The sequence below is a fragment of the Vibrio sp. Vb0598 genome (assembly GCF_033338935.1).
GTDB classification, from domain to species: Bacteria; Pseudomonadota; Gammaproteobacteria; order Enterobacterales; family Vibrionaceae; genus Vibrio; species Vibrio alginolyticus.
In genome coordinates, this window is record NZ_JAWOTP010000003.1 from 57,672 (window position 1) to 115,342 (window position 57,671).

At 46.4% G+C, this 57,671-nt stretch carries 43 protein-coding genes (2 of these 43 cut by a window edge); 21 read left to right on the forward strand and 22 right to left on the reverse strand.

From position 1 onward, the window contains the following. Nucleotides 1–651: the 3' portion of a serine/threonine transporter SstT gene (gene sstT, locus R7Q38_RS04455; RefSeq protein ID WP_005374821.1), read on the forward strand. 567 nt of this gene lie to the left of the window's left edge; 651 of the gene's 1,218 nt are visible here — the last part of the coding sequence; the start codon falls outside the window, past its left edge; it ends in the stop codon at nt 649–651. Nucleotides 652–716: 65 nt separating this feature from the next. On the opposite strand, the gene pdxY is transcribed toward sstT, so the two are convergent. The 3 genes from pdxY to R7Q38_RS04470 form a co-directional block, all read right to left on the reverse strand. Continuing rightward, nucleotides 717–1,586: a pyridoxal kinase PdxY gene (gene pdxY / locus R7Q38_RS04460; protein ID WP_274648107.1), complete on the reverse strand. Its 870-nt coding sequence runs from the start codon at nt 1,584–1,586 to the stop codon at nt 717–719. 101 nt (nt 1,587–1,687) lie between these two features. Continuing rightward, nucleotides 1,688–1,876, reverse strand: coding sequence for an AbrB/MazE/SpoVT family DNA-binding domain-containing protein (locus tag R7Q38_RS04465; RefSeq protein ID WP_086047213.1), 189 nt, complete (start codon nt 1,874–1,876; stop codon nt 1,688–1,690). Nucleotides 1,877–2,015: 139 nt separating this feature from the next. After that, nucleotides 2,016–3,212: a hypothetical protein gene (locus R7Q38_RS04470; RefSeq protein ID WP_318114114.1), complete on the reverse strand. Its 1,197-nt coding sequence runs from the start codon at nt 3,210–3,212 to the stop codon at nt 2,016–2,018. A 546-nt stretch (nt 3,213–3,758) separates the two neighbouring features. Here R7Q38_RS04470 and pulA point away from each other — a divergent pair. Continuing rightward, nucleotides 3,759–7,748: a pullulanase-type alpha-1,6-glucosidase gene (gene pulA, locus R7Q38_RS04475; protein WP_318114116.1), complete on the forward strand. Its 3,990-nt coding sequence runs from the start codon at nt 3,759–3,761 to the stop codon at nt 7,746–7,748. Nucleotides 7,749–7,853: 105 nt separating this feature from the next. Here the strand turns inward: pulA and R7Q38_RS04480 are convergent, their stop codons facing one another. The 5 genes from R7Q38_RS04480 to R7Q38_RS04500 all read right to left on the reverse strand — a co-directional run bounded on the left by R7Q38_RS04480 (nt 7,854) and on the right by R7Q38_RS04500 (nt 14,540). Next, a complete protein-coding gene (locus R7Q38_RS04480) occupies nt 7,854–9,470 on the reverse strand; it encodes an endonuclease (protein ID WP_318114117.1) in 1,617 nt (538 codons plus the stop codon). Between the two features lie 331 nt (nt 9,471–9,801). Then, a complete protein-coding gene (locus R7Q38_RS04485) occupies nt 9,802–11,415 on the reverse strand; it encodes an alpha-amylase family glycosyl hydrolase (protein ID WP_318114119.1) in 1,614 nt (537 codons plus the stop codon). Nucleotides 11,416–11,535: 120 nt separating this feature from the next. Further along, complete coding sequence (locus tag R7Q38_RS04490) at nt 11,536–12,042, reverse strand: hypothetical protein (RefSeq protein ID WP_005374788.1); 507 nt, start codon at nt 12,040–12,042, stop codon at nt 11,536–11,538. A 316-nt stretch (nt 12,043–12,358) separates the two neighbouring features. After that, on the reverse strand, nt 12,359–13,168 hold the full coding sequence (locus R7Q38_RS04495; protein ID WP_239938785.1) for a MalM family protein: 810 nt from the start codon (nt 13,166–13,168) through the stop codon (nt 12,359–12,361). A gap of 100 nt (nt 13,169–13,268) precedes the next feature. After that, nucleotides 13,269–14,540, reverse strand: a complete 1,272-nt coding sequence (locus R7Q38_RS04500; protein ID WP_005374784.1) for a maltoporin — start codon at nt 14,538–14,540, stop codon at nt 13,269–13,271. Between the two features lie 446 nt (nt 14,541–14,986). On the opposite strand from R7Q38_RS04500, the gene glgX reads away from it, so the two are divergent. After that, a complete protein-coding gene (glgX, locus tag R7Q38_RS04505) occupies nt 14,987–16,978 on the forward strand; it encodes a glycogen debranching protein GlgX (RefSeq protein ID WP_239938787.1) in 1,992 nt (663 codons plus the stop codon). Between the two features lie 78 nt (nt 16,979–17,056). On the opposite strand, the gene R7Q38_RS04510 is transcribed toward glgX, so the two are convergent. Then, nucleotides 17,057–18,427: an L-serine ammonia-lyase gene (locus R7Q38_RS04510; RefSeq protein WP_154204060.1), complete on the reverse strand. Its 1,371-nt coding sequence runs from the start codon at nt 18,425–18,427 to the stop codon at nt 17,057–17,059. 11 nt (nt 18,428–18,438) lie between these two features. Then, nucleotides 18,439–19,980, reverse strand: coding sequence for a sodium:solute symporter (locus R7Q38_RS04515; RefSeq protein ID WP_005374777.1), 1,542 nt, complete (start codon nt 19,978–19,980; stop codon nt 18,439–18,441). Between the two features lie 340 nt (nt 19,981–20,320). Between R7Q38_RS04515 and R7Q38_RS04520 the strand changes: the two genes are divergently transcribed. The 3 genes from R7Q38_RS04520 (at nt 20,321) to R7Q38_RS04530 (ending at nt 23,997) form a co-directional block, all read left to right on the forward strand. Next, nucleotides 20,321–21,616 (forward strand): MFS transporter, encoded by a 1,296-nt coding sequence (locus tag R7Q38_RS04520; protein WP_039840592.1) that lies wholly within the window; start codon nt 20,321–20,323, stop codon nt 21,614–21,616. A gap of 101 nt (nt 21,617–21,717) precedes the next feature. Then, complete coding sequence (locus tag R7Q38_RS04525; protein WP_005374772.1) at nt 21,718–22,734, forward strand: nuclear transport factor 2 family protein; 1,017 nt, start codon at nt 21,718–21,720, stop codon at nt 22,732–22,734. 177 nt (nt 22,735–22,911) lie between these two features. Beyond that, a complete protein-coding gene (locus tag R7Q38_RS04530) occupies nt 22,912–23,997 on the forward strand; it encodes a porin (protein WP_239938789.1) in 1,086 nt (361 codons plus the stop codon). A gap of 69 nt (nt 23,998–24,066) precedes the next feature. Here R7Q38_RS04530 and R7Q38_RS04535 read toward each other — a convergent pair whose 3' ends face one another. The 4 genes from R7Q38_RS04535 to hisD are packed head-to-tail and all read right to left on the reverse strand — an operon-like array spanning nt 24,067 to nt 27,862. After that, entirely contained in the window at nt 24,067–24,780 is a 714-nt protein-coding gene (locus R7Q38_RS04535) for an alpha/beta fold hydrolase (protein WP_239938791.1), read from the reverse strand. Between the two features lies 1 nt (nt 24,781). Further along, a complete protein-coding gene (locus tag R7Q38_RS04540; RefSeq protein WP_005374765.1) occupies nt 24,782–25,786 on the reverse strand; it encodes a cupin in 1,005 nt (334 codons plus the stop codon). Nucleotides 25,787–25,833: 47 nt separating this feature from the next. Then, nucleotides 25,834–26,568, reverse strand: coding sequence for an SDR family NAD(P)-dependent oxidoreductase (locus R7Q38_RS04545; protein ID WP_047102420.1), 735 nt, complete (start codon nt 26,566–26,568; stop codon nt 25,834–25,836). Nucleotide 26,569: 1 nt separating this feature from the next. After that, entirely contained in the window at nt 26,570–27,862 is a 1,293-nt protein-coding gene (hisD, locus tag R7Q38_RS04550) for a histidinol dehydrogenase (RefSeq protein ID WP_005374756.1), read from the reverse strand. Nucleotides 27,863–28,151: 289 nt separating this feature from the next. On the opposite strand from hisD, the gene R7Q38_RS04555 reads away from it, so the two are divergent. The 12 genes from R7Q38_RS04555 (at nt 28,152) to R7Q38_RS04610 (ending at nt 41,347) form a co-directional block, all read left to right on the forward strand. After that, nucleotides 28,152–28,901: an HpcH/HpaI aldolase family protein gene (locus R7Q38_RS04555; RefSeq protein WP_005374748.1), complete on the forward strand. Its 750-nt coding sequence runs from the start codon at nt 28,152–28,154 to the stop codon at nt 28,899–28,901. Between the two features lie 150 nt (nt 28,902–29,051). Further along, nucleotides 29,052–30,008, forward strand: coding sequence for a LacI family DNA-binding transcriptional regulator (locus R7Q38_RS04560; protein ID WP_025768661.1), 957 nt, complete (start codon nt 29,052–29,054; stop codon nt 30,006–30,008). A gap of 267 nt (nt 30,009–30,275) precedes the next feature. Next, nucleotides 30,276–31,271, forward strand: coding sequence for a TRAP transporter substrate-binding protein (locus tag R7Q38_RS04565; protein WP_318114125.1), 996 nt, complete (start codon nt 30,276–30,278; stop codon nt 31,269–31,271). A gap of 58 nt (nt 31,272–31,329) precedes the next feature. After that, nucleotides 31,330–31,893: a TRAP transporter small permease gene (locus R7Q38_RS04570; protein ID WP_005374742.1), complete on the forward strand. Its 564-nt coding sequence runs from the start codon at nt 31,330–31,332 to the stop codon at nt 31,891–31,893. Beyond that, nucleotides 31,890–33,170, forward strand: a complete 1,281-nt coding sequence (locus tag R7Q38_RS04575) for a TRAP transporter large permease (RefSeq protein ID WP_033906641.1) — start codon at nt 31,890–31,892, stop codon at nt 33,168–33,170. The genes R7Q38_RS04570 and R7Q38_RS04575 overlap by 4 nt, the downstream gene beginning before the upstream one ends. 513 nt (nt 33,171–33,683) lie before the next feature. Beyond that, a complete protein-coding gene (locus tag R7Q38_RS04580; protein WP_017820104.1) occupies nt 33,684–34,658 on the forward strand; it encodes an ester cyclase in 975 nt (324 codons plus the stop codon). Nucleotides 34,659–34,707: 49 nt separating this feature from the next. Beyond that, on the forward strand, nt 34,708–35,703 hold the full coding sequence (locus R7Q38_RS04585; protein WP_318114127.1) for an ester cyclase: 996 nt from the start codon (nt 34,708–34,710) through the stop codon (nt 35,701–35,703). Next, nucleotides 35,696–37,429, forward strand: a complete 1,734-nt coding sequence (locus R7Q38_RS04590) for a sodium:solute symporter family transporter (RefSeq protein WP_005374733.1) — start codon at nt 35,696–35,698, stop codon at nt 37,427–37,429. Before R7Q38_RS04585 ends, R7Q38_RS04590 begins: the two co-directional genes overlap by 8 nt. 217 nt (nt 37,430–37,646) lie before the next feature. Further along, nucleotides 37,647–38,654 carry a LacI family DNA-binding transcriptional regulator gene (locus tag R7Q38_RS04595; RefSeq protein ID WP_017820101.1) on the forward strand — a complete coding sequence of 336 codons (1,008 nt, stop codon included), beginning with the start codon at nt 37,647–37,649 and terminating at the stop codon, nt 38,652–38,654. Nucleotides 38,655–38,800: 146 nt separating this feature from the next. Beyond that, nucleotides 38,801–39,445, forward strand: a complete 645-nt coding sequence (locus tag R7Q38_RS04600; RefSeq protein WP_239938795.1) for a recombinase family protein — start codon at nt 38,801–38,803, stop codon at nt 39,443–39,445. Further along, a complete protein-coding gene (locus R7Q38_RS04605) occupies nt 39,442–40,626 on the forward strand; it encodes a multidrug effflux MFS transporter (protein ID WP_064376320.1) in 1,185 nt (394 codons plus the stop codon). Before R7Q38_RS04600 ends, R7Q38_RS04605 begins: the two co-directional genes overlap by 4 nt. A gap of 76 nt (nt 40,627–40,702) precedes the next feature. Next, nucleotides 40,703–41,347 carry an START domain-containing protein gene (locus R7Q38_RS04610; protein WP_170889931.1) on the forward strand — a complete coding sequence of 215 codons (645 nt, stop codon included), beginning with the start codon at nt 40,703–40,705 and terminating at the stop codon, nt 41,345–41,347. Between the two features lie 80 nt (nt 41,348–41,427). Here the strand turns inward: R7Q38_RS04610 and R7Q38_RS04615 are convergent, their stop codons facing one another. Continuing rightward, the gene (locus R7Q38_RS04615) at nt 41,428–43,182 is read right to left on the reverse strand and encodes a hypothetical protein (protein WP_239938797.1); all 1,755 of its coding nucleotides are present in this window, start codon (nt 43,180–43,182) and stop codon (nt 41,428–41,430) included. Nucleotides 43,183–43,609: 427 nt separating this feature from the next. On the opposite strand from R7Q38_RS04615, the gene R7Q38_RS04620 reads away from it, so the two are divergent. Both R7Q38_RS04620 and R7Q38_RS04625 read left to right on the forward strand, forming a co-directional pair. Continuing rightward, on the forward strand, nt 43,610–44,563 hold the full coding sequence (locus R7Q38_RS04620; RefSeq protein ID WP_005374721.1) for a M23 family metallopeptidase: 954 nt from the start codon (nt 43,610–43,612) through the stop codon (nt 44,561–44,563). Continuing rightward, nucleotides 44,467–44,919, forward strand: coding sequence for a polymer-forming cytoskeletal protein (locus R7Q38_RS04625; protein ID WP_080276973.1), 453 nt, complete (start codon nt 44,467–44,469; stop codon nt 44,917–44,919). The genes R7Q38_RS04620 and R7Q38_RS04625 overlap by 97 nt, the downstream gene beginning before the upstream one ends. An 86-nt stretch (nt 44,920–45,005) precedes the next feature. Here the strand turns inward: R7Q38_RS04625 and R7Q38_RS04630 are convergent, their stop codons facing one another. After that, the gene (locus tag R7Q38_RS04630) at nt 45,006–47,756 is read right to left on the reverse strand and encodes a M16 family metallopeptidase (protein WP_239938798.1); all 2,751 of its coding nucleotides are present in this window, start codon (nt 47,754–47,756) and stop codon (nt 45,006–45,008) included. 364 nt (nt 47,757–48,120) lie between these two features. Here R7Q38_RS04630 and R7Q38_RS04635 point away from each other — a divergent pair, with 364 nt between their 5' ends. Beyond that, nucleotides 48,121–50,007, forward strand: a complete 1,887-nt coding sequence (locus tag R7Q38_RS04635; RefSeq protein WP_239938800.1) for a methyl-accepting chemotaxis protein — start codon at nt 48,121–48,123, stop codon at nt 50,005–50,007. Nucleotides 50,008–50,125: 118 nt separating this feature from the next. On the opposite strand, the gene fecE is transcribed toward R7Q38_RS04635, so the two are convergent. The 6 genes from fecE to R7Q38_RS04665 form a co-directional block, all read right to left on the reverse strand. Beyond that, the gene (gene fecE / locus R7Q38_RS04640; protein WP_130545694.1) at nt 50,126–50,890 is read right to left on the reverse strand and encodes a Fe(3+) dicitrate ABC transporter ATP-binding protein FecE; all 765 of its coding nucleotides are present in this window, start codon (nt 50,888–50,890) and stop codon (nt 50,126–50,128) included. Nucleotides 50,891–50,892: 2 nt separating this feature from the next. Continuing rightward, on the reverse strand, nt 50,893–51,864 hold the full coding sequence (locus R7Q38_RS04645; RefSeq protein ID WP_213915592.1) for a FecCD family ABC transporter permease: 972 nt from the start codon (nt 51,862–51,864) through the stop codon (nt 50,893–50,895). Further along, nucleotides 51,861–52,820: a FecCD family ABC transporter permease gene (locus R7Q38_RS04650; RefSeq protein WP_370687806.1), complete on the reverse strand. Its 960-nt coding sequence runs from the start codon at nt 52,818–52,820 to the stop codon at nt 51,861–51,863. Before R7Q38_RS04650 ends, R7Q38_RS04645 begins: the two co-directional genes overlap by 4 nt. Before the next feature lie 74 nt (nt 52,821–52,894). Further along, nucleotides 52,895–53,818, reverse strand: coding sequence for a Fe(3+) dicitrate ABC transporter substrate-binding protein FecB (locus tag R7Q38_RS04655; protein ID WP_239938802.1), 924 nt, complete (start codon nt 53,816–53,818; stop codon nt 52,895–52,897). A 101-nt stretch (nt 53,819–53,919) separates the two neighbouring features. Next, entirely contained in the window at nt 53,920–56,058 is a 2,139-nt protein-coding gene (gene pvuA / locus R7Q38_RS04660; RefSeq protein ID WP_053303931.1) for a TonB-dependent siderophore vibrioferrin receptor PvuA, read from the reverse strand. A 120-nt stretch (nt 56,059–56,178) separates the two neighbouring features. Further along, nucleotides 56,179–57,671, reverse strand: partial view of a TonB-dependent receptor gene (locus R7Q38_RS04665; protein WP_239938804.1) — the 3' portion only. It continues 544 nt past the right edge of the window; the window shows 1,493 of its 2,037 coding nt (coding positions 545–2,037); its start codon lies beyond the right edge, outside the window; it ends in the stop codon at nt 56,179–56,181.

Sequence of the window (57,671 nt, forward strand, 5' to 3'; positions counted from 1 at the left end):
CCATTTGGTATCTTTGGCTTGGTTGCTTCAACGTTTGCGACAACGGGCTTTAGCGCACTAGCAAGCTACGCACACCTTCTGGCGGTTCTTCTTGGCGCAATGATGATCATCGCACTCGTTGTAAACCCAGCGATCGTGTTCGTTAAAACCAAACAAAACCCTTACCCACTTGTATTCCGTTGTCTACGTGAAAGTGGTGTAACTGCGTTCTTCACTCGTTCAAGTGCGGCGAATATTCCAGTAAACATGGCACTATGTGAGAAACTAAAACTGGACGAGGATACATACTCAGTATCTATCCCTCTAGGTGCGACCATCAACATGGCTGGTGCTGCAATCACTATCACAACACTAACGCTTGCAGCTGTGCACACTATGGGTATCGAAGTTGATCTACTGACTGCGCTACTTCTAAGTATTGTAGCTGCGGTTTCTGCATGCGGCGCATCAGGTGTTGCAGGTGGCTCTCTACTACTTATCCCACTTGCGTGTGGCCTGTTTGGTATCTCAAACGACGTAGCAATGCAGGTTGTAGCGGTTGGCTTCATTATCGGTGTGATTCAAGACTCTGCAGAAACTGCGCTAAACAGCTCAACAGACGTTGTCTTTACGGCAGCAGTTTGTAAATCAGAGCAGCAAAAAGCTCAGTAAGACTGACAGAACAAAGAGAAAGGGGAGCCGATGATGGCTCCCCTTTTTTGTTTAATTGCGCTCAATTATGCGGTGACCAGAGCCACTTCTTCAATCGGGAAGTGTTTGCTTGGTTTAACAAACTCTTGCTGCGCCGCAATAGTTTGCAGCTCCCACTCACCCGCATGGTACGTTGCACTCAACATCCCGTAACACGCGTCGTGACAATGTTGGAAAGCTTGTTTAGGAGACCAGCCTTTTAAGAGTCCCGCGGTAAAGATAGCTGAAATAAGATCGCCCACGCCAACAGGTTGTTTAGCAAACTCAAATTGAGGACGCTTCGCAAGGTAAATGCCTTCTTGCGTAGCCAATAGCATGTTGAAGCTGCCATTTTCTAGGCAGTAAAGGTGCTTAACTAGCACCACTTTTGGACCTTTTTCTAGCGCACGTTGGCATGCGGTGATCGCATCGTCTAGTGAGTGGATTTCCATCTCAGCAAATTGACTTAGCTCGAATTGGTTCGGAACGATCACGTCCGCCATTGGCATCAAACGCGTTAGAAGATTTTCAGCAATGCCCGGAGCCACAATGCAGCCTTTGTCTGGCGCGCCCATTACAGGGTCGCAAACGTAAAGTGCGTTCGGGTTTGCTTGTTTCACTTTCGTCACGGTTTCTTCGACAGCAAGGCACTGCTCTGCGCTGCCTTGGTAGCCCGTCAACACCGCTTGGCACTTTTCCAATGCACCGATGTTACTAAGACCACGAACTAACTCGCTGATGTCTTCAGCCGCAAACGCTCGCCCAGTCCAGCCTTCTTGATACTGCGTGTGGTTAGAAAATTGAACGGTATGAATCGGCCATACTTCGAAGCCCATGCGTTGCATTGGGAAAACGGCACTGCTGTTACCAGCATGACCAAAAGAAACATGAGATTGTATAGAGAGGATACCTTGCATAGTACCTTACCTCTTATTGTAGTTATCGATAGTTCAAAGACAGCGGCAAGCGCCAGTTTTGCGAAACCAGTAGTGTATCCGACAAACCAAGATTCTCTAACTCAATTCTCCTCAATATCTTCAGAGTAAGTTGGAGTGCTGGTTTTCAACACCATCTTCCTAATTTCCATTTTGTCTTTATTCAGTGCGATTTCTAGGGTATCTCCTTCCCTTATCCCGAGCTGAGCCAGGATTGCGCTTGGAATGACTACGGCGGTATCGTCACCGATTTTAACAGGTTGACTTATCATCTTTCGTCCTCCAAATGTCGAAAATGAGTTTTCACGTCATTGGATGTCTAGCCTCAAATACATTGAGCTGACTTGGATTGGCGTAACATTTTAAAGACAAAAGAAAAGCCTCAATCTTGAGGCTTCTGGATAAGATAGGTTATGGCTGAAGGAAGTTTTGAGTGAAATCGAGCGCATCTTTAGAGAGTTTTTTTTCGTTGGTCGATGTGCTTGCCTGGTCTTCTGCTGTTACCGTTGTCATGTTAGGCTGAAAATCTAGTGTTGATGTCTCCTCCCAAGCTTCGGAGGCGTCTTTATTCTCATCATTCAACACCGCATTGAGCTCCTCTTCCGCAGGAAAATACGCTTCGCGTTTGTACACTTTGTTAAGGGCTCGAATAATAGAGTGCTTTCTCACCATTCCTGAGGCCAGCTTTCTTTGCAACGGCTTCGCTATGGACTGCAATCCAACGACAACATCAACACCAATATTGGTTGCCACTTCATCACGCAACGTACGTGCAGGTTGGTAGCCCATATTGGCAGCAAGAAACAGCCAAACGTAAGCAATTGCATTACCCGTTTTACCTTTATCCTTCCACGCTTCGCCAGCATGATACATCGCTTTAGCACTGCCACCTTCCGCGGCCCGTTCCAGCCAGTAGCAACCTTTAACCATGCTTTTTTCTGTACCAATTCCATTTAGGTAACATAAGCCGACTTGGATCTTGCCATCTGCACTGTCTTTTTCCGCCGCTTTCATAAACCAGTAAAGCGCATCTGCACTGCGTCCTGCACTATTGTCTGGTGAAAGCTGCCATTCCCCCATATAAATCATGGCATCAATGCAGCCTTCTTCGGCGGCAGTTTCAATCAGTTGGTTACCTTTTGGGATATTTTTTTCAGTTCCTCGACCAAAGACCAAGGCCTTGCCCGTCGAAAATTTCGCTTCGGTATCCCCTTCCATTCCCGCAATTGCGGTACGCCAGAAGTTTGCCTGCTCTTTTAAAATCACATCTTCGCGCATGCGTTCACTTAAGCGAACAATGCCGTACATCCCCGTCACATTGTCCAGTTTAGCGGCTTTATCATACCAATACAGCGCTTGACGAATGTTGTCCTTTTCGGCTTCTTTCGCTAGAAATAAAATGGTGGGGATATGCCCGGTTTCTGCTTTGAACTCTCGCTCTTTACGCTCTTGCTCTCGCGCTTTATGCATCGCCTTTCGATAAGCGGCTTCGCGAGCTTTCCTCTCTGCCTCGAGTCTCTGTTTCCGCATCGACAACGAGATCATCCACACAAATATCAGGACGAGTGAAAGGCCAGTTGCCGCAATGGCAATGCCCATACTACTCATAAATAGCCTCTTTTGGTTTCAGGGCCCAATTCAACTCCCTTTCAGGGAAATCTTATGATTACGCGCCGACATAACGCCGACTACCTTCATTATATAACGACCACTTAGCGAAAATCTGAAGCTTGCGAAGACTTAATGGCGGTATTTTATTCAACATCACTGCAACTTATTTTTAAAAGAAAAATATAGCCCTCATTTTTATAGAACTTAATCACGGTTTTGGGGCTGAGACATTCTCATCCCCTATCATCCCCCCTTACTCATCCCATAAAAATTTACATTTTAATGATGTGCAGAATCTCTCACTATGCGCCTGTTTTATTATTTAATTTGTGAACAAAATCGACTGTGACAGAAAATTTGCACCTGTAAAAAACTTAACAGCCTGCTCTCACATTTTGCTGATGATTCAGTGTATTAGCATCTAATTGAACATTTCCTTTTTTGGCATCTGCCTTTCTAGCGTGTGCAAAACCTTCTTGATGATTGAGTCAGCGAAGGCAGCGCGCAGCTCAATATCAATTCAATAACAATGGATTTGTAAACGTGGACAATAAGACATTTAAATTATCAACAATTGCCAAAACCGTACTGCCTTTGATTTCCGTCGCGGTAATCAGCGGTTGTGGTAGTGATAGCACGAACGAAGATACGACGAACCCTGGCTCAGGCTTGTACCCTGCGGGAGAGAACGAAGTCGTCATTTATTACAAACGTGACGTAGCATCAGCTTCAACAGCAAGCGACTACGAAGGTTGGGGCTTGCACCTATGGAACGGTGAGGGCTGTACCAGCACAGATTTAGACGCAATGGGCATTCCGGGAACAGGAACGGATTGGTCTGCGCCACACCCATTCGATGGCATCAACGACACCTACGGTGCTTACTACGTACTGAAAATAAACCCTGACGCCTCTGACCCACACGAATGCATGAACTTCATTCTGCACAAAGGTGATGAGAAAGCGTTCGGCAGCGCAAACTCAAAAGTAGAGTTGACGAAAATCGGCGAATCGAAAGGTTTGTTTGGCTTCCACGGCAGCAGTGAACTTTACTACGAGCCAATAGAAGAGCGCCCTGTTGATATTGATGGTCAAAAAGCCCATTGGTTAGACGCCAACACCATTGCATGGGAAGCGGCGACCAGTGCGGATTCCATGAAGCTGTTCTACAGCCTTAGCAATGACATCAAAATGGATGAAGACAAGCAAATCTCTGGCGGTACTGCGGTTGAGCTGACAAAAGCTGGTGAGTTATCTGATGGACTAAAATCACGCTTCCGTCACCTTGCTAGCCTTCAAGCTGCGGGTATCGATGTCGATGACGCGACCTTGCGTACGATCCTGAAGTCACAAATCGTTATGGTGGCTTACAACGCAAATGGTGACGTCATTTCTGCAACTGAAGTGCAAAAACCGGGCGTTTTGGATGCGGTGTTTGCCGATTCCAAGGCAGGTAACGCGATCGGTCAAGAACTCGGTGCGATTGTGGAAGGCGGTGCCGCAACCTTCAAACTATGGGCACCAACTGCCCAAGATGTTGCTCTGATAATCTACGATGAAAACTTAGCAGAAGAAGCGACCGTTGCCATGACGGAAGACCCAGCAACAGGTATCTGGGTTTCTGAGGCACAAAGCAACGTTGTCAACAAATACTATCGCTACCAAGTTAAGGTATACCACCCAACAACTGGCGTCGTTGAAACGCGTTTGGTAACAGACCCATATTCAATGAGCTTGTCTAAGAACTCACGATACTCGCAAGTGGTTGATTTAGATGATCCAAGCTTAATGCCTCAAGATTGGAAAAACTACGCACGCCCAACGGTTAAAAAAGACGAAGACCACGTCCTTTACGAGTCACACATTCGTGATTTCAGCTTTAACGACAGCAAAGGCACACCAAGTCTTGATGGCAAATATCTGGCGCTTACAGAACCTGAGCGTGAGTCTGTATCTCACTTACAAGCCCTGAAAGATGCTGGCCTAACAACGCTACATATCCTGCCTGCGTTTGATATTGCAACCGTGGATGAAGACGCTGACCAGCGAGTCGATATCACCGACACCGTGGGTAAACTTTGTGGCATCAAGCCAGAAGCCTCCATTTGTGAGACCGAAGATGACGGCAAAGTGATTGAAGAGGTATTAAATAGCTACGACCCAACAACGGGCAAAGCACAAGCGTTGATGAACGATCTTCGCATGCTAGACAGCTTCAACTGGGGTTACGACCCTTACCACTACACCGTGCCAGAGGGCAGTTATGCGACCGATCCTAACGGGTCTAAGCGTATTCTTGAGTTCCGCGAAATGGTTCAAGCGACGCATAAAATGGATCTGAAACTGGTCATGGACGTCGTGTACAACCACACAAATGCATCTGGTGTGAACGAAAAATCAGTACTGGATAAGATTGTCCCTGGGTACTACCACCGCCTAAACGTCAACACTGGCGGCGTCGAAAACTCAACCTGTTGTGATAACACCGCAACCGAGAACTTGATGATGGGTAAACTAATGGTTGACTCATTGATGGTATGGGCGGATGACTATAAAGTCGATGGTTTCCGTTTTGACCTTATGGGCCACCAGCCGAAAGATGTGATGGTTTACGCACTTGAAAAAGTCCGTGAAATTGACCCGAATACCTTGTTCTACGGCGAAGGTTGGGACTTCGGTGAAGTCGCGCAAAACGCTCGCTTCGATCAGGCGACACAAGTCAACATGGCAGGGACAGAAATCGGTACTTTCTCTGATCGTCTGCGTGACGCAGTTCGTGGCGGAAGCCCGTTTGATGGCGGTGTAGATTCTGAAGGTAAGCACCCACTTCGCTTTAACCAAGGCTTTGGTAATGCCGCTTACCCTAACGAAGAAACCAAAACTGACGCAGAATCGGTGAATGGTCGTTTACACAACCAAGATCTGGTTCGTCTAGGTATGGCTGGTAACTTGGCTGACTACATCCTTCTTGATTACAAAGGCGAAACCAAACTGGGTAAGAACGTTGATTACAATGGTGCGCCTGCAGGCTACACAAAAGTGCCATCAGAGAACATCTCTTACGTGTCTAAGCACGACAACCAAACATTGTGGGATAACAACGCCTACAAGATTGCGACAGGCACTTCATCTGCCGAGCGTGCACGTATGCAGTCTGTGTCCCTATCAACGGTGATGCTTGGTCAAGGCATTCCATTCATCCACATGGGTTCTGAGCTATTGCGCTCTAAATCTATGCAGCGCGACTCGTACGATTCTGGTGACTGGTTCAACCGTGTATTCTTCGACGGAAGCGACAATAACTGGAACGTTGGTCTACCACGTGAAGACAAAGACGGTGCAAACTGGGAGTTGATCAAAACCATCGTTGGTGACAGCACGGCGAAACCAGACTCAACCGACATCGAGCTGACTAAGCAACAATTCCTAGAGCTACTAAGAATCCGTAGCACAAGCGAACTGTTCCGCCTAGATACCGCGCAAGAAGTGATGAACCGTGTTGACTTCCGCAACGTAGGGAAAGACCAAGTGGAAGGCTTGATTGTGATGTCTATCGACGATGGTACATCAGCAGGTGCCGATTTAGATTCGAACTACGATGCTGTCGTGGCCGTTGTGAACTCAACATCAACTGAGAAATCTTTCAAAGTTGCCGGCGCAACTGGTTTCGAGTTACATGAAGTTCAACAAAACTCTGCGGATGACATCGTGAAAGGTGCAAGCTTCACCAATGAAACCTTCACAGTACCAGCACTGACAACAGCGGTATTCGTGCAGCCACAAAACGGCGCGCAAGGTGCTGGCCTACCAGTAAACACGGATAACAAAGACGTATCGAGTATTCCTCCTTACGGCGAAACCGTTGTTTACGTGAAAGGCACGATGAACGAGTGGTCTGATAGCAGTGATTGGGCGATGACCTTTATTGGCAACGGTATGTACTCTGTAACTGGCGTTCTTGAAGCTGGTGAACACGAGTTCAAATTCGCGGACTCTGGTTGGGCAAATCCAAACATCGGTTGTGATGCTGCGAATATAGCTTCTGGTTCACTAGAATTAGGTTCAGAAGGTAACTGTAAGCTGTCTGTTGCTGAAACAGGTAAGTACAACTTCACTCTGAACGCGCTGCATGTTCAAGATGAAAGCGTAGAAAAACCGGTCGTGTCAGTGACCAAGTCAGCAGATGCACCAACATTCGGTGAAACAGCACTTTACTTACGTGGCACTATCACTACATGGGATGCTCCAGCACAAGACTCCACTGCGAAGTTCAGCTATGTAGCAAATGACGTTTACTCGCTAGACATTGACCTAGCGGCGGGCAACTACGAGATGAAAGTTGCGAGCGCAGACTGGGCAGCAGACACCAACTTCGGTGGCGAAGGCAGTGTTGAGCTTGGTAAAGCGCTAACGATGGAAGTCGGTGGCGGTAGTGCAAACCTCAAAATTGCGATTGCAGAAGCGGGAAATTACAACTTCCACTTCAACGCGGCTGACAAGTCGGCGCCAATCGTGACGGTAACGAAAAACTAGTTTCATTTAAAAACATCCGTAATGAAAAAGGGGAAGCATCGCGCTTCCCCTTTGTTTTGTTGGTGTCACTATCACTAAATAGTGGATACCAAAATCAAGAAGGTGTTAGTTTCCCCAAATCTGTTCAACAAACTCAGGGTGATCAATGAATGGGTTGCGGTTGCCTTGAAAATCAAACACTTGTTGATTGCGATTTCGTTCTTTTTCACTAACAGGATCATTTTTGTGCCAACGCTTAAGCATGTTTAACACCCAAGGTTCAAAAACCGTCGAACTTGAACCATCAAGGACAGCATCCGCATTGCTTGAGTTACCTTCCCAATTACCTACAACATTTTCATAGCGGGTTGCCATGTAGAAATAAGCACGGGCGAAGTCGCCTTTAAACTCATCAATCGGCTCAAACACCGTACCGGAGTAGCCCAGACTAGTACTTGCTTGACCAAGTTTAGAGCCATTACTAGACACGTAGGTCGCGGTGCCCACTTCACCAAATGGCCAATTACTGCGCTTCGCGTTTACATAACCATCAGTTGCAAACAAGTGATGACCGTCTGAGTTCATCGGCTCAACCTTACCGCCAAACCAGCTTTTCGGAAAAGAGTGCTCACGGTTGTAGCAATCCCCTTCCGTTTTGTATTGGCCACATTGGTCTGTGACTTTGGTAAAGCTTACTGTATCGCTAGCAGATGGCTTTTCAGAGTACATATCGAGAATAGAGCCATCATTTTCATAATAACGATCAATATCGGCATCTTTTACCAAGGTCCAGACCGCAGAATAGCCTCGGCTGGAGTGATTATTGATAATGTTAAACAACGCTGTTTTTAGAGCGTATCCCGTCTTACCAGATGCCGCTTGATAGTAACCATCAACCACTGGTGGGGTCGTCGTTGTGTCACCTAAGTTAAAATCGGTGGTTTCACTTTTCGAGAATTCAGCGCCAGAAGCAAGAGTCTTATCTCCCTCAGTCAGCGTGTACGACCCCGCGCCACTGCCACAACAAATGCCGTCACCATACTCGTCTTGAATCGTGAATTGGTAATTACCGTCAGCTAAGCACATGCTCTTTTCAATGGTGGTTGCTGACTCATATCCCTGACCAGAAAACAGCTCTTCGTCTTGGTTGTTTTTTAACGTCCAGCTGGTTTCTGAACCATAGTTATCGGTTGTGAGAGTCAAGACCACTTGGTGATCACTACAACTTTCTACAGGAGGTTGTGTACTCGTCTCAGTCGGTTGAAAATTATCGACGTAGACAACTTCTGAGCCATCAAAACTGGCTTCATCGTAAAAGCGCAAACCGACGTTGATGGTCTTGTTCGAGCTCGCTGTGTAGTTGTGCGCAAGCTCTTGCCACTGGTTTATCTGTTGTGGGTTCGAGTAATTGTGATAACCATCAACCACCAGACGTGCTTTTACATTTCCTTCGGTATGATAAACCGAGACAGAAAACGGATAGGTTTTCCCTTGCTCCACATTAATGGTTTGCAAAAAGTCGGTGTTGCTTTGGGTACCTGTATTCACGACGACCTGGGCAGCCAGACCACCCGATTTGATTTGCTCGCTGCTTGGCGACACTGTAATGCCCGCGTCAATCTCTGACCACTGCGTAGGTACATTGCCATTCCACTGTTCAAAGTCACCGTTGATAATTTGGCTATATGCAAACGGAGAGCTAACAGCAACAAGGAGACAGAGGGAGTTCGTTATGGATTTCATTATACTTTTCCATTAGTTATATAAATCCCAAACACGATAAACATATTAGTGGGGCATAAGTAATCCTTCAGTCACATTTTTACGTTGCACAAATGTTAATTTACTTTTTAATGTGCAGCTTATCTCACAAATATCCATCTGCTGAAAACAAATGCCAATACAAAAAGCGAAACAACTTGTTGGCTACATCGTCGTAAAACCATTAAGGGAAAAGTAAAACAGACAGAAAAAAGCCAAGTGTGCGCCTATGGGGGTCAGCAACAACACTTGGCTTGTTTATAAGAAAGCTTGTGGTCAGCTCAACTGGTGAGCATCAATTCTGGGTAATTCCTTAAGGTTTTACCGCAAAGAATCGTCCTTGTAGTGGCGACATCAGAATCTGATATTGACCATTACTCGGAGTAATTTTTTCATTCGTGAGCAAATCCACCAACTCACCAGTACCAACACTCTCCTGAGTAAGAGTGACGCTTCTAGCGCTCTCTAAGGTATTTAGCGCAAACAAGACTTTGTCCGAACCAGATTGTTTCAAGTCCACATAACTGCCGTTACTCGCAACTAAATTCGTGCGTGACCCTTGATAAAGTGCAGGATGCGCATCGCGCATTGTCATCAGCGATGTCACATAAGATTTGAGATCGGCTTGGTTTGCATCAAGCGTCGCCGTCACGCCTTCAATTTTCGCACTACTGCGCGCAACGTGATCATCGCACAAACCTTGAATGGCGCAGGTGCTGTTGTCTTCTTTTGCGGCAAAACCATCCACTTGATCCCCGATTTCATCACCGTAGTACAACGTGATTGGCCCGGTGTACGCCGCTTGGAAAGCAAACGCGGCTTTATGGCGTAACCAATATTCTGCATCATTCACATCCGCCAAGTTTCCGCGCTGTAACAAGTCACCAAAGCGCACTAAATCATGGTTGCCGATCATCAAATTCGGCTGCGCATGTGTTGGATATTGGTTGTGTGTGCTGTAGCCGTTGTCTAACCAATCCGCACCGCGACCACCCACGCCGCTCTCATTCACGGCCAAAGTTTCAACGATGCGATATCGCATAGGGAAGTCAAACGCAGAGCACAATGCTGGATCGCTGTTCGATCCATACGCCTCATTCGCGATTTCAGACTCCCCTTTCCAAATCTCTGCCACCATATAGCCCAACGGATTCACTTGTTCGCCGTTGCTATTGGTGTACGTCACACTTTGTGAGGCTTCATCGACGGCTTTACGAAGTTGTGTCCAAGCGTCTGTCGGAACTTGATAGGCTTGATCTAAACGCCAGCCGTCAATCTTCAGTTCTTTGATCCAATACGTTGCCACTTCTTTGTAGAAATCGAGACTGGCCGGGTAATCAACGGGATTGCTCGATCCCGATGGCAACAAACCGGAAGGAGATGGTTTGATCAAACCATCTTTGTGATGACCAAATACACCATCAAAAAACACGTATAAGCCGCGTTTGTGTGCTTCCTCGACCAAGGTTCTCGCCGCTTCTAAATCACCAAAACGTGGATCAATGGTGAAGTAATCCGTTGCAAAGTAGCCCGTGGCATCCAGACGATCGGCCCAGTGTTCTTGGCCCGCTATCGCTTCCGATTCAAAAACTGGCGTCAACCAAATCGCGTTCATCCCTAAATCTTGGATGTAATCGAGTGAATCAATCACTCCTTGCAAATCGCCGTTATGATGGCTGGTGCCATAACCTGTACCGTGACCAATGCTCGCATCACCATCCACAAAACTCTCTACCATGATTTGATAAGTACGAAGTTGGTTACTTTGCGCCATGACATTGGCTTGGCAAGCATAACTGGTATCCGGTAGCGGAGTGCTGCTATTAGTGTCGCCACCACCAGAAGAATTACACGCAGATAAAGCACCAATCACACTTAACGCAAGCAACGATCGAGACAGGCGATGGTTACGTAGGATATTACGCATTTTATTCTCCCTAACTTACTCAAATAAACTACGGAAATTTGAGTAATAAAATTAACCCCGACATGTGTTTCATGCAGGGGTTAATAAATAAAAATAGATTTTAAATAACTGAATGGAATATTATTGGCACTTATTTACCATGACATGAACAGGTTTGCCTTTTCCTTCAAACTGAAGACTCCATACATATTTACCATCTTCTTTAATATCAACCGAAGTATCCGTACCGTAACCACCAAATGTTAATGGTGTTAATTCACCAACGTTCATTCTATTACCTTTTGCGGTAAATTGTGGGAACCACAACTCGGTCGCGTACTGCATTTTGTAGGAGCCTACTTTTTCTTGAACCACGGCTTGGTAGAAATTATTCCCTTTGTAGGTGTATTGACGCTGAGGCACGTGTTTCCAATCGGAATCCGCAAAAGTACCCACCACAAATAGTGGTTTAGAAATAGGTCCTTTCGCTGTGCTATCTGGGTTGTCACACGCTTTCATGAAAGCAACCACTTCGTCTTGAGACATATTAACAACAGGCTCTGCGGCCGCTTCTGGTTCTGCAGTCGATTGACAACCCACTAAGGCAACAAGTAGAGCAGCAGCAAGAGAGGTCTTCATCATGTTCATTTCACGTAATTCCTTTTTAGTATATCCAAAGCAAAATAAACTCAACGGTTAAAAGAAATATTAATCGTTATTAAAATGGAAATATCAAACGCCAAATAAATATCGTCAGATTGTGAATTTAAATCACTTCGAGAAGTTTGTTTATTTCCTAAGTACAAAAAATAAATTAGGAACTGCCATTAATTATTGATCCAACCTATATAAAAAACAAAGTAATAAAAATAATTATGTGAATAAGGTAACTCTATGTAGGGGTATTTTTATTAGTTTATTTTCTATGAAAAAGGTCAGCATTTCGCTGACCTTTTTTATCTGATTATTTTCTATTTACGGCTTTCACAAACACTTGTTGTGCACCTTCAATACCTAGCTCTTTTGCTTCATCAAGCAAAGTGAGCGCTTTCGGAATATCATTCGCTGCGACTGCCGCTTCAATTGAGCTGTAGTAGTAGCTAGTAAGGTCCGTACCTTGGGGAATGTTGTCGTTTTTCGCAACAATCTTAGTATTCACAATATCATTCGCGGATACCGAAAAGCGGAACTGACCGAGTGGGCTATGTTTCGCTAGAGGGTCTGCAATATCTGGCGGCTGAGTGTGACGCGCCATGGCGAAGGCTTTTGCAGGGTGTAAAACTTGTGTACTTCCTTTTAGATCGGCGGAAGTCGTGTAAACCAACACATGCAGATCGTTACCTGTCATGTCTGGAATCACATTGAGATCAAGTATGAATTTATCGTTGTCCAACAGTTTTGCTGGTTCGTACTTAAACTTTGAAAAATCTGCTTGGTAAATGGTTTCTCCTGCCGAGTTCATCACTGCGACATTAGGAGCATAAAATTGAAGTTCTTTACTTACGAATGTCTCTAATTTGATATCGAGACTGCCACGGTTACCTGGAAGAGCAAACGCTGCAATAGCGCCAGCACTGTTACCATCCAACAACATTTGGCTTTTATCAGTCAAAGCGAATTCAGTAACCACAGGCACGTTAAGCGGTACCCATTGAATATCACCCGATTGCGTGATCACTTGTTGCTGACCTTTTGGACTCATCTCTACTTGTTCTACAGACGCACAACCAGTAGCCAACATGCCCAGCAGTACGGGAGCAAGCCATTTTTTCATTACTGTCTACCTCGACTCTTTATTGTTTTTTAAATAAATACAGCCAGATAAGTTCTGGCTGTATCATTCTAGGACAATTTAGGACTTAGTGGTTAGATGATTACCACCAAGCTTCAGCTTGTACACCGAATTGGAACGTATCGTCTGAACGACCGTTGTCAAATGTGTTTGAGTTGTCTTCTTTGTCAGCCGTTAGGTAAGAAGCGTAAACACGGATTTCAGGACGAGCCCAGAAGCTAGAGCCAGCAGACCATGCTTGAGCAACAGTTAGCTTACCGTATTTGTTTTCTTCGCCGTCGTTATCGTCGATAGCGTAACCAGCTTCGAAGATAGTTTTGTGGTTGTCATCCCATTTGTACATTGGACGAACAACAACAGACATTGTTTCCCACTTGTCTTGGCCAGCCCACATGTCTTCACCAACACCGTACACTAACTGGTGACCCATTTCCCAGCTGTCGCCCATGCCGATTACACCCCAGTTGATTAGGCGGTAACCAGATGCACCGTTGTCAGCTTCTGCGCCGTACCAGCTGCCGTCGCCGTAGAATGCCATTGTTTTAGAGTAACCTTCAGTACCGTACTGAAGCACTGTTTTGTTGAAACCAGCGTCTAGACCTTGAGTCAATTCTGCTGTGAACATTACACCGTTTTTCGCATCTTTAGTGCCGTTTGGCGCAGCGTCAGTTTCGTTAAGAATTGCGTAGTTCAAGCCCATTTCTAGAGAGCCGTTGTCCCATAGAGGAAGACCTGCGTAACGTACGTCTAGAGTGTTTACGTTTGTTGCGCCACCATCGTTGCCTGGGTCTGCGATATCGCCGCGGTCGTTACGAACCCAAGCGAAAGAAACTTTACCAGGACCAGCTTCGATACCTTCAACACCAGCGCCCGCGCCAGAGATGTTCCAGTAGTAGAAGTCAGAGATATGAATGTCGTGACGTTGGTAGTAGCGTTTACCTGCCCAAAGCGTTGCTTCAGGAGCAAAGTTTAGTAGGCCTTTAGCTTGAACGTTGAACTGACGTAGTGCGAATTGTGCATCGTCTACACATTTCACTTCGCCGTTATCCAAACCACAGTTAGCAGAAGTGCTTTCCCAGTCGTTTGAACCGTTAGAAGTCATTGCGACCATAGAGTCTACGTAGAACGTTTTGCCGTTGTTGTTGTAAACTTCTTTACCTAGTTGAATCTCGCCGTAGATATCGCTTTCATTACCTAGACGACCGATCTTGTTCTTTTCGAATGTTAATTGTTGACCACCGTCAGCGTTCACGCCAACGCCAGCACGCATGTAACCGTGGAAATCCACTGCGAATGCAGAACCAGCAGCTAAAGTTGCAGCTACAGCAGCAGCAATTGCACTTACTTTTTTCATTCTTAACTCCATTAAGGGTATTTATAATTCTGTCTTCCCTGCTCACTCTTTTAGGTGAATATAGGCAGTAAAAACACACCTAAAGAAAGAGAGGTAAGATGGGAACGAATCCCCGTTTGTTTCAACAGTTGTGAGATTACCCGAGGCGTACAAGGATGACTTCCTCCGCCCTAAACTAATTTAAGGGGGATGAGAAGGGAGTAGAAAATTTACCGAATGGTGTTTTTTCGAGTCAGATCACCAATCTAGGGAGGAATTAGTAAGTTTGTTCGGTTTTGAGCCGCTACAAAGTGATAGCCATTTCATATTTTTGACTCTAAGCCGTCACATAAAGTAATTAAATTACACGAATATTTTTATATTTAGGGTGGTTGACCTTAGTAAGACAAAGTTTTTAACTTATAGTTTCCTAAAGGTAGCAATAAATATTAAATAAAGTATCTCCGATGACACGACTTCTCTCTCGCCCCTACCCCCTGGGCGCAACATTGAATAAAGAAGGCTGTAACTTCTCTATTCATGCTCCGGGCGTAAAAGACATTCAACTGGCATTGTTTGCAGACGATGGCAGCTACGAGCTTCACGGTTTACCGAATGAATACGCTGGCATACGTCATACTTTTATTCCAGATATTAAGCCAGGGCAAAAATACGGTTATCTTGTCTCCCACAAGGACGAGCCACTGTTAATTTCTGATCCGTACGCAAAATCAATAGATAAAGCCCTCCACTATCATCCTCCCTACTCTCCAGCCAAAAGTTTCGATATGCCGAAGTGCGTCGTTATCGAAGATGATTTTGACTGGCAAAACACGGATCACCCGCGTATACCCAGAGAAGAGATGGTGTTGTTTGAGACGCACGTCAAAGGGCTTACCCAACGCCACCCTGAGGTTGAGGACAAGCTGAAGGGGAGCTATTTAGGTCTTGCATCACCTGAAATGCTGGCCTTTTACAAACAGCAAAACATCAACACGCTGCAATTGCTACCTGTCGCAGCATGCATGCATGAGCCTCACCTACTAGAGATGGAAAAGGTCAATTATTGGGGATACAACCCTTACCTCTTTATGGTGCCCGATCCGCGCTACGCAGAACAAGACGCCGTTACGGAATTAAAAACAACAATTCGCGAATTGCATAAAAACGGCATCGAAGTGATTCTCGACGTGGTTTACAACCACACTGCTGAAGGTGGTGAAGGGCCTACAATTTTCAACCTGAAAGCCCTCGACTCCTGTTTTTACATCAAACATGGCAACCACTTCGCCAATTACACTGGCTGCGGAAATACAGTGGATCTCACCTACCAACCAGCCTTAAACCTTGTGATGGATACATTGCGCTACTGGGTTAGCGAATTTAAAGTCGATGGCTTCCGTTTTGACTTGGCTGCAACGTTAGGTCGACAGGGCGATGATTACAACCCAGAAGCAGCTTTCTTTAAAGCCGTTGCGCAAGACCCAATTTTGCGTGAAACCAAATTGATTGCCGAGCCTTGGGATATTGGTCCAAATGGCTACCAAGTGGGTAACTTTCCATTTGGTTGGAACGAATGTAATGACAAACTGCGTGATATTTCCCGCAGTTTTTGGCGCGGTGATCAAGGCTATTTAAAAGAGTTTGCCACTCGATTAATGGGCTCTCGTGACATTTATAGTGCAGCGAACTGGCCATACAAACTCACCGTAAATTACATCACGTATCACGATGGCTTCACACTGCAAGATTTAGTGTCTTACAAGCACAAACATAACGAAGCCAATGGCGAAGAAAATCGCGACGGTCACGGTGACAATCGTTCAGAAAACTACGGTGTCGAAGGCGAGACAGAAAATCTGATGATCATCGCCACGCGTGAGAAGCAAAAACGCAACCTTATTGCTAGCTTGCTGTTTGCCTTCGGTATCCCACACATTCTCACTGCTGATGTTCTGTCTCACACCCAAGGCGGTAACAATAATGCCTATTGCCAAGACAACGAAACCAGTTGGCTGAACTGGGAAGAGACAGAACGTAAGCAACATTTCAAAGCATGGATGTCACAAATGGTCGCCAACCGAAATCAATACATGGTGCCATTTATCCGAGCTTTCAGTGGCGAGAATCGCAATAACAACCGTATTTTCTGGCGCCGTACAGACGGTCGCTTAATGGAGCACGATGATTGGAACCGTTTAAGCTCTGTCGCACTTCACCTTGGTATCGGTAAAGAAGGGCAAGAGCTGGTTTACCTCATCAACCAAACTAACGCCACAGCGCGCTTTAAGCTCCCCAATGAGCGAAAGCAAGAATGGGTGACGATCTGTGATACAAACGTACGTAACCTCAACCCAGGACATGCTGAAGGCGAAGTCTTGCTGTCACCCACCTCGATGGTGATTTTGCACTATCAACCAATCCAAAGCACACCAAAAGGTGAGCAAACGCGTAGCTAAGTTATAAACGCTCCAAAAAAGGAAAGCCGATGCATCTCAGTGCTTCGGCTTTTTTGTTGGTTAGATGTGCCTAACTCATTATTCGCAAGGCGGCGCTAGGTGGATCAAAGCCAATCCACCCAGTGACGTCTCGCGGTATTTCTTGTTCATGTCTTTGCCCGTTTGATACATGGTTTCAATCACCTTATCCAACGAGATCAAACATTTACTGTTACGCTTTAATGCCATACGAGAAGCATTGATCGCTTTCATTGCGCCCATTGCATTACGCTCAATACACGGAACTTGCACTAAGCCCCCAATTGGGTCACAAGTCATTCCTAGTGAGTGCTCCATGGCAATCTCGGCCGCAATACAAATTTGCTCATTGCTACCACCACGCAGCGCGGTCAAGCCAGCTGCCGCCATGGAAGAAGACACGCCAACTTCGCCCTGACAACCCACTTCGGCACCCGAGATAGACGCATTAGTTTTGTACAAAATGCCAATCGCACCGGATACAGCAAGGAAGTCTTTAAGCTGTTTAGTATCGAGCTCTTTGATGAAGCGATGGTAGTACATCAATACCGCTGGAATCACACCCGCCGCACCATTGGTTGGCGACGTTACGACTTGTCCACCAGCCGCGTTTTCTTCACTCACAGCAAAAGCAAACAGGTTAATCCAATCCATGATTTCCATTGGATCGTGTTCAATTGCTGCATTTGCTTCAAGCTTCTTCAGCAAGTTAGGCGCACGGCGGGTCACGTTCAAGCCGCCATCCAAGATACCTTCTGTCTCGAAACCGCGCTCCATGCAACGCGTCATCACACGCCAGATCTGTTCTGCGCGTTGATTAATGGCTTCCATATCCTGAAATGCTTGTTCGTTTTTCAGAATCATGCCGCCGAGGCTCATGCCATTCTTCTCAGCCTGTGCCAACATTTCGTCTGCACTGGAGAATGGAAACTCTACTTCTACGGGTGCAGTCGCACTGCCATTTTGCAGTTCATCCGCCGTTGCGATGAACCCACCACCGATAGAGTAGTAAGTTTCAAACCCAACCTGATTGCCATGCGCATCTAACGCAGTAATCGTCATGCCATTCTCATGCAGAGGAAGGTTCTCTTCATGGAACAACATGTCCGTTTTGTAGTTGAATTCGATTTCATGACGGCCATCGACAGACATCATGCCCTCTTCAATCGCCTTGCGCATCGCTTTGTTCGCAGAAGCGATTTTGATGGTATCTGGTTTGTTACCCAACAGACCCAAAATCGTTGCACGGTCTGTATGGTGACCAATCCCCGTTAACGAGAGTGAGCCATATAAATCGACTTGAATACGAACCACTTTTGCCAAGTTCGATTCAATCAAACGAGTGAAGTGGTAACCCGCGATCATTGGACCATTGGTGTGAGAGCTAGAAGGGCCCACACCAATCTTGTAAATATCAAAGATGGACAGCATAAACTTACCTATTACGACAATGCAGCATAAAGCCAATCAGGGAGAACCATACAAGCAGCGATGGTCGCCACAGCGAACACCAACAATCCGTAATGGCTTGCGGTTGGCTTTGCAAAAAGATGTTTTTGATTATTGATAAAGATTTGTTGCTCGGCAGTCACCGCGCCCCAACGACGACTCACTAACACACCAAACAAAAGGAAGACGAACGTACCAATTGGCGCGAACCACGGCCAAGCCACGTCGAGATACATCGCAGTAAATACCGCAATCACACTCATGATACTGCCAACGATCACGCCTTTCTCATTGGCTTTCGCCCAGAATAAACCAAGCACGAATGAACCCAATCGGATACCAACGAAGATAGAAGTCAGGCTAGCGATGGTTTTGAGTACCGATTCATTCGATACCGCTAGAAGAGCTGGCACTACCACCATGGCCGCAGCGAGCAAACTCATCTTTCTCGCGACTTTTTCGTAGTGCTCATCATCGGCACTTTTGCGAACGAAACGCTTGTAGATATCGAACGTTGCGACGGTCGCCATTGAGTTGTAGGTCGAATCCAGCGTCGACATTGCGGCGGCCGCCAATGCGGAAATGATCAAACCAACGACGATTGGGTTAGTGTGGTTGAAGACGAAATCCAAAATCACTTCATTGCTGTTTTCAAACGATTGATCTTGATAGAAAACACTTAGAAGAACACCGAGTACCGCGAAGAACAAGTACACGAAAAACGCACCGTAACCACACAACAGCATCGATTTCTGCGCGGTCTTTTCACATCTCGTCGCTAACGTGCGTTGGATGATCAATTGGTTGGTGCCGTACACACTCAAATGCAAAAAGCTCACAGCAACCACGCCAGCCCAGAGTGTGGTATCTACACCCAAATCAAAGTCTAAGTTGATGATATTCAGGTGATCACGAGAAAGGTAATCTGCCGCATTAATCTCTGTCATTAGAATGGCAAAAATAGCGATGCTGCCCGCAACCAATACTGCAGATTGCAACATATCGGTCCAGATAACCGTGGAAATCCCGCCCGCATAGGTATAGCAAGCGGTGAAAATACTGATGTAGATAATGGCTTCAGAAATACTGATAGGCAGAACTTGCACTAAGATCAGCGCCACGGCATACAAAATCACACCCGCTGAGATACATTGAACCACAATGAACACAATCGAGTTGATGGTTCTTGCATACACCCCAAAGCGGTGCTCAAGGTATTCATAAATCGAAGTCAGACCCAGCTTATAGAAAACAGGCACAAAGAAAATGACGGTGAAAAAAATAACGATGGGATAGTTAAGGTGAATACTCATCGCTTCCATGCCAGAGCTATAAACCCAACCTGGCATCCCTACAAACGTCATCGCACTAATGTAAGTCGCAAGTATCGAAACACCTGCCGTAAACCAGCCAAATTGCTTTCCACCCGTAGAAAAGTCGCCACCATTGCTGTAGCGCTTATTCACTAAATAGCTGATTAATATGGTGATTAACACGTATAACGCAATCACCACAAAACTTGAGTACGTAACCATTTCAGGGTTTCCATAATTCTGGGTGCTAATTATTTGTTGCTTGGATATTACTTTAAAAAAGCATATCTAAACGATAATCCCGCCATAACTGTGACTAAAATCACCAATATAGACGGTTATATATTCAAAAATGCCAAAAAGACCGATTTAATGAGACTCCCATCACTAAAAACCACTAATTGGGTACGCATTCATTTTAAAATTGATATTGATCACGGATCTAATGACCTTAAAAAAACTATGATTCACCACGACACGAAATCGAAGATGATCCCAATAAGATCGTGTTCTTTAAGTTTGAATAGCAACAAATCCTAAGTAAAATAGAGGTTTATCGGTCATGAATGCCAAAAGACACATGAGCGAAGTTCCTATGATTCAAAGGGTAGCTGCCTATCTAGCGATACTGGTTGGTTACTTTTTCTATTGTTATAACTTTGTAATTATTGACTACGTACGCCCATACATCGTTGAAGCGTATGATGGTATTAGTCTGTCAGACACTGCCCAGTTCTATACATGGCAGTCGGTTGGTGCACTTATTGGTGCATTGAGCTGTGCTTGGTTCGCAACAAAATTTGGTAAGAAATCCACTCTTATTACCATCACAGCCCTAAACGGTGGCGCTACGATCATCAATATGATGTTCACCGACTACACAACATGGGCAGCAATGCGTTTCATCATTGGTTTGTCACTGGGTGGTTACTTCACCGTGGCAGTAAGCTTGATGATCGGCCTATTTACGCCAACGGTACGTGGTAAGTTGACGGCATTCGCGTCTTCTATGTTCTCTGTAGCACTGATGGTAATGGGTGCGTATGCAGCATTTATTGCAAGCATCGATGCACCATGGGAAAGCCTAATGCTTGTAGGTGGTATCCCACCATTGGCAGCCGCTGTTGTCATGATCTTTGTACTACCTAGCGACAGCAAAGTGATCGCTTACGGTGAAGAAGAGCAAGCAAAAGTAGAAGAATCAAATGCACCAGCGAAAAAAGGCTCTTGGGGCGAAATGCTAAGCAAGCCTTACCGTAAGATCACACTAACGTGTCTATTACTGGCTGGCCTTAACTTCTACGGTTTCCAATTCTTTGGTGGCTTCGTAACCACATACCTACGTGATGTACGTATGTTCGACGGTGCAACCATCGGTCTCATCTTCTCTATCTCAGCATTTGGTTCACTGTTTGGTGCGTGGTTCTGGGGTTGGGTAGCTGACAAATTCGGTCGTAAGGTGAACGCGTTTGGCTTCATCCTAGCGGGCATCATGGTTTCAATCTTCTTTGTTGCACCTGGCGACATGGTGATTGGCGGCCTAAACATGCTGGCTCTACTTGGTCTGATTTACAACTTCGGCCTGTCTTCTTCAGCGGTATGGGGTGGTTACTTCTCAGAACTGTTCCCAGCACACCTACGTAGCTACGGCGCGGCGCTATTCCACGGCGGTCGTATCCTCGGTATGTGGGCACCAATGGTACTTATCTTCATCCAAGAGCGTACCGACCTACAAACCGCAATGTGGGGTTCACCAATCGTATGGATCCTTGCTGGTCTTCTATGGCTATCACTGCCAGAGACACTAAAAGGCGGCGTGTTCGATAAGAGCAAAAAAGCCGAAGCAGCAAAAGCGTAACTGAATTTCAAAAACTCCGGCTGGCTCCCCGGCCGGATGAAAAAACTTAATTTCGAGTCCTGTTCCCAAAGCCGACTCGACAGCAAATAAGAGAGTTTATTATGTCTAAATATCAAGAAGCGAAACGCGTTGTACGTGAATACTTCAGCGCAATGGAAAACGCAACTCACGAGAACGTGGCAGAAGTACTAAAAGCACACACTTCAGAAGATTACCTATGGCGTGGTGTTTACCCATTCCGTGAGCAACAAGGCGCTCAAGCAGCGGCTGACGTTTTCTGGGCTCCTTTGATGAAATCAATGACTCGCATGCAGCGTCGTCAAGACATCTTCATCGGTGGTGAGAACGAAGTAACATCAGGTGAAATCTGGGTAATGAGCATGGGTCACTTCATGGGTCTATTCGACGCTGAATACCTAGGCATGCGCCCAACTGGCAAAATCATGAACATCCGTTACGCAGAATTTAACTGTGTTGAAAACGGCAAGATCACTAAGACTGGCCTATTCCTAGACCTTCTAGGTGCAATGGACCAAGCGGGTTGTTACCCACTACCACCATCAACAGGTAAGCACTTCGTATACCCTGGTCCTCGTAACCACGACGGCCTACTGTTCGAAGACGCAGCACCAGAAGAAGGCGTAGCAACACTAGCACTAGTGAACAAGATGGTTGATGACCTATCTGCACTAAACGACAGCGGCGCAATGGGTTGCCCACCAGAAGTTCTTGAAAAGAGCTGGTCTAAAGACATGATCTGGTACGGTCCATGTGGTATCGGTGCGTCTTACACAATCCCTCGTTACCAACAGCAGCACCAATTGCCGTTCCGTAACAACCTGAAAGACAAGAAGTTTAATGGCCACGTATGTCGTTTCGCAGAAGGTAACTTCTCTTGTTTCTTCGGCTGGCCAAACCTATCTAACACACCAATCGGTGGTTTCCTAGGTATGACAGGTGGTGAAGTACGTGCAGACATGCAAGTGGTTGATGTTTACTACCGTGACGGCGACAAGCTATCTGAGAACTGGGTACTGATCGACCTTCCTTACTGGCTAAAACAGCAAGGTCTAGACGTGTTCGAACGTACTCAACAGATCCTAAACCCTTCTCTATAAGAAGTCCTAGGGGCGGATTGTCAACCCGCCTTTATGTTGCCTGAATACCCTCTCGGTTCAGGCGACATGCTCCCAACTCGTGCCTCAAGGATGGGGCACAACCTCAAGATAGAACCCTTATTCAAAACGGGCATGAACGCACGGTGGCTTTCTGCGCCCTGAATAATGAGATTGATGATGAAAAAGTCGACCCTTTCTGCAGTGATTCTAGCAGCGCTTACTTCTAGCTCAGCCTTTGCTGCACACACTTTTGTTAATGACGCTGGCGACAGCCTAACCATCGATGGCCGTTTCGATCTTCGCTACCAAGACCGTGGCGGTGATGACAACGGTGAATGGAACAGCGGCAGCTCACGTTTCGGTTTGAAAGGCCAAATGGGCCTAGATAACGGCTGGACTGGTTTCGGTCACGCGGAATGGGGCTACAACTCTGGCGCGAACGGTGACAACATTTACGACCGCTTGCTATACGCAGGTGTTGATCACGAAAAATACGGCAAGATTGCTGCGGGTACTAAGCAGTGGTCTACCTTCTACGACGTAGCATGGTACACCGATTTAGGTCGTGTATTCGGTACTCGTGGCTCAGGTGTTTACAACCTAGCTGACTGGGGTATCGCATCCGGCGCGGGTCGTGCAGAAAACTCAATTACGTACCGTAATTCAATCAATGAAAAAGTGAGCTACGGCTTTACTTACCAAACCACGCGTGAAGATGTTGCTCTAGCAAGCAATGCGACAGCCTCACTGAAAAACGGCATGGGTGCGTCTATCACTTACAAACCGGTTGATGGCGTAACACTGGGTGCGGCTTACCATCAAAATGAAGTTGCGGATCTAGACACAAGCGTGGTTGGCGTAGAAAACGGCGACAACATGCGCATCATGCTATTGGGCGCAAACTACAGCAACGGTGGCTTCTACGCAGGTGCGACTTTCCACGTTGGCGAAAACTGGGAAGCAGTGAGCCAAGGCGGTACGGACGTAATGTTCGATACCCTAGGTGGCGAAATCTACACTTACTACCACTTCGACAACGGCTTGCGCCCAACGTTGAACTACAACTACATGGAGGATAGTGGTGACGAGACACAAGGTTACGAGCGTAACTTGCTGATCCCTGGTCTTGAATACCACTTCCAGAAGAACAAATTCCTAGTTTGGACTGAATACCAGTTCGACCTAGGTAAAGATCAGTACGATGGCAGCAAATTCGAAAACCGTGATGATCAATTCGCGGCAGGTATTCGCTACTACTTCTGATAATACTCATCGCTCACCACCTATACCCAAGTAACCTTAAGGTGGTGAGTGATGAAGTTCTTATCAACACTAAGCAAAGTTATCTTGAAGCCAAGTAGCCATCACTTCACTAATAATTAAAGGCTGCTCAAGCGTAGATAGATGCCCACACTCAGGGATAACATGAAGTGTGACGTTTGGGATGCATCTCTCCATGAGCAGATGATTGTCTAGCGGACAAAGCTTATCTTCTTTACCTGTTATCACCAACGTAGGAGCTTGAATGTCCGCCAATAAAGGTCGAGCATCCGGGCGAGTTGCTAACGCTTTAGCATGTGCTTCAAATGCCTCCAAACCTACATTAACCGCCATGCCTTCGATACGCTCAGTTAACGCTTTGTCTTGCAAACGGCTTGGATGAATCAGCACAGGCATCAGAGTGTCAGCCGTAATGCGTTCAAACTCACCACTTAACGCACGGCTAACCAGTGCATCACGCTTTTGTGTCACCTCTGGCTTTTCATCTGCTGCATTGGTATCCATGAGGATCAAGCCTTTGACTCTGTTTGGCGCTTGACGGTACACCTCAAAGGCAAGAATCCCACCCATTGATAAGCCACCCAAGACAAACTCCTGCGGTGCGTCTTGCAACACTCTCTGCGCCAGCTGTTCCATTGACGGCAATGAAGCCAGCGTCGGGCATGAAGGCTCAACCCAATTTGGCAACGCTCGGTTGATATCCTCAAACAATGTGCCATCACAAAGTAGTCCGGGTAGCCAAACTAACGAGGTGGGTTGCGTCATTTTATTCTCCTGCAAGCGGCTTTGGTTGATCAGAGCCAAGAATGCAATACGTCAAACTATTACCCCGCAAGTTCGTCAGTGAATAAGACGCACCTTCTGGAACATTCAGCACATCACCGCGCGTTAAAACAACACTCGCTTGTTCGCCTTGATGCGTGAGGACCACTTCAGTATCGCCATCAAAGTTGATAAGCACTTGTTTTTCTTCTCGGCAGTGTTGAGGAATCGAGCCACCTTCAGAAAGCTCATAAGCCATGATGCTCACTTCATCTTCACTCTTTACTTGGAAGTCATAACTCGCCAAAGGATGACCCGTTAAGGCGTATTGTTTCACGTTGCTTCCGCCGAAATCGCCTTTGATTTCACGATAATCTTTTTGCAGAGCGACAAATGGCATCATCTCTTCTGCGGTGTAGGTATCAAAGGTCGCGAGCTCTTCTTCGGTAAGCAGCGGCATCAATTCTGATTCTTGTGGCACCGGGTCGCCATTAATGGTGTCCACGAGTGTGCCATCGGCTTTGAGGTATAAACCATAACCTTGACTGTCTTTAATAACGTTTGGATGCCAAATAACGCCGCCACCTGAATCGTCGCCGCCAAGTACCGAGAACATAAAGCCGTAATCGCGGCCAACCACTTCAAATCCACGGAAGAGATTGGTTGGAATCGAGATGACGTCACCGTGAGACAACACCGCCTCATGCTCTCCATCGTTCCCCCAATAAAAACGGAACTGACCTTTGAACACCAAGAAAAGCTCGGCGGTACGATGAGAGTGCAACGAATTTTTGATGCCCGGCGGTTGGCCTGCGGCACCAATGTTAAAGCCCGCCGTATCGCGAATATGAACATGCTGACGACTGCTTTCTGCCACCCCAGCACCGATAATGCAGAAGTTATCTTTCAGATCACTGCCTGGCGTGCGCGCATCAATAAACGCACTCGTACCCGGAATCAGTTCCATGTAGCGGACCAGATTATTATTCATTTTAGATTGTAGAGTCATTGTAAATCCTTGTTGTCCTTGTTTGGACCTAGCCTTTGAATTGTTAGTTACAGACCTAAAGGTCGCCCACCATCAACCGCGATGGTATTGCCTGTCGAGAAGGTCAAAACTTCTGCCGCGGCGTACACGGCTTGAGCGACTTCTTCATCATTGGCTAAACGCTTAAGCGGTGTGGATTGTTCTTGTTGATTACGCCATGCGTCATCCAAGCCTTTGACAAACTCAGTGTCGACAAGCCCTGGAGCAACAGCCAGAACTCGAACCTCGGGAGACAGAGCGCGAGCTAAAGAACGGGTCATGTTCTCCGCGGCAGATTTACTTGCACAGTAAGCAATGTTGCTCCCCATCGCAGTCTGTGCCGCGATAGAAGTAATGTTCACCACACAACCATTGGCTTGCTTAAGCCAAGGCTCAAACGCTCGAACCATGGCAAAAGGCGCACGGACGTTCACTTGGAAAATTTGGTCAAACAGCTGGTCATCTAAACTTTGCAAATCAGAGTGCGCGACGAATTTCGTCATCCCCGCACAGTTGACCAACAAATCCAGCTTGTCGCTTATTTCACTGACTTGATGTTTAAGCTGTTCAATCGCACTAGAATCTGCCACGTTCAATTTGAATGCTAGATGCTCGTTACGTGGCAGCGAGGAAAGCACATCCTCGGCCGCTTTCTGATTACTGTTGTAAGTCAGAATTACGCGATATCCCGATTCAGCTAGCTTGCGACAAATGGCGGCACCCAGTCCGCCACTGCCGCCTGTGACTAAGGCAAGTTTCGACATATTACGCCTCTTCCACTTTGCCTTTGTAACGGCGCACACGAATATCCGCTTGCTCTTTGTGGCCAGCAAAACCTTCGAGTGCACACAAGCGAGAGCAGTACTCACCGACTTTTAGCGACGCAGCTTCCGTTACACGCTGGTAAGTACAGGTCTTGATAAATTTACCTACCCAAAGACCACCGGTGTATCGCGCCGCTTTCTTCGTTGGCAGTGTATGGTTGGTACCAATACATTTATCGCCGTAAGAAACGTTGGTTTCACGACCTAGGAACAAGGCACCGTAGTTGGTCATGTTATCTAGGAAGTATTTAGGATCTTCCGTCATCACTTGCACGTGTTCAGAAGCGATATCGTCTGCCACTTCCACCATTTCTTCGTAGCTATCACACACAATAACTTGTCCGTAATCTGCCCACGCTTTACCCGCAACTTCAGCCGTTGGGAGAATGGTTAACTGACGTTCGATCTCTTTGATGGTTTCTTGCGCAAATGTTTCGCTATTGGTCAACAATACAGCGGGAGAGTTGTAACCATGCTCAGCCTGACCAAGCAAGTCTGCCGCAGCCAATTCCGGGTCACAGCCTTTCTCATCAGCAATGACCAAGGTTTCCGTTGGCCCTGCAAACAAATCGATACCGACGCGACCAAACAACTGACGTTTTGCCTCTGCCACAAATGCGTTACCCGGCCCTACAATCATATCGACCGGTGCAATAGTCTCCGTCCCCAGAGCCATTGCACCTACCGCCTGAACACCACCGAAGCAATAGATTTCATCCGCACCCGCCATTGCCATCGCAGCGACAATCGCCACATTCGGCTGGCCATTAAACGGTGGTGCACAAGCAATAACACGTTTTACGCCCGCGACTTTCGCCGTCAGTACACTCATGTGAGCGGATGCAACCAATGGGTATTTACCGCCAGGGATGTAACAACCCACGCTGTTGACTGGAATATTTTTATGCCCCAGTACCACACCAGGCATGGTTTCTACTTCGACGTCTTTCATTGAGTCACGTTGAATTTGAGCAAAGTTTCGAACTTGTTGCTGAGCGAACTCGATATCATGACGAGTCGATTCATCAAGCGCATCCACACAGGCTTGGATTTGCTCTTCTGACAGGCGGAATTGCTCCGGCGACCAGTTATCAAACTTTTCAGACAACTCACGTACAGCGCTATCACCTTTCGATTCAATATCAGCAAGAATGTTTTCAACAATCTGACGCACTTTTGCGTCGTTTGATGCTGATGCTTCTTCAGTGATTCCGTTTTTTAAAATGCGTGCCATTGGGTTTCTCCTTGAACATTGAGGCTGACGAACGGTTATTTTTATGCGTTTGGATACGAATGCAAAATCAGATTAAACACTTAATTAACATTTGACAAGTTAAGTCAACAAACCACAAAAATAATCCTTAAGCCTTTGTATTGATTAATTTAAACAAATAAAATCAAGTAATAAGCACCTTGATTGAGTTTAATTTTTAATCAAAAATGAGTTTTAGATCACATCATTTTTACTCATCATTTATATTTCTACATGTTAGTTTTTGCATACCTTTGCAAAGGAGAGAATTATGAGCAATTTTAAGCAACGTCTGACTAAAGAAACGCTATTAGGTACATTTGTTAAAACCCCTCATCCTCACATTATCGAGGTATTGGCACTAGCAGAGTTGCCTTTTGTGGTACTGGATGCAGAGCACGCACCTTTCGATCGTTCCTCGCTTGATCTGTGCATCATGGCGGCCAGAGCGAATGACCTCGCGTGCGTGGTACGAGTACAAGACAGCGCTCCTTCAACCATTTTGAACGCGCTTGACTGTGGCGCGGCGGGTGTACAAATTCCCCATGTTTGTACTGCTGAGCAAGCGACGCAACTGGCGAAAATCTGCCATTACGGAGAAGGTGGCCGAGGGTATGCTGGTTCCAGTCGAGCAGCGCAATACGCCACTAAGCCCATGGTTGAACACTTAAAAGACAGCCGTGCGAATACGATTGTCATTGCACAAATTGAAGACCCTCAAGGGGTTGAAAATGTTGAAGCGATTGCCAATGTTGAAGGAATTGATGCGCTCTTCATTGGCCAAGTTGATCTCACTGTCGCTTATGGTGCTGATAGCGTTCATGATGAGAAAGTCGCACAAGCAAGTATGCGAGTAATCGAAGCGGCCAGAGCCGCCAATAAACCTGTTGGCATGTTTGTCGCGACGGCTCAACAAGCTCGGGAATGGCGTGAACTCGGCGTTAGCTTCTTTTGTGTTGGGTCTGAACACAAAATGATCATTGATGGCTTCAAACAAGAGAGAAATGTGATGAATTCTTGAGTTTTCTCTGATATTTACGCCTTATCAATGTAATGCTCTAGACACAGAAATCCCCTAGCCCATACACTCAGCACGTATGAGAAGGTTCAATGGCCTTAAATAAGGAGTATCACCATTAAAGCGAAAGTAACTTCGATCGACGTCGCGAAGATGCTCGGCGTCTCTCAATCGACGGTATCTAGAGCATTCAGCCCGACTGCGAGTATTAGCGAGAAGAAACGCAAAATGGTGATGGATGCCGCAGCTAAGCTCGGATACACACCGAATGCCATCGCCCGAGGTCTGATTTCGAATCGTTCAGGCTTAGTGGCGATTGCGTTAGATAGCGAATCAAACCCAATGTACGACATGCAATCTCGTGCTTTGGCTGTCGAAATTCAAAAGCGAGGCGGACAAGTTGTGCTTTGCCCTATCGACAAGGACGACCTCGATCTCGCCATTTCACGCGCCATTGAATACCAAGTGGACGGACTCGTTATCGCCACCAGCCGTTTAACCTCACGCGCGTTTGCCCAATGCGAAAAGTTTGGCGTTCATTTAAGCTTGATTAACCGCTACGCCGAGGGTATTAATGCCAATAGCTCTGGTATTGATAACCGATTGGCGGGCCAACAAGCAGCCGAGTATTTAACGCAGAAAGGCGCAAAACAGTGTGCTTATATCAGTGGCGATGCTGGCTCCATGACCAGTGAAGAGCGTTGGCTGGGTTTCTCTTCAAAATTGCAAGAACTCGGCTCCCCGTCACCAACCTTTATCCAAGCCAAGTACAGCTTTGAAGCAGGCTTAGAAGCGGCGAAAGCGATCTTGTCGCACACTAGCAAACCCGATGCAATTTTTTGTGCAAACGACATCCTCGCCATGGGTGTGATGGATGGCTTGCGACAAGCCGGAGCAAAGATCCCCCAAGACTTCTCTGTGATGGGTGTAGATAACATTCCGATGTCTGCATGGCCGAGCTATGATTTGACCACCATTGCTCAACCAGTCGACAAAATTGTTAAACGAGCGGTTGAAGATTTGATGAATCGAATCAACGGCAACTTGGATGCAACTGGCGAATACCTTTTCGAGCAAGGCACCTTGATCGAACGTAGTAGCACCATTTAATAAATCCATTTTTATTCATTCTTCATAAACAAAATGCCTTGCTTTCGAGTAAGGCATTTTCTGTGATCACGATTAAATTTTCACCAATCGTTATTTAATTCCTCATCAATTCATCAATCTTGTTATTGACTTGTTACTTTAATGTTTTATTTTGGATTCGTATGCAAAATGGATATGAATTGCTCAACTAATTTATAAAAACATAAAAAGTTGTGTGACTTGCCGACGAATGCCAATGGCAGGTCATACCAGAAACAAGGAAGAACGATGAAGAAAGTAATCCTGACTTCACTTACCGCACTGGGGCTTGCATTTAGCAGTATGAATACGTTTGCAACCAGTGTTATACGTCTTGCTCATGACAGTCAAGAAACCTCTCCCGTACACAAAGCAATGCTCTATTTCGAACAAGAAGTGGAAGCTCGCTCAAACGGTGAGATAGAAGTTGAAATCTATCCGGCGAGACAACTAGGCGATGTGCGTGAGACGACTGAACTCGTACAGCAAGGCAACTTACAAATGACGTTTGGTGCGTCAGTTTTACTCTCTCCCTACGTCCCAGAGTTTAACGTGCTCGACGTGTTCTACCTTTTTGATAGCGAAGAGCAAGCACACAAAGCGCTCGACAGTGAGAAGATCGGACAACCATTGTTGAATGCTATGGAATCAAAAGGCTTTCATGGACTTGGCTTTATGGAGGTCGGCTTTCGTTGCGTGACCAACAACAAACAGCCAATTGATAGTATTGAGGACCTGAAAGGGCTAAAGATTCGCTCGGCATCTAACCCCACTCAAATAAGCGCGTGGAAATCTATTGGTACTGCGCCAACACCTCTGTCTTGGGGAGAAATTTTCACCTCGTTACAACAAGGCCTGATTAACGCTCAAGAAAGTGCTATCTACTCTATTTATGCCGAACGTTTTTACGAGGCACAAAAGTACCTCTCTTTAACTAACCATATATACACCAACTACGTGTTGTTCATGAACAAATCGTTTTGGGATTCACTGCCGGCCGCACAACAAGCGCTGATCAGTGAAGTAAGCAAAGAAACCATCGCAAAACAGCGTGAGCTCGCCGCTAAGAAAAACCAAGAAGTAATCAAAGAGCTCGAAGCAAAAGGCATGACGGTTAACATCGTCCCAGACGAGGTACGCAGCATCATGAAAGAAAAAATGAATGCAGCCGTGTACCAAGACCTGCGTAGCAAGACAGGTGAAGACTTGTTTGACAACGTGATTGCCGAGATAGAACGCCTATAACTCCCACTCTTTTGCACGATCTGGCAACAGGTCGTGCTTTCTCGTTTTGGAGGTGAACATGAAGTGGTTTCGCTTACTAGACAAATACCTAGAACCTACCCTTATCGTTATCGCGATCTCGACGATGACAACTTTACTGTGCTTGCAAATCGCACTACGCTTATTTGACGCAACGATCGCGTGGGCTGAAGAGCTGGCTCGTTATTTATTCGTATGGGCGATGTACCTGAGCATCAGCTACTGTATCCGAGATGATCGACACATCCGCATTCGTGTGTTCATAGATAAACTTCCGGGCAATTGGACGCAATTCAGTTTGATTGTCTCTGATCTTATCTACCTTGCCTTTAGTGCCACTGTCGCCTGGTTTGGATTTAAGGTTATAAACCGCAGCCTGCAACTCGGTCAGATTGCACCCGCAATGGAAATTCCTATTGCGTGTTTGTATACCTCTGTTTTAGTTTGCGCACTATTAAGCTGCGCGCGCCTAGTGACAAGCATTTATCAACGTGTGAACGCGTGCTCCACCAGCAATGAACGAGTTCGCTTTTCTCGCCAACGCTATCGCCATATCAAAGCAAAGTACCGTACTTCTAACCGACTATTGGAGTTTAACGCATGACGTCTGCACTTTTGTTTGGCAGCTTTGGTCTGCTTCTGCTCATTGGCGTTCCAGTCGGTATTGCTCTGGCGGCAGCCAGTATGGTCGCGATACTCAGTCTGCCGTTTCTTAACATCGAGTTTTTAGTCCAAGGAATGGTAACAGGGCTCGACTCTTTCCCTCTCCTCGCCGTCGTTCTATTTACCTTGGCAGGTAACCTTATGAGCCAAGGAGGGATCTCAAAACGATTATTACACGTGGCGGAGGTCTTCTTTGGCCACTTTACTGGTGGGCTTGGCATCGTCGCCATTGTGGCGTGCATGTTCTTCGCTTCCATCTCTGGTACGGGGTCTGCCACTGTTGCCGCTATCGGCCTGACGATGATTCCATCTATGGTGAAGAAAGGCTACGACCGCAGCTTTGCCGGTGCCTTGATAGCCTCTTCCGGCGGAATTGGGGTCATTATTCCACCCTCTGTGGTGATGATCGTCTACGCGATCACAGCTGAAGTCTCGGTCACTAAGATGTTCATGGCAGGTATCATTCCTGGCTTGGTCGTCGGTATGGTTTTGATCGGCTATTGTCTAATTGTCTCAAAAATGCGGGGCTACACAGGTAACGAACGCAAAGCCACTTGGTCAGAGCGTCTTGATGCACTAAAAGAAGCCAGTTGGGCAATGCTACTACCCGTAATCATTCTCGGCGGTATCTATTCCGGTATCTTCACACCTACCGAATCAGCCGCCATTGGTGTGCTCTATGGCTTATTCTTTGGCATGTTTGTTTATAAAGAGCTCAAACCAGCGCAAGTGGTGAAAATCATTCTAGAGTCGTCACTGTTAGTTGGCGCAGTGCTCGTTATTGTGGGTGCGTCCGTGACGTTTGGCCGCATATTGACCCTAGAACGTCTACCGACCGAGATCGCTCAGTTCATTCTATCGATTACCGAAAACAAACTGCTGATACTGCTTTGCATCAATGTTCTGTTGTTGCTTGTCGGTACCTTCATGGAAACGCTGGCGGCCATTGTTATTCTCACACCAATTCTGTTACCCATAACGTCAGCACTCGGCATGGACCCCGTTCATTTTGGTATCGTGATGATCGTGAACTTAGCCATTGGCTTTGTTACGCCTCCTCTGGGTGCCAACCTGTTTATGGCAAGTCAGGTAGGCAAAGTACCGATAGAGTCGCTCTCTAAAGCCATCATGGGTTGGATTGGTGCAATGATAGTGGCCTTGATGTTGATTACCTTCATCCCTGCCATCTCGCTATCGTTACCTGCGCTTTTATCCTGATCGTTGCACTCATAGAGCGCTTATGACTGTTATAGCCACTAGATAAATACCTTTCTAGTGGCTTATTCGTTATCTACTTCCGATTTAATAAAAAAGCCTTTAAGCATTCGTATGCAAAAGGAAAATTTGAAAGATATAAGGATAATTGACACCAAAATAGCTGAATATTAGCGATAAAGTCTATTTGGGTGCCTTGATCTGCATGATTATCAGTTTTGGCTTAATCATTTGTTTCCATTCAAACAGATCAAAATAAATTAAGCGATTAAAAAACAATAAGATATTAGGAAATTCATACAAAAAACTTTGACCTCCTTTCTTATTAACACGTCTCGATAAGAGATAGCTTCCATCTCTCCTGTACTTTTTTAGTTTATTTTCCGCTCAATTGTTAAAAATCTGATCATCAGCACGCTATTTAAACAATCGAAAAACAATCCGTTGACAAAATGGCAACATGATATATTTTGAATACGTAATCAAAACATAATTATTCAATTACGGAGGTGATTTATGGCCATGGTTGGCTTCGATGAAAAGTGGCGTGATTTTCCCGACTACATTCTTGGTATCACAAAAGAGATTTGGGAAGACCGAGGTTTAAACACCTTAGAACACTACTACTCTCCCGACATTGTTGTGCGTACTCCACTCTCTATCGTTCAAGGAAACGAAGGGGTGATCAGTGCAACAATGGCGACACTGGCCGAGTTTCCCGATCGCACGCTATATGGCGAAGACGTCATTTGGTCAGGCACCCCGGAACAAGGCATGCTTTCTTCTCATCGAATCATCTCTACTGCAACACACAGTGGCAACGGCTTCTATGGGCAAGCTTCGAACCGCAAGCTTCGTTTCCGTATTATCGCAGATTGCCATGCTATCAATAACCAAATCAATGACGAATGGTTGGTTCGCGATCAAGCCGATATCGCGAAACAACTGGGCATGACGTCAGAAGAGTTTGCACGCCAACAAATCGAATTTGAAGGTGGCGTGGAATCAAGCCCATTTCCGTTCACTCCTGAAGTCGACATTCCTGGACCTTATTTGGGCGTAGGCAACGACAACGAATATGGTCAGCGCTACGAAGCAATTCTCAGAAGCCTTATGAATGCCGAGTTCTCTATAGTACCGAAAGAGTACGACCGCGCTTGCATCGGCGAATACACTGGCGGTCAAACTGCCCTATCACACTCGGAAGTCGATCATTTTTGGATGGCACTTCGTGCGTCTTTCCCAAATGCTCAATTTACCGTTCACCATCGTATTGGCCGAGATGACGACATGATGTCACCACGCGCTGCAATTCGATGGTCTTTGCACGGTAAGCATGAGGGATATGGGATGTTTGGTAAACCTTCAGGAAAAGAGGTTTACATCATGGGGATCAGCCACGCTGAGTTTGGCCCTTGGGGTCTTCGTCGCGAATTCACTTTGTTTGACGAGACCGCAATCTGGAAGCAAATCCTGCTTCAGCAAGGCTAACGGCTGACTAAACACTATTTATTAAAATCACAGACAGTAAGGAAGCAACATGTCACTCAACATCATCGAACAGTTCTACCAGAACTACTTCAAAGCCGCAGACATCGAGCAAAAACAGGCCGCTCTGCAAACTTTGAACCCTGACGTAAAATGGTGCGTGGCGCACCCTGTGAACGATCTTAATGGCCCAGATGCAACCCACGAATCTTTCCTCTCACCACTTGTTAATGCTTTGCCTGACGCCGAGCGCCGACCAATAATTGTGATGCACGGCGAATACGAAGGTCGCACTTGGTACAACTCTACCGGCTATTTTATCGGTACATTTGAACAACCACTGTTTGGCATCCCAGCAACAGGGAAAACACTCTACTTGCGTTACACCGAAATGGTGTGTGTGGAGAACGACCAAATCACCGAATCTTACATGATCCCAGACTTCATCGACGCGATGAATCAAGCAGGCTGCAACCCTCTTCGTAAAAGCTTAGGTCACGATGGCTTGATCCCTTCTCCTGCGACTTCTAATGGTATCCAACATTCTGTTGTGTCTTTGGAAGAAAGTGAAAAGAGCGCCCAGCTGGTTGAAGATATGCTGTCTTGCTTGGGTCGTTTTGATGGCAAAGATCTTTTCTCGATGGATCTTGAAAACTACTGGCACAATGACTTCATGTGGTACGGCCCTGCTGGTATTGGTACTACGCGCGGTATCAAAGGTTTCCGTAACCACCATCAAGCGCCATTTGTGTTTGCCTTCCCTGACCGAAGTGTCGATATTGAGGTCAATTTTTTGGCCAAAAATGACTACGTATCCACAGGTGGTTGGCCACATATGCATGGTACTCACACTGGTCACAGTGGCTGGCTCGGTCTTGCCCCAACCGGAAAACACATCGAACTTCGCGTTATGGACATTTGGCGACGCGAAGGCGATTTACTGAAGGAAAACTGGGTGGCGATCGACATCGTTCATATCCTGCTGCAACTTGGCTATGACGTGTTTGCACAAATGAAAGAACAGTTAGAAGGACCTAATTATGCATGAGTTTGGCGCACTTAACTGGAGCATCCTTGGTGGATACATAGCCCTAACGCTAGTATTGGGTGCGGTGATTGGTAAGCGAGTAACTTCAGCTAGCCAATTCGCTTTGGGTGATAAGAGCATCCCTTGGTGGGCGATCGGTATTTCTGTCGTTTGTACTTACGTGAGTGCCATGTCGTTCCTTGGCGGGCCAGCTTGGTCTTACAAAGAAGGCCTGTCGGTTATCGCGATTCACCTCAATTATCCGCTGGTGATCTTCTTCATCGTGGCTGTGTTTATGCCGTTTTTCTACAACAACGGTTTAACCTCTATCTACGAGTATCAAGAACGACGCTTCGGTAAGGCTTCACGACTGACTTTGTCGTTTATCTTCCTTATCAAACAAGCATTGAGCTCGGCAGCCGTACTCTATGCGACAGCAATGATTTTAGAGTTCATTACTGGTATCGACGTGATGTACTGCATCATGATCGTCACTGCAATTGCCCTTATCTACACCGTAATGGGCGGTATCGCGGCTGTCATTTGGACCGATGTGATTCAAGCAGTAATCTTATTTATTGGCGCATTCATCATCATTGAAGCCGTTTGGAATGGCATGCCTGCTCCAATGACGGAGGTCATGGCAGAACTCAAAGCGAAAGGAATGACCGATGCCCTACAGACAAGTTTTGACCTAAGCCAAGTAACGACGGTATGGGCTGGTGTTATCGCAATGACGATGTTCCACACCACCGTGTATGGCGGTAACCAGATGATGGTACAACGATGTATGGCCGCGAAAAACATGGGCGATGCGAAAAAGGCAATGCTGATGATGGGCTACGTGGCCTTCTTTATTTACTTTGTCTTTATCTTGCTTGGCGTCCTGTTCAACGCTTATTACGACGGTAAAGAGTTCGAAAACGGCAACACCATCATTCTTCATTATGCGAGTGAATATGGAATGCCAGGCTTGATGGGCATCATTGCCGCTGCGATTCTGGCGGCAAGTATGTCGAGTCTCGATTCCGCATTTAACTCAATGGCGACCGTTTCTGTGGCTGACTTTTACAAACGCTTCTACAAGCAAAACGAGTCGGAAGAGCATTACTTAAAGGTATCGCGTTTCTTCACGGTGGCGTGGGCGATTTTGGTCATCATTCCAGCGATCATGTTTGCCACCAGCACAGGCTCGGTACTGGAAGTGCTGAGTAAGGCAGGCTCTTACTTTGTCGGTGCGAGCTTCTGTATGTTCGTCCTTGGTTTCTACTCAAAACACATTACGGAAAAAGGCTTGTTAATTGGCGTTGCTGCTAGCTTCTTGGTGATCTGGTATGTAGCCGTTGCGACCGATATTGCGTGGCCTTGGTATTGCGTGATTGGCGTCCTTGTGAATGCCGTTGTCGCTTACATTGCTAGCCTTCTCCTGACGGGTAAACAAGATGAAATGCATCTTTACACAGTGAAAGGCCAGCAAGCGGAATATGCTCGTCTAAATAAACCAATCAAGGAAGATGGTTGGTATGTCGTTCCCGGTAAAATCGATGCTCCATGTTATGGCTTACTAGTGATGTTTGTATTCTCGATCGTGATGCTTTGGGGGATCAACGCGTTTACCGACAACGCTCCTATGCTGATTAACTTTATGCGTGGCTGCTCTATTCTTGTCGCTACCGCTTGCATCGGATACATGGGGTATTCACTCCTCTCCCCGAAACGTAAAGTTGCAGTAAAACAAGCAAATTAATGTTCTTTACGTAGATACTGTACGTCCAACAAACGGACAGTATCTACGCTCTAGATCTAGTGCTAGCTCAAAGCAAATCGAATGGGTTAACCCACATTTTGCTTTTTAACACTCCAAAGCCATTATTCTACTTAGGATACCCCGTCAGAACATTTATGAATACGTACCTATTTATGCTAGTCTTATGACCTCAATTACTGGCAACTAAGTTTTATTCATGAAATCAATTAAACACGTAGTCACATCAAAAGATGTGGCAAAGATGGCAGGCGTCTCTCAATCTACTGTATCGCGCGTGTTTGTTCCGGGTAGCTCAGTATCCGAAAAGACCAAGCAAAAAGTCTTTGAAGCGGCTAAAGCCCTTAACTACCGCCCTAACGCCTTTGCACGTAGCCTGACCACAAACGAATCGAAATTGATAGGTTTGGTGTTTCCTGATGCGGATTACCCTATCCATATGAAAACACTGCAGTTAATTTCCAGTGAGTTACAGAAAAAAGGTTATTCTGCCGTATTGATTCCATGGCAAGTGGATGAAGAAGAGGGCCACTCAATCCCAAATATCTTCCAGTATCGCGTCGATGGTGTCATTGCTGCTTCCGCAACCTTCAATAAGTCCCTTTATGAAGAATGTGAAGAGTTTAATATCCCAATTGTTCAATACGCACGAGTTGTTGAAGGTACTAGGAGTAGCTACGTTATCAGTGACAACTACGAAGCAGGCCAACAAGCCGCGCAACTTCTGCACAAAAGTGGCGTGAAGAACGCGGTTTATTTGACGGGAGAAGTGCCAACCTTTACGAATGACGAACGCCAAAGCGGCTTCTGCTCTGAATTTGAAGACCTAACCGGCAAGACGCCACGCATCATTGAAGCCAGCTATGACTACGCGAGCTCACTTGATAAAGTCCGTGCCATACTGGCAGACAAAAATCGGCCTGAAGCAGTGTTCTGTGCAACCGATAACCTTGCGATGGCGGTCATGGATATCGCCCGTATAGAATGCGGGTTGAGGATTCCTCAGGACTTACAAGTCATTGGTTTTGATAATATTCCTCAGACAGAATGGTTAAGCTATCAATTAACCACGTTCCGCCAGGATTTCCGTCGCCTCGCTCGCGAGTGCGTGAAGATCATTGTTGATCAAATTAATACGAAAAACGGCAGCCTAGTAAAAATGATGGTGCCAGTGAAGTTAATCGAGCGCCAGACAACAAAAGCTTAAATAGCTATAGCCAGCCATTCGGTTGGCTTTTTTATTTGCCTCTGACTCCCAAACGGCTCATTTAGTGTTGTAAGCATTAATGAACCCATGTATATTTATGAGCTATTACACTATATGAACCAAACAAAAAAAGGCTCATAATCCTTATGACCACGTATCTTTACACTCGTTATTCGCCAAAAAATCGAGCTTACCAAGAGCACCTTAATACTCTAAAAGCTTTTGCGCCCGAAGCTCAGCATTTTGAGGATAAGGTTCGTGGTTGCATGCCTCCAACCGAGAGAGAGGCATTCTTACAACTGCTCGATTCCGTCAGAGCTGGGGATACGATTGTGCTCTGGTGGCTGACCGCATTTGGTCGCGACTTTAGTCAAACATTGAACACGATAAAAATGCTACTCGATAAAGGGGTAACATTGAAAACCGTATGTGAATCAATAACTTTTGAGCCAGGTTCTGTTCAAACTCAAACACTACTCACAGTGTTATCTGGATATGGGAAAGTGCAGACTGAACATCGCCTGTTTGCCGCAGAGCAAGGGCGACAGGCCATTAAAGAGCAGCCAGAATTATGGAAACAGAAGTTTCGCGGCCGCCCCGCAAACAAAACCAAACACCAACAGATCGCAACGTTACTGCTAGAAGGCTACACATTGCAAAACGTAGCAGAGCAATGCGAAGTCAGTCTATCGACTGTGAAGCGGGTCAAAGCAAAGCTAAATGAAGTGGATGACGAAGGCGGCTTAAGATCACGACGCCAAAAAGGTTGTTTGAATGGAGACCAGTCATGAGTCGCCCAATCAACTTTCATACTATACTACTCGCCTGTCTTATTATTAGCGTTGGCCAGTTGAGCATGGGGCTAGTCATGCCCTCTTTGCCATGGATAGCAAAAGACTTTTCCATCTCCCTCGACCAAGCTCAACTACTTGTGAGTATTTATTTGCTCGGCTTTGGCCCCTCTCAATTTATCTACGGGCCAGTGTCAGATGCTTTAGGACGAAAAAGAGTATTACTTACCGGTTTACTCATCGCGATGTCTGGTCTGCTGATGATTATTTTCTTCAGTGACACATTTACAGGGATGGTGATGGGGCGCTTTTTACAAGGGTTAGGTACAGGATGCTGCGCGGTACTCGCGAGGGCGTCGACTCGAGATAGATTTAGCGGGGATGAACTCCCAGTGGCAATGTCTTACATCGCCATGGCGGCTTCAATCACGCCACTTATTGCACCTGTAATTGGCGGCTTTATCAACTTCCACTTCGGTTGGAGTATGGTGTTTATTTCTCTATTGGGCTATGTCTCGCTAGCCTGGGTAATCATCGCCTTTAAGTTCACAGAAACCATCACAAAACGTTCTGTCATTCCATCACCCCGAAAAATGTTGCTCCAATACAAGAGCTTACTTACGTCTCGTTACTTTATGAGTTTCGCCAGTATCAGTTGGTTAAACTTCAGCTTAATGATTACGACAGTCTCTGTGATGCCATTTATCATGCAAGATCAAATTGGCATGACCTCCGCTCAATACGCAATGTGGGCACTCATTCCCGCTTTGGGTATGTTATGTGGTACCACGATTTGTAACCGAGTAAGGCCAATTATTGGCAATAAGAAAATGCTGCTCTGCACCCCATTTCTTCACCTCGCTGCCGCAATATGGCTATTTTTCTGTCCTGTTGAGCCTCTATTTCTGATGCTAGGACAGCTATTAATGATCTTGGGTAATGGTATTGCCCTACCTTGTGCACAAGCGATGGTAATGCAACCTTATAAAAAGCAAGCAGGTGCCGCAGCGGCAATGTCTGGTGGTGGACAAATGGTCGTCTCCTCATTGGTCAGCTTAACTCTGGTACAGCTTGGATTGAGTCAAGCATGGCATCTAGCGATCGTTATCGTAATATTTGCATCGCTTACCTTCACCAACATTCAACGTGGCTTCAGTGCAGAGCAACCTTCAGAACAATAACAAAAACATACTATTGTCCTTATAGTTACGACAAATCGTATAAACTTAAATTTAGGAAAAGTTGGCGGATACTAACATGATGTTGCATTTAAGAATGGGCGCCTTAACACTCGCCACATTGATATCCGCTGGTACTGATGCGAGCGCCAACGAGAACTGGCAGTTCGAGAGTGACAAGAATGGAATCACAATTTACTCCCGAGAACATAGTGACGGTTTAGTTGAGATCCGTGCCCGGATGTTCACACCCACCAGCTATGGTGCATTTTTAACGCTACTGGAAGACAGTGACAATATCCCGAACTGGATTGACAATGCCAGTCATAGCCGGGTTTTAAATCAAATATCGGCCACCGAGAACATCGTTTACACCCAGTTTAAAGCACCATGGCCTGCCAAAAATCGGGATATGGTCACCTACTCAAAGTACTGGGTCGATGAGCTGGGATTCACGATAGAAATCAAAAGCGCACCTGACTCATATATTGCTGAACAAAATGGTTATGTTCGAATTCGCTCGGTTGATGCGACTTGGGAGTTACAAAAACTCACAAACGATACAACACTCGTGGAATACAAGGCGTTTGCTGACCCCGGAGGTCTATTGCCAAACTGGCTGATCAACAAACTTTCAAAAGAAAGTGCATGGGCGACATTTAGTAACTTAAGAAAAGAGTTACCTGAATATCAGCAATACTCTCATCCTCAAATAGATGAGTAAGCGTCGCTCTTCCCACTCGCTTTTTAATGCGGTACATAATAACAAAAGGCGGCATATGCCGCCTTTTTCTACTCAATGTGTTACTGTTGTGCAACCGTTACAGGTTTAGTTGCACCACGGTAATCAAACTCAAAACCAATACCTTGGTCTGTCACGTCCATCGTCATACCACCAACAAGCTCGCCTTGTAAGCTTTTGACAACATCATCCGGAACCGGCTCCCCAGTGATTGACGACGCACTCTCTAACACTTCCAAAATACGTTCTGAATCAAAATCAAAGCTGAACAAGCCATTTGGAGAAAGTGATTGCGCCATCACTTCTTTGCTTGCTTCCGCAGCACTATCACCACTGTAAAGGGTGAAATGGTTTTCGTTTAGACGAGCAAACACGTCCACCTTCATGCCAGTATGCATTTCTAATAGGTCACTGACATTAACAGGTTGGTTATCCGGTTGAATTTGCAATTGAGCAAGTTCAGGAACGAACATTTGCGCAGTTTGAATAAGCATCATTGGATCATTGGCAGAAAGAGACAACATACCATCTAGCTGGCTAAATACTTCACCATGCTGAGCATTAGTATCTACTTTGATATCAAACATTTGCAGGCTTAACCCTTTAAGGCCATTAACCATGCCTGACCCCATGCTTACAGCGGCTGCTGGATTCTGGCCGCCCATCTCTTGCTGCATTTGTGTCAATAAAGAGCATTGATATTGAGGCTGAGTCAAGTCAGCCCAAATCTGACCAATCGATGGCGCTAGCGTATTAATGTCTAAACCAAGCGCCATACTAAAGAAACTCTTATCACTTTTAGACTCAGCCAATACACCACGAATCGACTTGAGCGCATCTAGAATCACTTTATTGTTGGACTCAACAACAAAAGAACCTTTAATGAACGCCTGATCGCCTTTCATCTTGTATTCTGCAAACGCGACGGACTGAGGCCAGTTTTCTGCAACTTGAGTAAGCTCAGTATGGCAGGCTGGTGAACGCATTTCCTCAATCGTTGGTTCAGGATCTATTGCATCCAACGTGCTAATTTGACGAGCAAACATATTGCCATCTTTCGTCGTCAAACCTTTAATCACTTCGCGATGATCAAAGTAACCAAAAGAGTTGTTGTTTTCACCGTATTTGGCTTGCAACGCCTCAAGGCGTCCACTGTCAGCAATATTTTGACTTGGTGCTTCAAGCCCTAGTGCCATTTTAATCGGGTTTTGAACGCCCAGTTGCGGAACATCAATCGTTAACGTAAGCACGTTATCAACCACGGCTACAACCAAGCCAATACCGTCCTGCGGGTCAATTGAATCAGTCATCTCGTAACGACGATACTCGACGTCACCAAGCTTAACCAACTCATGCTTAGCGCCGCTCATCTGCTCTTCATGATCCAGTGTTTTCCATAACGCGGCAGGGTCTTCAATATCCACTTTGTACACCGGTACCATACCAATTGTGTACAACACAGGATTAATGTTTTCCCCGGTGCCCAAATAAGCTTTTAATGTTTCTGGCGACGCAGCACTCTCTAGGTACCCATCGAATAAGTTAACTGCAAACTGCTGTTGTGGAGACAGTGGTTCATCGGCAAAAAGTTCTGCAATCGAGCCTTGATTCGCCGTACCGAATGCGTTCATGTATTTATAATGGTTAAAAGGTTCTGTCTGATACGTCACCATAAGTGAATCTGCAGGAACTTGCGTTAACAGTGAGCCTGCATCACTCGCGGTAGTATTGTTTTGGTACAGGTAGCCAGCGCCCCCTGCTGCTGCGACCACTGCTGTAGCCAATAGTAGTTTTTTCACGACCAACTCCGTTGTCATAGTTATGTGTTCCTAAACGAAATGTAACGCTTAGGTTTAAAGCCAATGAATAGTGCTTTATATCAACCGCTATCATAAACAAGTTATCGATGTAATGAATGTCGGTTTGATAAATTATCCAACATTTATAAGGCAAACCGTGAAGTAAGTTGAATTGCGTGCGGATGCTATTGGCAATATTCACAATCCAATTTCTCGGATAACCGCCTTAAAAATCATAATATTCAGTTAAATGAAGCGATTTGGAGTAATTACGACCAAAATCAGCAGAATATTAAATCTTTATTGAGTCTTTTATCTAATATCTGAAAACGCCTCACGACCTGACACTTCTTTCCAATTTGCCTCTGGCAGTCCCTACTCGTTTTCCTTACATTCCTACTAACTCAGTGACGAGACGTATACCAAATACGAGCAATAGAAGACGATGAAAGACCAGTTGACGATCTCTATATCAACTATCAATGGCTCAAGACATTGGTACTTCAGTAAAAGGATGCAACGCAACATAAAAACGTTTTTCGTTTTTTTTGTTGTTGCTCTGGCCGCGACCGTAATCTTAATTCATCACTTGTACACTCGCGTTGATAATGCAGCGTTAAAACAAGCTGAATTGACAGAGCATTCACGCACCATGGGTGAAGAGCTCAGCACACTGAAAACACTTAAATCAGAGCTAGAAAATGACCTTTCAGAACGGGAAGAACGGGTACAACTTGTTTCGGAACGTTTGGGTGAATTAGAGAAAGTGCTTGGGGTTGGAGAACATACCTCGACAAATAACTTGGATGCTAGGCTCGATGCAGCGGCGATAACCTCAAACGTTCGCATGGTGTTATTAAACCAAATACCAAGTGGCTCTCCAGTCGGCAACGTACGGCTATCTTCCGGATTCGGTAAGCGTATCCATCCGGTGACAAAAGTTGCCAAAATGCATCGTGGGCTCGATTTTGCCGTAAATATCGGTACCAAAATTTATGCCCCTGCCGATGGGGTAGTGGAAGTTACCCGCCGCAGTAATAAAGGCTCTGGTAACTTCCTCAGGCTACAACATTCTTTCGGTTTTTCGAGTTCTTATTCGCACTTGAAAGCGTTCAAAGTAAAAAGTGGTCAGTTCGTCAAAAAAGGGCAGCTGATTGCAATTTCCGGCAACAGTGGGCTCTCTTCTGGCCCTCACCTGCATTACGAGGTGCGATTTGTTGGGCGAGCACTGAATCCGAAACCATTTGTCGATTGGAGCCTTAATGATTTCGAAGACATTTTTACTAAGGAGCGAAGAATACGATGGGAATCTTTAATCAAAACAGTGGAACAACGAGTAGCTCAGCAGCTTCAACTCTCATCGCCAAAGGCTGTTCTCTTAGCGGAGAACTCAAAGTAGAAAACGATGTCCAGATTGATGGCATCGTCGATGGTCAAATTAACGTGGAAGGCACTCTCGTTGTCGCAGAAAGCGGGCGAGTAAACGGTGAAATTTACGCTAAACAGCTGATCATTAACGGCATGATGGACGGAAACTGTCACGCAGAACACATTCAAGTGCTTGCCAAGGGACGCGTAAGCGGTAGGATCTGGAGCAATAACCTCAGCATTGAACCTGGTGGCAAATTCTTTGGTGAAGCAGCCGAATTACCTGAAAAGGAAGTGGTAACGTTAAAGGGTAAGGCTCAAGACAGTGCGATCACAAAAGAAAACAACACCAACAATGAAAAGCGACTTTCGCGTAAATCAGCATAAAAGCTTTGATTAAAGTGCTTAAAAAAGACGGCTTTCACGCCGTCTTTTTATTACTATTGCCACGATTTTCGTCAGAAACTACGTGATTATTCGGCCGGATTTAAAACCATCACCGAGCGTTTTGCTTGTGGACCAAAAGCTGATTTTGCATGCGCTTTCACTTCATCTAACGTCACACTTTTAGCCACTTTCTCAACGTCAAGTAACACATCGACGCCGTAATCATGCACCAAATAACGAGTATATGCCCATGATCTCTGTGCTGGGTTATCATCCAATCCTTGCATCGCGACTGCCAGTTGTTTCGCGGCCGTATCCACTTCTTTTTGGGTAATATTTGACGCTAAATCATCAAACACTTTGCCCAGTTTACTCTCTAAAAGTGCCACGTCTTCGGGCTCAACTTGAGACTCCAAGAGCCAATCAGAGATGGGTTCGCGATCTTGTGTCATGGTGTAAATGCTCGGGCTGTAATCAAGGCTAGACTCTTCTCGCACAATATCCAAAACACGTGCATTACTAATACGTTGCAAAATATCTTCGATAACCGTGTCTCTTGCCGTACGTTGGTAATCGCTCGTATTAGTCAAACGCATTACATACAACGATGAAGGTTCATGCCCATCCGCAACCACAGTTCGCTCCGGCACTTCCGGGTTAAACGCAACGTGATAATCAATCGAACGACTCGGTTTCATTTCGATAGAGGCCACATACTTACGCAAAAGTGGTGTAATTTCTTCCGGCTCTACGTTTGCAACAATAACCATCTTAAAGCCATCATTGGTTTTGAAAAGTTGCTCATGCACCGCTAGTATCTGCTCGGAAGTCACTTGTTCAACATCATCACTGGACACTATACGATGACGACTCCCCGGCAAATAAGAATTGCCGTTTGCTTTTTGAATCAGTTTTCCCATCGGTGATTCAAAAAAAGCGCCGCTCTGCTGTTTAAACTCTTGCTTCGCTGCCGCCATCTGGCGCTCGTCGACTTTAATCTCCGTCGCTAGGTTGTATAGTCCATTCAAAGCATCGGTTAGGTGCGTATTTGGCGCCGTAATTTGCGCTCCGTGACTGGTCGCATCAAGCATCGCGCCAAGCGCAATGTTGTTTTTGCGTAAGTAGCTATCTAGCTCTGAACCAGAAAATGCCCCTAACCCACTGCGTATTGCCGTTGTTGCTGCGATTTCATAAGCGGCATACAACGTCGGATCAACAGCGGCTTTACCACCTTGGCTCGCATAGTAAATATACGCTCGACCACCCGCTTTAGTATCTTTTTGGAACCACACTTCGACACCGTTTGATAGCGTATAGACTTGAAAACCACCCGCTTCCTGACGCATGCTCGTGATGCTGCCTTCCTGGGTAGGCTTTAAGAGTCCATCCACTTTGTCATACATCTCTAACGGTTTTTCGCCAGTTTGAAGATAGGCACTGTTTAGAGCGGCAAATACACCATTGAACTGTTCTGACGTTTCGCTTTTCCCCAAACCAATAAAAAAGCTTGGCTGCTGAGATAACAAAGCCGTCAATTGTGTGTTAATGCTCTCTAAATTCTCGTTGTTGATGAATTCTGCCAAACTCTGGGCATAATTCTCTTTTGATTGGCTGACACTGTCTTGTCCAATTTGAAAAACACGTGCTTCTGCGTAACTGTTTGGCTTACGCTGACTCCAATCTGAATCAATATTTGCAAGTTCACCTTGCCAATTTGACATAACGCTATCTAACTCGGATTGAGTCGCACCATAATCTCTCAACGACGCCAAGGTACGAATGAAAGTCTGGTGCATTTGTTCGCGGCGATCTGGTGCAAACGAAATCCCTGCCGACATCATACGCTGATAGTTAGAGTAATAGGGCTCTGCATAAGCGTATTGAAAAGGTTCAGCGGCATCACTGAGTACACGGATCAAACGCTGTTGAATGAGTTGTGTTGCGACTTCATCACGCCACACGTCATGTTGTTGCTCAATCGTCGTGCCGCCACTTAGACCACGCTCAATCACTAAATGAAGACTGGGTGATTCCATCGTGTTACTTGGCAAGATTCTGTTTTCGTTGTTCACTCGAATATCACGGCGCTTCTCTATTACCGTATCCGAGGTACTTTCCCAGTTCGAGAACTTGCTTTTGATAATCTTGGACAGTGAATCTACGTCGATATTACCAGTCACAATCAACTCGGCATTTTGTGGCTGGTACCATTTGTCGTAAAACGCCTTTAACTTACTCGAGGAAGCGTTTTGAATCGCTTCGCGAGTACCTATTGGGTCATGCTCACCATACATAGTGCCTTCAATCGAGGCTTGGTAAGCATGCATAGAAAAGGACTTATCATCCGGATTAGCACGTCGCCATTCCCCAAGAATCACCCCTTTTTCTTTCTCTACTTGCTCAGGAGCAAACTCAAGTCCGTTACCGATATCTCTCATCCACTTCAGGGCATCTTCTAGCTTCGTATTATTCGCAAGGTCAAGCTGGTAAGACGTTTGCTGATAACTGGTAAAAGCGTTGATATCAGCGCCAAAGCTACCACCAGATTGCTCGAAAAGTTTGACAACGTCGTTACCGGTAAAATGTTCACTACCATTAAACGCCATATGCTCAACAAAGTGAGCGTAACCCTTTTGAGAAGATGTTTCTTGGAATGAGCCGATATTCATCACCAAACGGACCGAGACTTCTTGGTCTTCTGTTGGATAAAGATGGTATTTCATACCGTTCGATAACTGGTCCACGTGCCAGTTGGCGTCAGGTTGAATCGGCGTCGACTGTTGTATCAGAGCACACCCTGACACTAATAACGCGGGGACTAACAATATACTGCGCATAACGATTGCCCATAACAATGATTAAGCTAATCAATATATATCCGGTGCTATAACCTTCACATTTTTAATGGATTATCAGACACGCAAATGTGATAAAGATCACCATTTATTGAAATCGATTCTCATTTACAAAAATCGACAAATCCTTACTTTACAAATACATAAAAAATATCGTTCCAAATCCTTTTGCTTATTTGATGTAAAACTCAAATTCGCGACATGGAGTCAGTATTTATTTTGAGCAATAAAATATAATTATTGAACAGATTCGAATCTGACTTTCTGCTGCATATTCAACAGCACAGAGAGTACTGATGAGAATAAAAACACAACAACTATTATTCAAAGATCTATTATTCGCTTTATGTTCAAAAATCTATCACTAAAAAACAAACTGGCAATCTCTGCCAGTGCCGCCATCATTCTAGGGGGAGTGCTGGTAGAGGGGCTGTCTTTTCGAGATTCATTAAACAGGCTCGATGTCGAAGTCGCACAGCGACTAGAAAGCACTAGCGCATCTTACAATCAATACGTAAAGGACTGGCTACTCTCTAAAGAGCGCGCACTAACTTCACTCTCTTCCGATTCAGAGAAACGTTCTCTGGTTACGCATTTGAAACAAGTCCGAGACTCTGGCGCGTTCGATAACGTTTTCCTCTCTTACCCGGACGGGTCACAAGACAACGCTAATGGGGTGGTTTTGCCACCAGGTAATAACGATCCTCGCAAGTGGGGCTGGTACACCAACGCCATTGCCAATCCATCGAAAGTCTTTATGGATAACCCGACCGTTGCTGCTGCAACTGGTGCGAATGTGGTGTCGCTCGGTAAAGCCCTGCAATTGCATGGTCAAACCGTCGTTCTGGGTGCTGACGTAGAGATCGGTGATATCCTGAACAGTCTGAACCAAGTGATCCTACCGGGTGAAGGTTATATGTTTATTGCCAATGAACAGGGCAATATTTTCACTCATAACAACGGTAAACTGCTGAATCAACCGGTTAGCAAGCTAGGCCTCAACAACAACGACATTACGTCTGCCGCACGTTCAGGTACAGAGCGTCGCGTCTCTATTAACGGCACCGAATATGTGATTTACGCGCGCCACATAGAGGGTACCCAGCTCACAACAGTGACGGTGTTAGATCAAAACTCGTTGGTTGCCCCACTCTACGATGCTGTTTGGGATCAGATCATCGCAACCACCATCGTCGTCGTTATCTGTGTAGCTTTGTTTAATCTGCTATGTAACATCTTGTTCCGTCCGCTCTACAACGTTTCGAATGCGCTTGCACAAATCGCAAACGGTAGCGGCGACCTAACTCAACGCATCAAAGTAGAAAACCGTGACGAAGTTGGTGAGCTGGCTGAAAACTTCAACCAGTTCGTTGAAAGTTTGCAGCAACTTATTGGTCACATTCGTCACCAAGCGGAAGAACTGAGCCAACAATCGGAGCTGAGCACGACTCGCGCGAATCAATCGGTTTCCGATCTGAACCATCAGCAACAAGAAATCACTATGGTGGCGACCGCTGTGACTGAAATGGCATCGGCAACGCAAGAGATTGCAGCACATGCAGAGCAGACGGCTAAAGCCGCTCAAGACTCTTCAGCAAGCACACAAAATGGTCATGAGTTAGTGATCAACTCCAAGTCATCCATCAACAATTTGTCTTCTGAAGTCAACCAAGCGAGCGTTGTCATCGGCGAGCTCAACCAGCACGCGCAAGACATCTCAACCGTACTATCAACGATTCGAGACATCGCAGAACAAACCAACTTACTGGCTCTGAATGCGGCGATTGAAGCGGCGCGTGCAGGTGAACAAGGTCGCGGTTTTGCCGTTGTTGCAGACGAGGTTCGCGTGCTATCACAACGCACACACACCTCAACCGAAGAGATTCGCTCGACGATCGAGACTTTGCAGCAAACCACACAACGCGCTGTGACCATCATGGATACAAGCTCTCAGCTCGCGCAAGGTTCGGTGGAAGATGCAGATCGCGCAGCACTGGCTCTGGATGAAATCAACGCGGCCGTTGCGCTGATCAGCGATATGGCAACGCAAATCGCGACCGCCGCCGAAGAGCAAACGCACGTAACCAATGAAATCACGCAAAACGTCACGTCCATTAAAGATGTGACCGATCACTTGGTAGTTGGTGCCGAAGAATCGATGAATCAATCTGCTGAGCTGAAATCGCAAGCTGAGGATCTCAACTCGAAAGTGGCGACGTTTAAACTGGCTTAAACGCCACATTAAGGACGCTCTTAAAAACAATACCCCCCCGCTAGCAACTTTGTTACTAGCGGGGTTTGTTTTTATGGATCGACGTTTTTATTGCAGATAGCTTTCGAAAGACGTAAACCTACACCGCCACACACATCGGCGTGCCTGAGATTGGGTCGTTAAATACTCTCGCTTGTAAATCAAACACCGATGCCAACATACCTTCTGTCAGTACCTCTTGCGGTGTTCCCTGCGTGACTAACTGACCTTTTTCCAACACCACCAAATGATCGCAGTAACGGCACGCTTGGTTTAGATCGTGCAGCACTACGACCACTGTTTTGCCTTTGTCGTTCATCTGCCTCATGAGTTTCATCAGCTCAACTTGGTGAGAGAGATCCAAGTAAGTGGTTGGCTCATCAAGCATCACTACGTCGGTATCTTGCGCCATTACCATCGCAATCCACGCCCTTTGCCTTTGACCGCCAGACAGCGATTCAACTGACTTGTCAGCAAACTCAATCACGCCAGTATCTTGCATTGCTTGCTCGACCAAGGCTTTGTCTTGTTGACTTAACCTGCCCCAATGAGAGAGATAAGGCGAGCGGCCATATTCGACCAGTTTTCTGACGGTAATGCCTTCAGGGCTGACAAGAATTTGCGGCAGCAAAGACAACGAACGCGCCAAGCGTTTATCCCCGTAGTTGCTTAGTGGTTTTTCGTCATACAACACTTGGCCAGAAGCGGGTTTATTGATGCGTACCAAGGTTTTTAATAGTGTCGATTTACCGCAACCATTTGGACCAACTAGTGCGGTAATTTTACCTTGAGGAATCGACAAAGAGAGATCTGGAATGATGGTCTGTTTGCCGTACGCGACGGATAAGTTCTGCGTTCGTAACATGCTTACCAACCTCTATAACGATACAAAAGAAAAATGAAATATGGTGCGCCAATAACAGATGTCAGCACTCCCGCTGGTAGCTCAATTGGCGGCTGTAAGCCTCTCGCTAAACCATCGGCGCAAATCACCAACAAAGCGCCAAGGGTTGCAGCGGCTGGAATTAACAACTTGTGGTTGTGGCCAAACAGCAAACGCGCAAGATGCGGCGCAAGCAGGCCAACAAAGCTGATCGTGCCTGCCACAGACACACTGATGCTCGCCAATAACACGGCAGCAATCAGCGCAAGAATTTGGGTCTGTCTTGGTTTCATGCCAAGCGTAGTAGCGCTTTCTTCTCCCAGTCCCATAACATCTAGCCGCCAAGCCAGCCAAAACGCCAATGGCAGTAGCAGCAATAGAGCACTCCAAATAAACGGCACTTGTTGCCAATTTCGTCCCCACAAACTGCCGGTTAGCCATACCATCGCCGTGTTGATTTCGATAGGGTGCACAATCAGAAGAAAATCGATACCGCTGGCTAAAAATGCGCTGACAGCAACACCAATCAGCGCCAAACGTGCTGGTGTTGGTTTCGACCAGTAAGCCAGCACAGCAATAAAGCCAGCAGCAAGCAAGCCTCCCGCCATGGCGACCATCGGCAACATTGCCACTGGCGCATTCGGATACAGCACCAAACAAGCGGTAGCCGCCAGTCCTGCTCCGGCGCTTATCCCCATTAAATCTGGTGAGGCAAGTGGATTACGGATGACGCCTTGAACTAAAACGCCTGACAGCCCCAACCCAGCGCCCACGCCAATGGCGAGCAACATTCTCGGTAATCGATATTGGTGAATCACAAAGTCCGAGTCAGAGAAAGAAAACAGTAATGCAAAAACCTGTTGAGCCGACATGTTCGCCGCGCCAACAAACAGCGTGAGAGAAGACGCAATCAGCAACAATCCAACTAATGCAAACAGTTTGGTTTGATTCATCATGATGATTTCCTCATTGCAATCGCGATAAAGCAAGGTGTGCCCAACAGCGCGGTAATCACGCCCACTGGCGTTTCAGCCGGAAAGGCAATCGCGCGTGATAAAGCATCTGACCACGTCACCAATGCCGCGCCACACAAGGCGGAAACCGGAATGAGAATGTGATAGTTGTGACCAACAATCGGGCGTACCAAGTGCGGCACTAACAACCCGACAAAGCCAATTGGCCCAGCAATCGCTACGCTAGTTCCTGCCAACAGCACAACCGCTAAACCACTGATAAATCGCGTAAGACGAATGTTACCACCTAGCCCAACAGCAACTTCGTCCCCCAACGCGAGTAAATTTAAGTTTCGCGCTAAGCCCATGGCGAGCACCAAACCTAAAGTCGCAAAAGGCCACAGTTGCTGCCACTGTTCAGAATCTACCGCGGAGAGTGAACCCGTTAACCAATGCAACACGCTGTAAGCCATGTCATCCGCCAAAATTACCGACGCACGAGTTAACCCTATCAGCAGTGCACTGATGGCAATGCCCGCTAGCACTAAACGCAATGGGTGAGAACGCGCGGAAAAAAAACCGCCCAACAACATGACCGCACCACCACTTAGTAGCGCGCCGAGTACTGCGTTGATGATTGGGTTCAATTGACTAAAGAATGGTACGCCGATGGACGCCAAGGCCATAAAACAAGCCGCACCAGCATTAATGCCGAGAATGGATGGCGACGCCAAAGGGTTACGAGTTAATCCTTGCATCAGCACTCCGGATACCGCAAGCGAAGCGCCAATTAATAACCCAGCATAGGCACGAGGCGCACGCAGCGTCGCGAGGATTTGATGCAGCATATTGCCCTCATCAAACGCAAACCAATAGCTTGTCAGATCATTAACGCTCAAGGAAAAGTTGGACCAGCCAATCATTGAGGCTGCATAGCCTGAGAGCGTACACAACGCCATAGCACAGACAAACAAGCTCGCTTTCCAATGCGATTTGCTAACCGAAGACGCGCTTTCCGAGCTTATCGCCGCACTCATGAGCGCTCCAATAACGCTTCAAGATTGCGGGCAATTTCTTCCGCAGCCAACATGCCGCGATTTAACGACCACAGTTCAGGAGAAACCTCAACAATTTGCTGCTTTTTCGCAGCAGTTAGCAACTTAAACAATGGATTTTTGCGCCACTCATCCACAATATTTGGTTGAGAGTAAAGTCCAACTAACAACCAATCAGGGTTGGTTTTTAGTAAAAGTTCGAAACTGGTTGGGATATACGCTTTTTGCTCAGATGGAGCCAGCGGGCTTTGGATGCCCAGCGTACTCAAAACGCCCCCAGCGTAAGAAACCGGGCTATGCAACCACATCCCTTTGTCAGAAACCACACCAAACTGAATGGTTTCTTGTGTTGCAAAATGCTGTTTGAACTCCGCCATTGTCTGTTTGTGCTGCTCAATTCGTTGTGTCATTTTCGCTTGTTTGCCAATTGCCACGCCGATTTTGTGTGCGGATTCGAGATTTTCTTGATATGTCTCACCACGGCTTTTTAACAGCAAAGTTGGCGCAATTCGCTGCAAATCTTGATAAATCGCGCGATGACGTTCTGCATCAGCAATGATCAAATCCGGCTTGAGCACCGCAATCGCCTCTAAACTCGGTTGCGAGCGCATGCCGACCGATTGCCAAGGACCAACCTTGGCACGAACAGCAGGAATGACTCGTGTGGCATCGTTGTCATCGGCGACGCCTACAGGTGAGACATCGACTGCCGCTAATGCATCGACAAACGAAAATTCTAAAACCACAATACGTTGAGGTATCGCTTCTAGCTCAAAAGTGCCTTGCTCATCTTGCACGCTGCGCGCCTGAGAAAATGCGCTAAATGACATCAAAGCTGAGCTCAACAGCATCAGCAAAACGGTTGAAAAGTGTTTGATCGTAAATTGTTTTTTATTTTTCATCTTGCTTTTTTCCAGTGCTAAGAGTTTTCCATTACCTAAGATCGGCAAAGTCGCCAAGGTAAATTGGCGACTTTTCTTTTCAAACTCGGTGAACGAAACGCTTAAAACTGATAGTTCAGATCCAGTGTGTAAGAGCGTCCCGGAGCTGGGTACCGACCAACTGGGCTTGTATCAATCCCGCGGAAGTAATACTCCTCGTCAAACAAGTTGTTCACCGCAACATTCATGCGTAACTTGCCTTTGTCGTCTTTGTATAAATCCGTCCCCAAGTTGAAGTTCCACACCATGTAAGATGGTACTTTACCCGTTGCGCCAGTTGCATCTTCGGCACTGGTGTTGGCGTTATCGGTATACGAATCACTAAAGTAGAAGCCCGATAGCGTGGTGTCCATGCCGTAAAATGCGTAGGTTGCATCCCAACCAAGCTGATGCTTAGAGGTGTAAGGCAGTTGATTACCTTTATTCGCGCCTTCTTCTTCAAGCGTAGCGTCTAGATAGTTGTAGCTTGCGCCTAAACTCAGTGCAGGTAGTGCTTCAGGCACGTAACGAGCAGAAAGCTCTATGCCTTGGTGAAGTGTTTTTCCGATGTTATCGAAGGTCTGCGTTGAGCTTTGCCATTGCAATTGATCTTCAAAGTCGATGCGATAAAGTGCAGCGTTAAAGCTGGTCGCATCTTGGGTGTAACGCGCGCCGACTTCGTAGTTCCAAGCCAGTTCGCTACCTTCTTCACCCAAACCTCGGATGTAGGCAATTTGTGGCGCACGAAGTGATTTTTGCGCGTTCGCATACGTCACCCACTGGTCAGTTAAGTTGTATGCCACCGTCAAACCTGGCAACCATTCCGTCACGGTGTTGTCTGCCGTTTGTTTTTTACCACGATCGGTAAACGTCATTCGAACCGACTCAACACGCAACCCAGGCGTTACCTTCAATGTATCATTGAACAAACCAATTTCGTTGCTAACGTATCCAGCAAACGCGTCCGTATCTAGATGCCAATCACGCGGAACGCTGGTTGCACCACCGGCGATTGGAGTCTGAGTGAGTTTGTAGTCAATGTCTTCATTAACATAACGGGTACCCACGATCCAGTTTTGAGTAACGGATTTACCTTCGCCAAAGTACATCGCCATTTTTGGCTCTATACCATACACGGTAAATTCACGTGGAGAGGTACGAACGTCCGTCGCTGGCAGAGCCGGATCCGCCCAATGGCCACCCGCGCTGTTAAAGCCCCACTTGAAAAGACGCTCTGACTTATGGCCAAACGTTAGCACTTCTAGCTCGGCACTGTCGGCAAATGGCAAATCGTGGATGTACTTAACACTCCAGCGCGTCGACTTACCTTCATAATCATCGTAAGGACGTTTCGATTGGTGACGATCTTGCTCGTAATCTTGTGGCGAAAGTGCGCCCGGCATTTGCGTTTCAGCATCGTAACGTTGCAGGAATGCTTGAATCTCTTGAGTGTCACTCAGTAGCCACTGTGCTTTGGCTTGGAAGTTCTTCACGTCCGTATCGGAATGTTCACGGAAGCTTTCACCTTTTAGGAAGTTACCTTCCAACTGTAGTGCAAATGTGTCGCTTAACCAGCCGCCCGTGCGTAGGTAAAAATCATTCAGCGGCGCATCACCGCCATCAAACACGGTAAGGCGGTTACTGATTTCAGTTTGCCACGTGTGTGGAATCGGTTTGGTCACTAAGTTGATCACACCACCGACGTTGTTTGGGCCGTACTGTACTGCGGCACCACCGCGTACAATGTCAATACGATCAAGCATCGACAGTGTTGCTGGGAAGATAGACTGACCAGTGTGACCATATGGCGCAAGTGTTAGCGGTACACCATCCATCAAGAACTGAGCATGACCACTACGGCTTGCTTTCAAACCACGTACGGAAATGTTAGGCAATACGCCCGTTCCGCTTTCATCCTGAACTTTAATACCCGGCACGCGCTGTAGCGCGTTATCAATCGAGCCTGCGGCGGTTTTCTCGATTTGATCGCGGGTAATGACGGTACGAGCACCTGGGTACTCTTTGACGTCTTCAATTTCAGATTTACCAATCACGCTACCAGTGACAACGACGGTTTCCATCGCGGTAGTTTGTTCTTTTTTAGCAGGAGCGGCAACCGCGCTCATGGATGTGGCAGAAGCGATTGCAATCGCAAGCACACTGTAAGTGGTAGACAAACCAGCACGTACACGCACTTTACCATCCAAATTCTGGTAAGACATTAAGATCTCCTTTGCGAGAAATTGAGCCTCGGGCAGAATACATCCCGTAGGCTCTCGGGGCTAAACATCCTCAATATGAGGAAAAAATCGGCTAACAGGCGCTAACTACGCACAAAAAGCCTAGAACTGATATCCGTAGCTGAGCATAAACTCGGCTGGTGCGCCGTAGCCAATCTGGTTTAAGCCAGACGTGCCGTTTGTTGCGCCAAGAATGTATTTCTCATCCAAAATGTTGTAAGCGTTCGCTTGGATTTTATGACGACCAGTGGTGTACGCCGCCATCAAATCCACCGTTGTGTAATCGCCAAGTGCGACAGCTTCGTCGTTACCTGCGTAACGGTCGCCCACGTACTTCACACCACCGCCTAAACGCCAGTTGTCATTCAATTGGTAAGTGCTCCAAAGAGAGAACAAGTGGTCTGATACATCGTTCGGCTTTTTGCCTGTGGCTTTGTCTTCCGCATCCAAATAGCTGTAACCCACAGAGATGTCCCACTGTTTGGTGATTTGGCCGCGAGCCTCTAATTCAATGCCTTGGTGACGCACTTCAATTTTATCGATCACATCGCCGTCCACGTTAGTTTGTGGTTGCTCTTGATCAATCTGGAACAGTGCCGCATTTAACATTAATGCGTTATCCAAAAGGTACGCTTTCGCACCCACCTCTTTTAAGTCGGTGTGGAAGAATTCCGCCAATTTTGGATTGATGTAGATACCAGCGTACGGTAACTGCCAAGAGCGCGCTAAACTGGCGTATACGGATGTGTCGGAATTGATGCGGTATACCAAACCAGCACGGTAGCTGACTTTGTCATCATCCAATTTTTCCTTATCTGAGCCCGCTTTTTGTTGTTCGAGTTCCATCGAGTCGTAACGCACGTTACCGATCAAAGAAAGGTCACCCCACGTATAGACGTCTTGCACATACAAACCTGTCGTGGTGGTGGTATTGTCACGAAATGGCTTAAAGCCCGGATCAGGCGTTGGACCAACGACTGGGTCGTAGATATTTTGCGCAGGAAGCGTTTTGTCACTTGCCAACGTTAGGTCGATATCGATCTGGTTGAAATCTGCACCCACCATCAATTGATTGTCCCTGGTTTCCCAAACCAACTCAGATTGTAAAGTGGTCGTAGTACGTGGATCGTAACCAAAGTTGTTGACGGTTTGAGACACTTCATTACCCGTCACTTTGCCCTGACGCGTGCCTTTTTGCTCAAGTTCGATATGGTTGAATGCCGCTCGGTTGTTCCATACCCATTGATCATTCAGACGCCATTCGTAATCCACCGCAATACGGAGACTGTCTGACTCCTGATAGTCGTTTGTGCCGCCAAAGTAAGTGCTTACTGGCAAATCAACTGGCTTGCCATTTTTTGATGGCACACCACGATACGGCACTAGTTCTTGATGGGCGTATTCCACGTCAATATCAAGGGTGTGACCTTCCGCTGGTAACACACGAATGGTCGGTGCAATGAAGAAATCGTTTGAATCAACATGATCAACGTACGAGTCGGCTTGACGGTATTCCAAGTTAATACGCCCGTTGACCTTATCTGTAAACGCCATTGAGCTGTCGACCTGACCAACATATTGGTTGTTGCTGCCTA

Excerpts from the sequence above, each read along its gene's own strand:
- R7Q38_RS04585 (WP_318114127.1), top strand. The coding sequence starts at position 34,708 with ATGTCACTCAACATCATCGAACAGTTCTACCAGAACTACTTCAAAGCC.
- R7Q38_RS04595 (WP_017820101.1), top strand. The coding sequence starts at position 37,647 with ATGAAATCAATTAAACACGTAGTCACATCAAAAGATGTGGCAAAGATG.
- R7Q38_RS04500 (WP_005374784.1), bottom strand. The coding sequence starts at position 14,540 with ATGAAAAAAGTAAGTGCAATTGCTGCTGCTGTAGCTGCAACTTTAGCT.
- R7Q38_RS04570 (WP_005374742.1), top strand. The coding sequence starts at position 31,330 with ATGAAGTGGTTTCGCTTACTAGACAAATACCTAGAACCTACCCTTATC.
- R7Q38_RS04580 (WP_017820104.1), top strand. The coding sequence starts at position 33,684 with ATGGCCATGGTTGGCTTCGATGAAAAGTGGCGTGATTTTCCCGACTAC.
- R7Q38_RS04600 (WP_239938795.1), top strand. The coding sequence starts at position 38,801 with ATGACCACGTATCTTTACACTCGTTATTCGCCAAAAAATCGAGCTTAC.
- R7Q38_RS04615 (WP_239938797.1), bottom strand. The coding sequence starts at position 43,182 with ATGACAACGGAGTTGGTCGTGAAAAAACTACTATTGGCTACAGCAGTG.
- R7Q38_RS04510 (WP_154204060.1), bottom strand. The coding sequence starts at position 18,427 with ATGCTGTCCATCTTTGATATTTACAAGATTGGTGTGGGCCCTTCTAGC.
- R7Q38_RS04630 (WP_239938798.1), bottom strand. The coding sequence starts at position 47,756 with ATGCGCAGTATATTGTTAGTCCCCGCGTTATTAGTGTCAGGGTGTGCT.
- R7Q38_RS04540 (WP_005374765.1), bottom strand. The coding sequence starts at position 25,786 with ATGACTCTACAATCTAAAATGAATAATAATCTGGTCCGCTACATGGAA.
- R7Q38_RS04650 (WP_370687806.1), bottom strand. The coding sequence starts at position 52,820 with ATGGCGTTGTGTACGCTCTCAGGCTATGCAGCCTCAATGATTGGCTGG.
- R7Q38_RS04490 (WP_005374788.1), bottom strand. The coding sequence starts at position 12,042 with ATGAACATGATGAAGACCTCTCTTGCTGCTGCTCTACTTGTTGCCTTA.
- R7Q38_RS04610 (WP_170889931.1), top strand. The coding sequence starts at position 40,703 with ATGATGTTGCATTTAAGAATGGGCGCCTTAACACTCGCCACATTGATA.
- R7Q38_RS04575 (WP_033906641.1), top strand. The coding sequence starts at position 31,890 with ATGACGTCTGCACTTTTGTTTGGCAGCTTTGGTCTGCTTCTGCTCATT.
- R7Q38_RS04565 (WP_318114125.1), top strand. The coding sequence starts at position 30,276 with ATGAAGAAAGTAATCCTGACTTCACTTACCGCACTGGGGCTTGCATTT.
- R7Q38_RS04525 (WP_005374772.1), top strand. The coding sequence starts at position 21,718 with ATGTCTAAATATCAAGAAGCGAAACGCGTTGTACGTGAATACTTCAGC.
- R7Q38_RS04635 (WP_239938800.1), top strand. The coding sequence starts at position 48,121 with ATGTTCAAAAATCTATCACTAAAAAACAAACTGGCAATCTCTGCCAGT.
- R7Q38_RS04605 (WP_064376320.1), top strand. The coding sequence starts at position 39,442 with ATGAGTCGCCCAATCAACTTTCATACTATACTACTCGCCTGTCTTATT.
- R7Q38_RS04625 (WP_080276973.1), top strand. The coding sequence starts at position 44,467 with ATGGGAATCTTTAATCAAAACAGTGGAACAACGAGTAGCTCAGCAGCT.
- R7Q38_RS04645 (WP_213915592.1), bottom strand. The coding sequence starts at position 51,864 with ATGATGAATCAAACCAAACTGTTTGCATTAGTTGGATTGTTGCTGATT.
- R7Q38_RS04520 (WP_039840592.1), top strand. The coding sequence starts at position 20,321 with ATGAATGCCAAAAGACACATGAGCGAAGTTCCTATGATTCAAAGGGTA.
- R7Q38_RS04465 (WP_086047213.1), bottom strand. The coding sequence starts at position 1,876 with ATGATAAGTCAACCTGTTAAAATCGGTGACGATACCGCCGTAGTCATT.
- R7Q38_RS04655 (WP_239938802.1), bottom strand. The coding sequence starts at position 53,818 with ATGAAAAATAAAAAACAATTTACGATCAAACACTTTTCAACCGTTTTG.
- R7Q38_RS04560 (WP_025768661.1), top strand. The coding sequence starts at position 29,052 with ATGCTCGGCGTCTCTCAATCGACGGTATCTAGAGCATTCAGCCCGACT.
- pvuA (WP_053303931.1), bottom strand. The coding sequence starts at position 56,058 with ATGTCTTACCAGAATTTGGATGGTAAAGTGCGTGTACGTGCTGGTTTG.
- hisD (WP_005374756.1), bottom strand. The coding sequence starts at position 27,862 with ATGGCACGCATTTTAAAAAACGGAATCACTGAAGAAGCATCAGCATCA.
- fecE (WP_130545694.1), bottom strand. The coding sequence starts at position 50,890 with ATGTTACGAACGCAGAACTTATCCGTCGCGTACGGCAAACAGACCATC.
- R7Q38_RS04480 (WP_318114117.1), bottom strand. The coding sequence starts at position 9,470 with ATGAAATCCATAACGAACTCCCTCTGTCTCCTTGTTGCTGTTAGCTCT.
- R7Q38_RS04495 (WP_239938785.1), bottom strand. The coding sequence starts at position 13,168 with ATGAAAAAATGGCTTGCTCCCGTACTGCTGGGCATGTTGGCTACTGGT.
- R7Q38_RS04470 (WP_318114114.1), bottom strand. The coding sequence starts at position 3,212 with ATGAGTAGTATGGGCATTGCCATTGCGGCAACTGGCCTTTCACTCGTC.
- R7Q38_RS04530 (WP_239938789.1), top strand. The coding sequence starts at position 22,912 with ATGAAAAAGTCGACCCTTTCTGCAGTGATTCTAGCAGCGCTTACTTCT.
- pdxY (WP_274648107.1), bottom strand. The coding sequence starts at position 1,586 with ATGCAAGGTATCCTCTCTATACAATCTCATGTTTCTTTTGGTCATGCT.
- R7Q38_RS04515 (WP_005374777.1), bottom strand. The coding sequence starts at position 19,980 with ATGGTTACGTACTCAAGTTTTGTGGTGATTGCGTTATACGTGTTAATC.
- glgX (WP_239938787.1), top strand. The coding sequence starts at position 14,987 with ATGACACGACTTCTCTCTCGCCCCTACCCCCTGGGCGCAACATTGAAT.
- R7Q38_RS04485 (WP_318114119.1), bottom strand. The coding sequence starts at position 11,415 with ATGCGTAATATCCTACGTAACCATCGCCTGTCTCGATCGTTGCTTGCG.
- R7Q38_RS04620 (WP_005374721.1), top strand. The coding sequence starts at position 43,610 with ATGAAAGACCAGTTGACGATCTCTATATCAACTATCAATGGCTCAAGA.
- R7Q38_RS04590 (WP_005374733.1), top strand. The coding sequence starts at position 35,696 with ATGCATGAGTTTGGCGCACTTAACTGGAGCATCCTTGGTGGATACATA.
- R7Q38_RS04555 (WP_005374748.1), top strand. The coding sequence starts at position 28,152 with ATGAGCAATTTTAAGCAACGTCTGACTAAAGAAACGCTATTAGGTACA.
- R7Q38_RS04535 (WP_239938791.1), bottom strand. The coding sequence starts at position 24,780 with ATGACGCAACCCACCTCGTTAGTTTGGCTACCCGGACTACTTTGTGAT.
- R7Q38_RS04545 (WP_047102420.1), bottom strand. The coding sequence starts at position 26,568 with ATGTCGAAACTTGCCTTAGTCACAGGCGGCAGTGGCGGACTGGGTGCC.